The sequence below is a fragment of the Alsobacter soli genome (assembly GCF_003004785.1).
Lineage (GTDB): Bacteria > Pseudomonadota > Alphaproteobacteria > Rhizobiales > Beijerinckiaceae > Alsobacter > Alsobacter soli.
Window position 1 is genome coordinate 1 of record NZ_PVZS01000027.1, and the last position, 56,792, is coordinate 56,792.

Below are 56,792 nucleotides of genomic sequence, written 5' to 3' on the forward strand. Positions count from 1 at the left end.
CGTGCGGTCGATGCACGCGAGCAGGCTGCCCGCGCGCTCGCCGCCGAGCGTGCGCGTGAGCTCCAGGTTCGCGCGCGTGGCCGCGTCGATCGCGAGCACGGCGCCCGCGTCGGCGCGCGCCGGGGCGGATAGGGGTGGGCGCGCGCCCAGCTGGGTGCGCTGCACATACGCCACCGCGGCCGCGGCGGCGGCCACTTCCGCGCGGGTGAACGCGCCGAAGCCCGCGAGCGCGCCCACGCCGAAATACGCGCACAGGCGCCGCTCGCCCGAGGCCGCGTCCAGGCCGTCGCGCGCCAGCGGGGTCACGTGCGCCCGCGTCTCGCGCCACAGCGCGCGCAGCGCGGGCTCGTCCAGGATCGCGTCCGGGACCAGGAGCTCGCGCGGCTCCAGGCGGGCGATCTCGGCGGGCAGGCCCGCGGGCGCGACCTCGCCCACCGTGAACGCGCCCGTGGAGATGTCCACGGCCGCGACCCCGTAGGCCCAGGCGCCCTCGCCGGCCCGCACGCGCGCCAGCGCCACGAGCAGGTTCGCCCGCGCGGGCTCGAGCAGGGTCTCCTCCGTGATCGTGCCGGGCGTGACCAGGCGCACGACCCCGCGCTTGACCACGCTCTTGCCCCCGCGCTTGCGCGCCTCCGCGGGGTCCTCCTGCTGCTCGCAAACCGCGACACGGTGCCCGGCCGCGATCAGGCGTTGCAGGTAGTCCTCCGAGCGCTCCACCGGGACGCCGCACATGGGGATGTCCTCCCCGGCGTGCTTGCCGCGCTTGGTGAGCACGATGCCGAGCGTGCGCGAGGCGACCTCGGCGTCGTCGAAGAACAGCTCGTAGAAGTCACCCATCCGGTAGAACAGCAGGCAGTCCGGATTGGCGTGCTTGATCTCCAGGTACTGCGCCATCATGGGGGTGACGCGCGCGTCGGCGGCGGGGGCGGCGCCCTCGGCCGGCGCGGCGGCCTCGGCTTGGGCGGTGGCGAGAAAGGCGGGACCGTCGAGACTCATGCGCGCGACGCTACCAGACCCCGCCGCCCGGCGCCCCCGCGGCGGGCCCGTCGTCCACGGGAAATGCCGCCGCCCACCCTCCCCTCGCCGGGCGCTGGCCACCCTCCCCTCGAGGGGGAGGGTCGCCGCGCAGCGGCGGGGTGGGGTGAAGGCCGGGCGTGGAGCTCCAGGCCGGGAGGCTTGCGTCAGGCGCGCCCTCGCCGGGCGCGGGCCACCCCACCCCGCCGGGCTTCGCCCGTCGACCCTCCCCCTCAAGGGGAGGGTGCGCCTGCGGCGCTTGGCTCTTGCTCGCGACGCTTGATGAGGCGTTAGTTCGCTCGCACCGCGAAAACCGGGCGGTGCCCACCCTCCCCTTGAGGGGGAGGGTCGGCCCGCAGGGCCGGGGTGGGGTGAACGCCGGGCGTGAGGCTTGACGGCGCCGGATTGTGCGCGCCCTCGCCGGGCGCGGGCCACCCCACCCCGCCGGGCTTCGCCCGTCGACCCTCCCCCTCAAGGGGAGGGTGCGCCTGCGGCGCTTGGCTCTTGCTCGCGACGCTTGATGAGGCGTTAGTTCGCTCGCACCGCGAAAACCGGGCGGTGCCCACCCTCCCCTTGAGGGGGAGGGTCGGCCCGCAGGGCCGGGGTGGGGTGAACGCCGGGCGTGAGGCTTGACGGCGCCGGATTGTGCGCGCCCTCGCCGGGCGCGGGCCACCCCACCCCGCCGGGCTTCGCCCGTCGACCCTCCCCCTCAAGGGGAGGGTGCGCCTGCGGCGCTTGGCTCTTGCTCGCGACGCTTGATGAGGCGTTAGTTCGCTCGCACCGCGAAAACCGGGCGGTGCCCACCCTCCCCTTGAGGGGGAGGGTCGGCCCGCAGGGCCGGGGTGGGGTGAACGCCGGGCGTGAGGCTTGACGGCGCCGGATTGTGCGCGCCCTCGCCGGGCGCGGGCCACCCCACCCCGCCGGGCTTCGCCCGTCGACCCTCCCCCTCAAGGGGAGGGTGCGCCTGCGGCGTCCGCGGCGTTCATCCCCTCACTTCGCCGTGTGGCGCCGGCGGATGCGGTGCACCAGCAGCGCCACCAGGGCGAGCACGATGGGGACGGACAGGGCCGTGCCGGCCATGGGGTTCACGGGGAGGCCTTCCTCGTGGGCGCCTTCGAGGACGAGGTGGATGAGGCTCGCCACGTAATACGTGATGGCCGCCACCGAGAGGCCCTCCACGGTGCGCTGGAGGCGCAGCTGCAGGTCGAGGCGGTCGCTCATGAGGGCGAGGCTGTCGCGGTTCTGCCCTTCCAGCTCCACGTCGACGCGGGTGCGCAGCAGCTGGGCGGCGCGGGAGAGCTTGCGGGACAGGTGGTCCTGCCGCTGCTCCGTGGCCGCGCAGGTGCGGATGGCGGGGTTGAGCCGCCGCCCCAGGAAGCCCGACCACGTGGCCGCGTAGGGCACGGGCGCCTCGCGCAGCGCCTCGATGCGCAGCTGCACCAGCTCGAAATAGGCCCGGGTGGCGGAGAAGCGGAACAGGCTCGCGGCGGCGTCGCGCTCCAGCTCGGCGGCGAGCGCGGTGAGCGCGTTCAGGGCCTCCCGGCTGGCGTTGAAGTCCGGCTCCTGGGCCATGTCCTGCAGGAGGCCGGTGAGCCGGCGCTCCACGCCGTTGAGGGCCGGCCCGAGGCTCTGCGCCAGCGGCAGGCCGAGCAGCGCCAGGGTGCGGTAGGTCTCCACTTCCAGGAGCCGCTGGACCAGCGCCCCGGCCTGGGCGGGGTCCAGCGCCGCCCCGGCCGCCACGATGCGGACGAAGCCCTCGGCGTCGGGGCGGAAGTCGGTGGCCGCCGCGGCGGTCCCGTCGTCGAACAGGGACACGGCCAGCTGGTCCGTGCCGAAGAAGGCCCGCAGGGCCTCCGCCTCCAGCTCGCCCCGGCGCACGATCACGTCCGCCGCCGCGATCAGCTCGCCGGGCGTCTGGAGGCTGCGCATGGCGGAGAGGATCGCCTCCGGCCGGGCGGGGCGGCCCTCGCCCGCGGGGAGCTCGGCCTGTTCGGCCCCCTGCGCCTGCTCCCACGTATAGGTGAGGAACTCGCTGTGCCGCTCCCAGCGCAGGCGCAGGCCGGACAGCTCGACCCGGTGATGCCGCGCCTCCGCGGCGGGCGGCGGCAGCCCGAGCCCCTCGCAGAACCGCCCCAGCGCCTCCGCGGCGGCCACGGCCTCCCCGTCCGCCGCCATGAAGGCCAGGTGGACGAGCCGCCCCGGAACCCCCACCGGCGCAAACGGCCGCGCATGCAACTCCTGCAACACCCGCCCGCGCAGGGGGTGGTCGGTGAAGGGGGTGGGCATGCCGTCTGCGCCGGGGGCGCCCTCTATAACGTGCGACAGGCGGAACTCAAGCATGGCCACAGTGAGCCAAACGTCAAATCGATGTTCGCGCGTCGGCAGTGCAGAATAGGTCAGGCTCGGTTCGTTTGATTGCCCATGCCGCCCATTGCTTCAGAGCGCTGCCATACCTCTGTTTCGACGCTCTTGCCCATCCAGTGCGGAGTTGGACGGACAGCTGTTCACCTAGCTCCAGCCCGGACATATTGTGAAAGTCCAGGGCGCACACAAACGTCAAAGTAGCACTCGCAATCGCATGTTTCCTGACAATCTCTTCAATGGGTTCAGACCGCCGGCCCACTTTCGGATGACCATCTACGGTCAGCAGCCCCAGATTTATCAGCGCATAGCAAGTATTTCTACCGTGGCGAGCTTCAATATCCCGGCGACCCAGCAGGCCATTTCGAATTTCGGAGAAAGCGGATATTACGTTTTGCGGTGGGGCTTCCCCCAAGAACAAAGAATGCCGCGTTTTCTTTGCAATTGACTCCAACGAGGTTACGGGGCTCCTCAAAGCGTCAAGTAGCACAAACGCTTCCCCGCGCTGCTGAACCAGCCCAATGCCGATCAGCCACCGCAAGATCCGCTGAGAATAGGCGTGGACGGTATCCTCGCCTATTTCGCTCCGCTTATTGGCACCCCTGTAGACAGTTTGGAAGTCACCCTCACTAAATGTCTCCCCATTTGGTCGAGTTGAAAGCAGGTGTCGGACAACTTCGTGCGACCGCCAAAAGCTGAAAGTGATCTCTATTGCACGCTGCTCATCAGAAAAAGCTGGGTATACCAGGTTTTCCTTGCGATTGGCTTCCACGTGTCCCAGATTTACTAGGTCGCGGACTAGGTTGTCAGTGGCTCCCATGCCCAAGTTCATGGCCTTGGCAAGATCGCCATAGCTTAAGTGGTGCTTCCCCATCATGTAAGCAAGGGCCTTGATGTGACGGTTGAAATTCGCCTGGGGAATATACGTAACAGGTATATAGGGAATTTTTTCAGTAAGGAGATAATCTCTGAAGATGTCCCAGTACAACGTCAAGCGGGTGCCGCTCCGAATAATCAGGCGCTTGTCAACTAGGCGAGCGACTACCTCGTCGCCAAAGTTCTGAGAAATTTTGAAAAATTCAGCAGGAGACTCAGTCGCGATCTGCTTCAGGCACGCAATTTCAGTGGAAGAAAGAGCCTCAAGGTCCCGCTTGAATAGAGTTTGAATATTAAGAGAGCTTGTCAATATGTCTGCTTGCTCGGTTCCGGCTCGAGATAGCTGTAAGACGTGCACGCAGAGTTTCTTCAGCAGCCAAGGGAAGCCTTGGCAATGGTCTTGCAGCACCCTTCTCAATTGGGGAATCAGTGGATAGCCGAGTTCTTTGGCGAAGCGGTTGATTGCAAGACCGACTTCCGCTTCACTAAACGGGGCTAGCTCTATCTCAAAGCGGCGATCACTGAGTGCATGCCACATATGATAGGCGCTGTGCTCGGTAGGGATTACTCCATCCGTTTTCCAGGAGAAGCCAATCACGATGTTCGACTGCGCTTCTTCCAAAGAGGAGCAAATTCGCCGCATTTCATCGAAGACATCAACAAGGTCGGCCTTGTAAAGCAATTCTTCGAACTGATCAAAAAAAATACAAACAACTTTGTTGCTTTTGCGCAATTCGTCATTGATTGTGTCCATGACATTTGCTGAAAAGAGACTTGAAGCGCTCCCGAATTCCAAGATCGCGGGTTGCTCAGAGATAAAGCCGTTCTTCACCGCTTCTTTGATCGCGGTCGCAACAGCGAGCTCGGGGAAGCGTCTTGTGATCGCAGCACGGGAATCAACAGCGAAGACGAAGTATTTGCGTCGGTTGCGAACATTGCCAGCTCGTGATGCGATCTTCAGCAAGCTGGAACTCTTTCCCCATCCCGAAGGCCCTTTTAGGGCAAGCAGGCGCGTTGACGTTGTTCCGGCACGGACCGCATCTAGAAAACGGAAAATAGTCGCCTGCGCCGCTTCGCGCCCTACGAAGTCCTCTGGTCGCGCTGGACGATAATCTGCCCAATGGTCAGCCATCGGGACTCTCACAATGCTTTCTAATTCCGAGCGTAGTTTTGTAGCTGTTCCCGCGAGCTCAGTTGTCTCGGAAATCCAGGGTAGCGCCACGCTGGTGTCCGTGGATGAAATGCGATCCAAAATAGCCTGTGTAAAAATTTGTTCGCCCGTATCTGCCCGAAAGAGGAGTGCCGCGCTGCGGATGCCAGATGCAGGGTCGATGATAGGTAAAGCCCAGAACTCGCCGTCTTGGGTAAGAAGGAGATATGCCTCATCAGCCGCCTTAAAACGGTTTCGATCAAATTGGAGAGTATCTGCCCCTACTACTAGTTTCGCGCTGACTAGGAGAGCAATTAACGTATCCGGCGAATATATGCGGAGTTGCCGCCTTTCCTCGGGCGGCCTTTGTTGCCACTCATGTTCAAAACCCTTTGCATCTTTTCCGAGGGAGAATGTAGATATCAGCCAGCCGGAAGAATATCTTTTAAAGTGAACATTCCCGAGAAGCTTTTGCAAAACTTCTGCTGATAGATTGGATCTAAAAGCTTTGCACTCTACAAAAATTGTCTCTCCAGTGGTCTTTTCCTTGCCCAGGAGATCGACCTCAGATGCTGTGAGCCGAACATTTTCCGTTACGCTGTAATTTTGAGTGTGCAATAGCTTTTGTGCAAAACGCTCTAAGATTCGGCCTCGCTCTGTTGTGCTGGTCTCCCGAGTTACAGCAACTTCGATTTGGTATGAAAATCCCACACCTGCCCCCTGAAACCGTCAAACGTCGAATTTGGCCAAAGCCTTATTTCATGCCATAAGTGATTCTGTTTAGAGCTTATGGGCGCATTGGGAAGATGCCAATATTCAGCCTGTCGGCTCTTCCAGCCAGCCGGGCGGTCCATAGAAGCAGGAGCGCCCCCCTCACCGCCCATCCCCCGCCCCCGCCAGCGCCTGCAAGGCCTCCCGGTACGTCGGGTACTTTAACCGGTACCCCAGCTCCTCGCGCACGCGGGTGTTGGCGACGCGCTTGTTCTCGCCGTAGAAGCTGCGGGCCATGGGGGAGAGTTCGGCGGTCTCGAAGTCCTGCTCGGGCGGGGGCTCCACGCCCAGCACCTTGGCGGCGTACGCCACCACGTCCTGGGGCGGGGCGGGCTCGTCGTCGGTGACGTTGTAGACGCCGCCGGCCGGGCGATCGAGCGAGGCGGCCAGCACGCCGGCGATGTCGTCCACGTGGATGCGGTTGAACACCTGGCCGGGCTTCACCAGCCGCCGCGCCACGCCCTCGCGCAGGTTGACCAGCGCGTTCTGGCCCGGCCCGTAGATGCCCGACAGGCGGAAGATGTGCACGAGCTTGCCCGCGCGGCGGCCGAGTTCCAGCCACTGCTCCTCCGCCTGCACGCGCCGGGCGGCGCGCTCGCTCACCGGGTTCGGCGGGTCGGTCTCGTCCACCCAGCCGCCGCCGCGGTCGCCATAGACCCCGATGGTGGAGAGGTAGCCGATCCACCGGAGCCGCGGCGCGGCCGCGATCGCGTCGGCGAAGACGCGCAGCACCGGATCGCCCTCGGAGTCCGGCGGGACGGAGACCAGGAGGGCGTCCGCCTGCGCGATGGCGTCCGGCAGGGCGGGGTCGACGTGCTCGTGGAAGAACTCGAGGCCGCGCACGCCGTCGGCGGCGATCTGGGCGGCCTTCTCGGCGGAGCGGACGGTGGCCGTCACGTCCGCGAAGCGGGCGCGCTCGGCGCGGACGAAGGCGCGGCTGGTGTAGCCGTAGCCGAACACGAGGAGGTTCACGACGCGTTGCTCCTTTCGGCTGGGCCCCCGCCCGCCAGGCGCCACTCGGCCACCACGTCCGGATCGGCCTCGGCCGGCTCCAACTCGCGCCGGGCGGCCGCGAGGCGGTCGGGCGCGAGCCGTCCCAGAGCCCATATAGCGGCGCCGCGCACCAGAGGCGAGGCGTCCGAGAGGAGAGCCTCCGCTTCCCGGGCCAGCGCAGCGTCGCCCGAGTTGCCGACCGCGACGAGCACGTTGCGCACGAAGCGGTCGCGCCCGGTGCGCTTCACCGGCGTGCCGGCGAAGCGCAGCCGGAAGGCGGCGTCGTCCAGCCGGGCGAGCTCCGCCAGGGGCGGGTTGGCGAGGTCTTCCCGCGCGCGCAGCTTCGCCTCGCGGCCGGCCTGGGCGAACTTGTTCCAGGGGCACACGGCCAGGCAGTCGTCGCAGCCGAACACGCGGTTGCCGACGCCGGTGCGCAGCTCGTGCGGGATCGGCCCCTTGTGCTCGATGGTGAGGTAGGAGATGCAGCGGCCCGCGTCGAGCCGGTAGGGGGCCGGGAAGGCGTCCGTGGGGCAGATGTCGAGGCAGCGCCGGCAGGAGCCGCAATGGTCCGGCTCCGGCGCGTCGGGCGGGAGCGCGGCGGTGGTGTAGATCGCGCCCAGGAAGAGCCACGAGCCGTGCCGGCGCGAGACGAGCACGCTGTGCTTGCCCTGCCAGCCGAGCCCGGCCGCGGCGGCGAGCGGCTTCTCCATCACCGGGGCGGTGTCCACGAACACCTTCACGTCCGCGCCCGCGGCGGCCGCGAAGCGCCCGGCCACCTGCTTCAGCTTGCCCTTGATGACGTCGTGGTAGTCCCTGGAGCGGGCGTACACGGAGATGACCGCCCGGTCCGGATGCGCGAGCCCGGCCAGCGGGTCCTCTTCGGGCGCGTAGCTCGTGCCCAGCAGGACGACGCTGCGCACGTCGGGCCACAGCCCCGCCGGGGAGGCCCGGCGCTCCGGCGTCTCGGCCAGCCAGTCCATGCCGGCGTGCCAGCCCTGGGCGAGCGCCTCGGCCAGGCGGGCGGGGGCGTCCGGGATGGCGTCCGGGGTGGTGACGCCCACGGCGTCGAAGCCCTCGCGGGCGGCGTCGGCGAGGAGGCGCGCCTTGAGGCGGTCGCCGCTCAGAAGTCCAGGTCCGCGTAGTGCTCCGACGGCTCCATGCCGAGCACCCGGTCCGCCAGCAGCGGCCGGAAGGACGGGCGCGACTTCACCCGCGCATACCAGTGTTTCGCCGCCTCGTTCTCGTTCCACGGCACGTCGCCCAGGTAGTCCGCCGCCGAGAGCTGCGCCGCGGCGGCGAGGTCGGCCCAGCTCAGCCGGTCGCCGGCGAGCCAGTTCCGGCCCTGCATCAGGAACCCGATATAGGCCAGATGATAGCGGATGTTGGACCGGGCGGCCCGGATGGCCGCCATGTCGGGCGCCCCGCCGCCGAGCTCGGCCGGCATGAAGCGCTTGAACACCTTCTCCTTCACCAGGTAGCCGGTGACCTCGTCGTACATCTTGCCGTTGAACCAGTCGACCAGCCGCCGCACCTCGACCCGGCCCATGGGGTCGCCCGGCAGCAGCCGCCGGTCCCCCATGGCGAGCCCGCGCGTCTCGTCCAGGTATTCGGCGATCACGGCCGCGCCCGGGATGGCGCCGCTCTGCTCCTCCTGGAACACCGGCGTGGTCCCGGCCGGGTTCATGATCAGGAACTCGGTGCGGCGCTCGAAGGCGCGCTCCTCCACGAGGGTCGCGTCGATGCCGAACTCGCCCAGCAGCAGCCGGACGAAGCGCGAATGAGGGCAGAGCGGATGGTGGAAGAGCGTCGCCATGAGGTGCGGCTTCGACTCCGAGAACGGGCCAGGAGGAGGCGAGGGTGAGGTTGAGCCCGCCGGTCGACGCGTCGTCCAGGGTGGCGCCGCGCGTGGGCAGCGTATAAAACCGCCGCGCGCCCACGACAACCCGAATCGCGCCACCATAGCAATTCCAGCCTGGATTGGCGATTGTTGAGGTTTGCGGTTCCAGATCTCAGGATTACGGCATGGATCTCGCGTTCGCCCTGAAAGCCATCGTGCTGGGAATTTTCGAGGGATTCACCGAATTCCTGCCAGTGTCCTCAACCGGACACTTGCTCCTAGCGGAGAAGTTTTTGGGGCTCAACTTCGCGGACGAGAATTTCGACAAGACGTTTGCGGTGCTGATCCAGCTGGGATCGATCCTGGCCATCGTGGGCGTTTATTTCCACCGGCTGGTCAAGATCGCCCTGGCGCTGCCGCACGATCCCAACGCCCGCAACTTCACAGTGGGCGTGCTGGCCGCCTTCCTGCCCGCCATGGTGATCGGCGGGCTGCTGCACGGCTTCATCAAGGGCGTGTTGTTCAACCCGCTGATCGTCTGCATAGCCCTCGTGGTCGGCGGCCTGATCCTGCTGGTGGTGGACGAGCGCAGCCCCAAGGCGGTCTACCACGACGCCACCACCTTCCCGCTCTCCATGTACGTGAAGATCGGCTTTGCCCAGTGCCTGGCCATGATCCCGGGCGTGTCGCGCTCCGGCGCCACCATCGTGGGCGCCATGCTGATGGGCGCCGACAAGCGCGCGGCGGCCGAGTTCTCGTTCTTCCTGGCGATGCCCACCATGGCGGGCGCCTTCGCGTACGACCTGCTGAAGAACTACAAGTCCCTCGACATGAGCCACGCCGGCATCATCGCGCTGGGCTTCGCGGCGGCCTTCGTGTCGGGCCTCGCCGTGGTCCGCGGGCTGCTCACCTACGTGACGAAGCACGGCTTCGCCGTCTTCGCCTGGTGGCGCATCCTGGTCGGCGCCGCCGGGCTCGCGGCCATCTTCGCCGGCGTGGGGCAGCCGTAAGAGGTCTGTACGGCCGGGCGCTTGGCCAAAGAGGACCACCAGCCGTCATTGCGAGCCGAAGGCGAAGCAATCCAGACTTGGGCGCCCAGTCCCCCTGGGTTGCTTCGTCGCTGCGCTCCTCGCAAGGACGGAGGTCACTCCGGCAGGGGCGCGTCCTCCGGGTCGGCGCCGGGCGGCGGCGACTGGCCGGGCAGCGTCTTGGGCTCGAAGCGGCAGATGTCGCTGACGATGCAGCGCGGGCAATCCGGCTTGCGGGCCTTGCAGACGTATCGCCCGTGCAGGATCAGCCAGTGGTGGGCGTGGAGGCGGTATTCCTCCGGGATCACCTTCTCGAGCCCCAGCTCCACGTCCAGCGGCGTCTTGCCGGTCGCCAGCGGCAGGCGGTGCGACACCCGGTAGAGATGCGTGTCCACCGCGATGGTCGGCTGGTGGAAGGCCGTGTTCAGCACCACGTTGGCGGTCTTGCGGCCGACGCCGGGGAGCGTCTCCAGCTCCTCCCGGGTGCGCGGCACCTCGCCGCCGAACTGGTCGATCAGCTTCTGCGACAGCGCGATCACGTTCTTGGCCTTGTTGCGGAACAGGCCGATCGTCTTGATCATGTCGCGCAGCCGGTCTTCCCCGAGCGCCACCATCTTCTGCGGCGTGTCCGCGATGGCGAACAGCGGCCGGGTGGCGATGTTGACGCTCTTGTCCGTGGCCTGCGCGGAGAGCGCCACCGCCACCAGGAGGGTGAACGGGTTGACGAACTCGAGCTCGCCCTTGGGCTCCGGGTTGTCCTCCCGGAAGCGCTCGAACAGTTCGCGCACCAGCGGCGGCTCCAGGGGCTTCGGCGCTTTCGGAGCCCTCGAAGCCTTGGCCTTGCCGCCCTTGAGGGCGCCTGCCTTGGTGGAGGGCGCCTTGGCCTTGGCGGCCCGCGGTTTGGTCGAGAGGGCCGGCGCCTCGCCCGCTGAACCGCCGGCCGCGGCCACGCGTTTCGCTCGTCCCGGCGCCGCGGCGATCGGTCTCGTGGATTCGTGAAGGGGAACGGTCTTCCGCGGGGCCATGGTCGCCTTATAAATTTCGCAGTCGCAGGGCGTGCGCACCCTAGCAAGGCCGAACCTGGAATGTCAGCGTCCGACGCTCCACCCGTTTTCTCCGCGGTGCTGCATCCGCACCGCTCGCTCAACCTGCGCGGCGTACGCCTCGTGGTGGCGCTGGTCGCGCTGGGCGGCACGGTCGCCAGCATCCCCTTCATCGTGCTCGGCTTCTGGCCGGTGGCGGGCTTCTACGGCCTGGACGTGCTGCTGCTCTTCCTCGCCATGCGGGCGAGCCTGGCGGAGGCGCGCTCCTCCGAGGAGGTTACGGTCACGCCGCTCGAAGTGCTGCTGCGCAAGAATCCCGTGAAGGGCCCCTCCACGGAGTGGCGCTCCAATCCGCTGTGGACGCGCCTCCACCGGGAGGAGCACGAGGAGTTCGGCGTTCAGCGGCTGGCGTTGGTCTCGCGCGGCCAGAGCGTCGGGCTGGCGGCGTTCCTGTCCCCGGACGAAAAGGCCAGCTTCGGCGACGCCCTCGCGGCCGCCCTGGCGGAAGCCCGCAAGGGCGTGACCTACAACCCGTATTCGCCGTCGTAGCTTCCCTCCGTCTTTGCGAGGAGCGCAGCGACGAAGCAATCCAGGGGCCAGGGCGGCGACCTGCGGCCATTGCGCCCGGCGACCCTGGATTGCTTCGCTTCGCTCGCAAGGACGGAGGGGTGTAGAGGCGCAGCACTTTCGCAGCTTTCGGGTGTCGGCATCCTCCCGCCCGGCCTAGTGTGCGGGCGACACGGAGATGAGCCATGCTGCAGTCCACCGCCGAATTCGCGCCTCTTTGCGCCGCCGAGCTCCAGGCGGGGCCGCTGGAGGATTATGACCGCGTCCGCAAGGCGCTGGCGTTTCTCACCGAGGCCTGGCGCCGGCAGCCCTCCCTGGAGGAGGTCGCCGCCCATGTGGGCGTTTCGTCCTCCCACCTGCATCACATCTTCCGCCGCTGGGCCGGCCTGACCCCGAAGGCCTTTCTGCAGGCGCTGACCCTCGACCACGCCCGTGCGCTGCTGCGCGATTCCGCCAGCGTTCTGGACGCGACCTACGAGGTCGGCCTGTCGGGACCCGGGCGCCTGCATGACCTGTTCGTCACCCACGAGGCCATGAGCCCAGGCGAGTGGAAGGCGCGCGGGGAGGGGGTGACGCTGTCCTACGGCTTCCACCCCTCGCCCTTCGGAGAGGCCATCGTGGTGGCGACGCCCCGCGGGCTGGCCGGAATCGGCTTCGTGGACGACGGCGACCGCGCCGCCGCGCTGGCCGACATGGTCCGCCGCTGGCCCCGCGCCGCCTTCGTGGAGGACCAGGGCGCGACCGCAGGCGTCGCCCGCCGCGCTTTCGATCCGGAGGCCTGGCGCCAGGACCGGCCGCTGCGCGTGGTGCTGATCGGGACCGACTTCGAGGTGCGCGTCTGGCAGACCCTGCTGCGCATCCCCATGGGCCGGGCCACCACCTATTCGGACATCGCCCGCCACATCGGCGCGCCCAAGGCGGCCCGGGCCGTCGGGGCGGCGGTGGGGCGAAACCCGATCTCCTTCGTGGTGCCCTGCCACCGCGTCCTCGGCCGCTCCGGCGCCCTCACAGGCTACCACTGGGGCCTCACCCGCAAGCAGGCCATGCTGGGCTGGGAGGCCGGCCAAACCGCGGGACCGCTGGCGGGGTGAGCGAGACTGGCGTATGGGAACAAGCGTCTGCGCCGCAAACGTGGACCACCACGCAAAGCCCCGGCGCATCACATGTCGAGAGGCGCTGACCTCTCCACCGTCATCCCCGGCGGCGCGAAGCGCCGGGAAGGGGATCCAGGGGACTGGGTGCGTTTGCGGATAAACCGTGCCTGAAGACAAGGAACACGCGAGACCGCCGCGGTTCGCTCGGAGCCCAGTCTCCTGGATCCCCTTCCCCTCCGCGGCTCCGCCGCTCCGGCCGGGGATGACGGCGTGGGTGGGTGGCCAGCCGCGCCGCCAAGGCGAATAGCCAGCGGGGGCTGTCGCGTCATTAACCGAGCGAAGGCGCCGGACCCACCGTTTCCCTCTCTCCACCGGGGCGGGAGAGGGAAGCGCACCCAACGTCAGCGGAAGATGTCGAAGATGGACTTGGTCGCCGGCGCGGGCGGCGGCGCGGGTTCGGCGGGCGCTGCGCCCAAAACCGCGGGGGCGGCAGCGGGCTTCGGCTTGGGTTTCGCCGGCCGCGCCGCCACCAGGGCGTTCTCGGGCTTGCCTTCCAGCCGGTTCAGGCGCGCCGCCAGGCTGGCCGCGCGCCATTCGGTGTAGCGGGACGCGCAGTAGCCGAAGCTCGCCTCGCGGGCGTAGCCGCCGCACACCATCTCGCGCTCGGAGGTGAAGCCCGCCTGCTCGGCCGCGACCTGCTTGATCTCCTGTTTGCCCTTGGTGCGGGCGAGCAGGGCCTTGAAGTTGTCCCGCACGGCCTTGTCGGCCTTGCCGCGGTCGCTTTCAATTCCCTTCACCTCGCCCAGCGCCGCCGAGGCGGGCCCCCACACGCCGCGCGGCTCGATGCGGCAGTCGGCTTCCTGGAAGGAGCAGGTCTGGCTCGACACGGAAGCCAGCACGGCGCCGTCCAGCACGTCCAGCGTCATCGGGCAGCCGTCGAAGTCGAGCGTGTAGCGCAGCACGCCGTCCGGCCGTCCGCCGGGCTTGAGGTCGAGCGGGCGTCCGCCCCCGAGGTCGACTCCGCACGCTTCGGCCGGGTTGGAGATCTTCGACCCGGATGCGATCACGGTCGCGGCCAGGCTCGTCTTGTCCTTGCGCTCGATCACCAGCTTGCCCCGCGTCCCGTTCAGAAACAGCGGCTTGCCGACCACAGCGTCTTCGCCCGGCAGCTTCACCGAGACAGGGGCCGGCGGCCCCTTGGGGGCTGCAGGCCGGCGCGGGGCGGCGGCGCCCGGCGCGGCCGGTTCGGCGGCGCCCTGCGGCGTCGGCTCCGAGGCCCCGGGCAGGACCAGCTGCGCGGCGGCGCCCGAGGCGGAGAGGAGAAGGAAGGCGAGCGCGGCGACGGGGCGGGGCGGCAAGGGCGTGCTCTGGGTGGCCTCAGGGATGGCAGCGAACCTAGCACGCCGTCCCGCAACAACGAATCGCCGACTCAACCCTCTTTGTGCGAAGCTGCCGGTGTGTGGCCTTTGTGTGCCTGCGGCCGCGGTCCCGCCTTTCGGGTTCTCGCCTTGCAGCCCCAAACCGGCCTCCTTATATACCCGCCGACCGCGGGAAAAACCCGCCAATCCTAGGGGATCTGGCTCCCGGTCCCGCCCCGGTCGGGGCGTGACGGGGAACCGCTAGCCGGAGCGCCTTCGGGGCTCGGAGATCTCGCCGAAAAAGGGGACCACCACATGGCTAAAGTCATCGGCATCGACCTCGGCACCACCAATTCATGCGTCGCCATTATGGAAGGCACGACGCCCAAGGTGATCGAGAACGCGGAAGGCGCGCGCACCACGCCCTCCATCGTCGCTTTCACGGACGAAGGCGAGCGCCTCGTCGGCCAGCCGGCCAAGCGCCAGGCGGTCACGAATCCCGAGCGCACCTTCTTCGCCATCAAGCGACTCATCGGGCGCACCTATGACGACCCGATGACCCAGAAGGACAAGGGCCTCGTGCCCTACAAGATCACGCGCGCCGGCAACGGCGACGCCTGGGTCGAGGCCGACGGCAAGACCTATTCGCCCTCGCAGATCTCCGCCTTCATCCTGCAGAAGATGAAGGAGACCGCCGAGGCCTTCGTCGGCCAGCCGGTCACGCAGGCCGTCATCACGGTTCCGGCCTACTTCAACGACGCCCAGCGCCAGGCCACCAAGGACGCCGGCAAGATCGCCGGCCTCGAGGTCCTGCGCATCATCAACGAGCCGACCGCGGCGGCGCTGGCCTATGGCCTGGACAAGAAGAAGTCCGGCGTGGTGGCCGTGTACGACCTTGGCGGCGGCACCTTCGACGTCTCGATCCTGGAGATCGGCGACGGCGTGTTCGAGGTGAAGTCCACGAACGGCGACACGTTCCTGGGCGGCGAAGACTTCGACATGCGGCTCGTCGAGTACCTGGCCGACGAGTTCAAGAAGGAGCAGGGCATCGACCTGAAGAAGGACAAGCTCGCCCTGCAGCGCCTCAAGGAGGCCGCCGAGAAGGCCAAGATCGAGCTGTCTTCCGCGCAGCAGACCGAGATCAACCTGCCCTACATCACCGCCGACGCGTCGGGCCCGAAGCACCTGACCCTGAAGCTCACCCGCGCCAAGTTCGAGGCGCTGGTGGACGACCTGGTGCAGAAGACCATCGAGCCCTGCCGCAAGGCCCTGAAGGACGCCGGCCTGACGGCGGCCGAGATCGACGAGGTGATCCTCGTCGGCGGCCAGTCGCGCATGCCGAAGGTCCAGGAGGCCGTGAAGCAGTTCTTCGGCAAGGAGCCCCACAAGGGCGTCAACCCGGACGAGGTCGTGGCCATCGGCGCGGCGGTCCAGGCGGGCGTGCTCCAGGGCGACGTGAAAGACGTGCTGCTGCTCGACGTGACCCCGCTGTCGCTGGGCATCGAGACGCTGGGCGGCGTGTTCACCCGGCTGATCGACCGCAACACCACCATCCCGACCAAGAAGAGCCAGGTCTTCTCCACCGCCGAGGACAACCAGACGGCCGTGACCATCCGGGTGTTCCAGGGCGAGCGCGAGATGGCTGCGGACAACAAGCTGCTCGGCCAGTTCGACCTGGTCGGCCTGCCCCCGGCGCCCCGCGGCGTGCCGCAGATCGAGGTCACCTTCGACATCGACGCGAACGGCATCGTCAACGTGTCGGCGAAGGACAAGGCGACCGGCAAGGAGCAGCAGATCCGCATCCAGGCCTCGGGCGGCCTCAGCGAGACCGACATCGAGAAGATGGTGAAGGACGCGGAGGCGCACGCCGCCGAGGACAAGAAGCGGCGTGAGTTGGTCGAGGCCCGAAACCAGGCCGAGAGCCTGATCCACCAGACCGAGAAGTCGGTCGCGGATCTGGGTGACAAGGCCGCGGCGGCCGACAAGTCGGCCATCGAGAGCGCGATCGCGACCCTCAAGACGGCGATCGCCGGCGAGGACGTGGAGGCCATCAAGGCCCGCACCAATGACCTGATGCAGCTCTCCATGAAGCTCGGCGAGGCCATGTACGCGGCCCAGCAGGGCGGGGCCGAGGGCGAGGCCGGCGGCGCCGAGGCCAAGAAGGAGGACGACGTCATCGACGCCGACTTCCGCGAGGTCGGCGACGACGACAAGAAGAAGCGGGCGTAATCGTCCTGCGGGCGCCCCGGTCCGTGGCCGGGGCGCCTCACTTGTCCGTGATTCTCGGGCCACGCGTCGCGAAGGCGAAGCCTGCGTGTTGCGGGCCTGTGTCTTCTGTGGCGCTTTAGGCCGCCGGCCGCAAAGCCGAGAACCTCATCTTTACGACCGCGCCGGACACCCATGGCCACCAAGACTGACTACTACGAGCTGCTCCAGGTCAGCCGGACTGCGACCGAGACCGAGCTGAAGTCGTCTTTTCGCAAACTCGCCATGAAGCATCACCCGGATCGCAACCCGGGCGACAAGGCGGCGGAGGCCCGCTTCAAGGAGCTCAACGAGGCCTACCAGGTCCTGTCCGACGCGCAGAAGCGCGCCGCCTATGACCGCTTCGGCCACGCCGCCTTCGAGAACGGCATGGGCGGGGGCGGCGGCCCGGGCTTCGGCAACGATTTCGCCTCCTCGATGGCGGACATCTTCGAGGACCTGTTCGGCGACTTCTCCGGCCGCGGCCGGCAGCGCTCCGACGGCCGCGAGCGGGGCTCGGACCTGCGCTACAACCTCGAGATCACCCTCGAGGAGGCTTATGCGGGCAAGACCGCCACCCTCAAGGTGCCGACCGCCATCGCCTGCGAGGCGTGCTCGGGCACGGGGGCCAAGCCGGGCTCCAAGGCCAAGCAGTGCCCCACCTGCGGCGGCTACGGCCGGGTGCGGGCCAGCCAGGGCTTCTTCTCCATCGAGCGCACCTGCCCCAACTGCCAGGGCCGCGGCGAGGTGATCGAGGATCCCTGCCGCTCCTGCAACGGAGCGGGCCGCGTCACCCGCGAGCGCACGCTGTCCGTCAACATCCCGGCCGGCGTCGAGGACGGCACCCGCATCCGCCTCGCCAACGAGGGCGAGGCCGGCCTGCGCGGCGGCCCGAACGGCGACCTCTACATCTTCCTGTCGCTGAAGCCCCATCCCTTCCTGCAGCGCGACGGGGCGGACCTGTTCTGCCGCGCGCCCGTCAGCATGGTGAAGGCCGCGCTCGGCGGCGAGGTGCCGGTCCCGGTGCTCGACGGTGAGGAGTGCACGGTCAAGATCCCCGAGGGCGCCCAGACCGGCAAGCAGATCCGCATCCGCGGCCGTGGCATGCCGATCCTGCGCTCGCGCGACAAGGGCGACCTCTACGTCCAGCTCGTGGTCGAGACGCCGCAGAAGCTCAACGCCCGCCAAAGGGAGCTGCTGCGCGAATTCGAGCAGGAAAGCTCCAAGGACACCCAGCCCGAGAGCGCCAGTTTCTTCGCCAAGGTGCGTGAATTCTTCGGCGGCGCCGCCCAGTAGGGCGGACCTGACCGGATGACCCCGCGTTGACCCGTCGGGCCGCGCGGCCTACCTTTGAAGCCTCACCAGAACGGAGCCCGCGCGTTGCAGCTCGAGCCCCGCCGCGCGGACCGCGGCGCCGGACATGCGAGGAAGCCCAAGGCCCGGGAGCCGCTCGGTCGGCGCCTGCAGGATGAGGCGCGCTTTCTCAAGAGCTGGCTCGACAACCCGCTCCAGGCCGGCGCGATCGCGCCCTCCAGCCCCGCGCTCGCGCGCGCCATGGCGGCCTGCGTGGACGTGGGCCGCATGGGCCCCGTGGTCGAGCTCGGCCCCGGCACCGGCCCGGTCACCCAGGCCCTGGTCGAGCACGGCGTGGCGGAGGACCGCCTCGTCCTGGTCGAGTACGATCCCGACTTTTGCAAGCTTCTCGCCCGCCGCTTCCCGCGCGCGACGGTGGTCCAGGGCGACGCCTACGCCATCGACCGCACCCTGCAGGGCCATCTCGCGACGCCCGCCGCCGCCGTGGTGTCCAGCCTGCCGCTGCTGACCCGCCCCGAGGCCGACCGCGCCCGCCTGCTCCTGCGCGCCTTCGGCCTCATGGCCCCGGACGCGCCCTTCATCCAGTTCACATACGGCCTGACCTCGCCCGTGCCCCGCGGCCCTGGCGTCGCCGCCGAGGTGTCGCCGCCCGTCTGGCTGAACATCCCTCCCGCCCGCGTCTGGGTCTATCGCCGGGCCGATGACGAGGCGGACGAAGCGCCCCTGCCGAGCCGCGCCGAGCCGGCCTTCATCCGCCGCCTCAAGGCCCACACCGGCCGCGTCCGGGACGAGCTGCTGGACGGCGCCGACAAGGTGAAGCTGGCCTGGGAGATCCACGCCGAGCGGGTGCTCCAGGACGAGCGCGTCCGGCCGACGCTCGACCTGCTGCGCCGCCTGAACGCCCACATGGAAGGGCCGGACACGCACGTCGCCGCCGACGCGCAACTGCGCGCCGTGCGCCGGCGCCCGCCGCATCACAAGGGCTGAGAGGCAGGCGTGGCGACGGTCTACTACGTCACGCATCCCCAGGTCCGCATCGATCCCGCCATCCCGGTCCCGCGCTGGTCATTGTCCGGGACCGGGCTGGCGAGGCTCTCCGCCGTCCTCGGCCGGCCCTGGGTCCGCGGCCTCGCGGCCGTGGTGGCGTCCGACGAGACCAAGGCCGTCGAGACCGCATCGATGCTGGCGAAGGCCGCCGGAGCCGCCCTCCTGGTCCGCCCCGGCCTGCACGAAAACGACCGCAGCGCCACGGGATTCCTGCCGCCGCCGGAGTTCGAGGCGACCGCCGACGCCTTCTTCGCCAGCCCCGAAACCAGCATCCGCGGCTGGGAGCGCGCCGTGGACGCCCAGGCCCGCGTGGTCGAGGCCGTAAAGGCCGCGCTGGCCGAGGCGCCGCCGGGCGACCTCGCCTTCGCCGGGCACGGCGGCGTCGGCACGCTGCTGACCTGCGCGCTAACCGGCGAACCCATCGACCGCCGCCACGACCAGCCCGGCGGGGGCGGCGCCGTGTTCGCCTTTGACAGGCGGTCCCTCCGTGTGCTCCACCGCTGGCGCCCCCTCGAAGACCCCAGAATCGGAGAGCCCGTATGACCGGAGCCACGAACGCCCTCGCCCAGGACCCGCGCGACCGCATGATCGTGGCCCTCGACCTGCCGAGCGTGGCGGACGCGGAGGCGATGACCGCCCGGCTCGGCGAGGCGGTCAGCTTCTACAAGGTGGGCCTGGAGCTGATGTACGCGGGCGGCCTCGACTTCGCCAGGCGGCTGATCGGGGAGGGCAAGAAGGTCTTCCTCGACCTCAAGTTCCACGACATCCCCAACACCGTGAGCCGCGCCACCGAGCAGGTCGCCAGGCTGGGCGCGGCCTACCTGACCGTGCACGCCTATCCGCAGACCATGCGGGCGGCGGTCGCGGCCAGCCAGGGCTCCGGGCTGAAGCTGCTCGCCGTCACCGTGATGACCTCCTATGACGACGCCGACATCGCCGAGGCGGGCTACGCCGGCACCGTGAAGGACCTCGTCGCCCGCCGCGCCCGGCAGGCCCAGGAGGCCGGCGTCGCCGGGCTCATCCTGTCGCCCGAGGAGGTCGCGGCCGCGCGCGCACTGCTTGGCCCCGGCATGGACCTCGTCACCCCCGGCATCCGCCCGGCCGGGGCCGCCCTCGGCGACCAGAAGCGCGCAGCCACCCCCGCCAGCGCCATCCAGGCCGGCGCCACCGCGCTGGTGATCGGCCGCCCCGTCACCCAGGCCTCCGACCCCCGCGCCGCCGCAGAAGCCATCGCCGCCGAGATCGCCGGGGCCCTCTGAACGGCCTCTTCTCCGTCATTGCGAGGAGCGCAGCGACGAAGCAATCCAGGGGCGGAAAGGCGCGGCGCTCGCCAGCATCGCGCCCCGGCCCGCCTGGATTGCTTCGCTTCGCTCGCAATGACGGCGGAAGCGCCTCGTCATTGACCCCGCCCCGCCGATGGGGTTCGCTGCGGCCGGGTTCGTTCCCAGGAGAAGAAGAATGCCCAAGGGATATATCGTCGCCCGCGTGGACGTGGACGACGCCGACCAGTACGCGGTCTACGCCAAGGGAGCGCTGGAGGCGATGCGCATCCATGGCGCGCGCATCCTCGCCCGCGGCGGCAGGAGCGAGGCGCTCGAGGGCGAGGCCCGCAAGCGCAACGTGATCCTGGAGTTCGAGAGCTACGACAAGGCGAAGCAGTACTTCCACTCGCCCGAGTACCAGAAGGCCCGCGAGTTCCGCGCGCCGGTGAGCACCGGAGAGTTCGTGCTGGTCGAGGGCTATGACGGAGAGCAACCGTGAGCGCCAAGGGTTATTGGATCGCCAGCGTCGAGGTCACCGACGCGGGCGGCTACGAGCAGTACCGCCAGGCCAACGCCGTCGCCTTCGCCAAGTACGGGGCGAAGTTCCTGGTGCGGGCCGGCAAGTTCGAGCTGGCCGAGGGCGGCGCCAAGAGCCGCAACGTGGTGATCGAGTTCCCGAGCTACGAGCAGGCCGTCGCCTGCTATCACTCGGCCGAGTACCAGCACGCGAAGTCGCTGCGGAAGGACGCCGCCTTCTGCGACCTGATCATCATCGCCGGCTACGACGGGCCGCAGCCCGCGTGACGCGCGAAGCGGCGGCTACGCAGCCGCCTGAGCCTCCTCGCCCCTCATCGCGAGGAGCGCAGCGACGAAGCGATCCAGGCGGGCAGGCGCGCCCCGCCCCTGGATGGCTGCGCTCTGCCCGCAAGGATGGCCGGCGACTCCGCTTCCGTCCGGCCGTCCGGCGCGTTATAGCGGGGCCGTCGCAAGGAGATCCGCCATGTCCGAAATGCGTCTCGTCGTCGTCGGCGCCGCCGGGCGCATGGGGCGCATGCTGGTCAAGACCATCCACGAGACGCCCGGCGCGACGCTGAGCGGCGCCATCGAGCATTCCGGCTCGATCGCGCTGGGCCAGGACGCGGGGCTTCTGGCCGGCATCGGCGAGACCGGCGTCAAGATCGTGGATGACCCGCTCCCCGTCTTCGCCAAGGCGGAGGGCGTGCTCGACTTCACCACGCCGGAGGCGACCTCCCACTTCGCCGAGTTGGCCGCCCAGGCCCGTATCGTCCATGTGGTCGGTACGACCGGGCTCGCCCAGGCCGACATGGCCCGCCTCGAAGCCGCGGCGCGGCACGCGGTAGTGATCCAGTCCGGCAACATGAGCCTGGGCGTGAACCTGCTCGCTGCGCTCGCCCGCAAGGTGGCGAGCACGCTGGGCGAGGAGTTCGACATCGAGGTGGTCGAGATGCACCACCGCAACAAGGTGGACGCGCCCTCCGGCACCGCCCTGCTGCTGGGCGAGGCGGCGGCCCAGGGCCGCGGCGTCCCGCTGGCGGACAATTCCGAGCGCGGCCGCGACGGCGTCACTGGGGCCCGCAAGCCAGGCGCGATCGGCTTCGCCTCCTTGCGGGGCGGCACGGTGATCGGCGAGCACAGCGTCATCTTCGCCGGTCCCTTCGAGCGCATCGTGCTGTCGCACATGGCCGAGGACCGCAGCCTGTTCTCCCGCGGCGCGGTGCGGGCGGCCCTGTGGGGCAAGGGCAAGAAGCCCGGCCTCTACAGCATGGCCGACGTGCTCGGCCTCGCCGATATCTGAAGCCTTTCGTCCCTCCTGGAGAGTCGCATGTCCGAACGCCTTCTCGTCCTCGTCCGCCACGGCCAGAGCGACTGGAACCTCAAGAACCTGTTCACCGGCTGGAAGGACCCGGGCCTGACCGAAAAGGGTGTCGCCGAGGCGACCGCCGCCGGCCAGCGCCTGAAGGCGCTCGGCCTCTCCTTCGACATCGCCTTCACGTCGGCGCTGACCCGCGCCCAGAACACCTGCTCGCTGATCCTGGAGCAACTCGGCCAAACCGGCCTGCAGACGGTCCGCGACCAGGCCCTGAACGAGCGCGACTATGGTGACCTCTCCGGCCTCAACAAGGACGACGCCCGCGCCAAGTGGGGCGAGGAGCAGGTGCATGTGTGGCGGCGCAGCTACGACGTCTCTCCGCCCGGCGGCGAGAGCCTGAAGGACACGGTGGCCCGCGTGCTGCCCTACTACTGCCAGGAGATCCTGCCCCGCGTGCTCCGCGGCGAGCGCGTCCTGGTCGCCGCCCACGGCAACTCGCTCCGCGCCCTCGTTATGGTGCTCGACCGGCTGACGCCCCAGACCATCCCGTCCATGGAGCTGGAAACCGGCGTGCCGCTGGTCTACCGGCTCAACGCGGACTCGACCGTCGCCAGCAAGCAGGTCCTGACGGCCTGAACGGCCGCGGCCGCCCTTGCGAGGAGCGCAGCCACGAAGCAATCCAGCGGCGGAAAGGCGCGCTGCTTGCAGCATCGCGCCACATTCCCCTGGATCGCTTCGCTGCGCTCGCGATGACGGGAATTGCGTCATAGCCGGGCTCATCCCGGCCATCCACGTGTGGGCGTTCGCGCAGATCCCCTGGACAAGCCCGGGTATGACGGCCTGAGCGGCCCCCCACCGTCCTTGCGAGGAGCGCAGCGACGAAGCAATCCAGGGGCGGAAAGGCGCGCCGGCTTCCCGCATCGCGCTCCAGCCCCCTGGATCGCTTCGCTGCGCTCGCAATGACGAGAATGACGTCATGGCCGGGCCCGTCCCTGCCATCCACGTTCTGGCCGCCCGCTGGATCCCCTGGACGAGCCCGGGGATGACGGCGGCGGGAGTTTATCGAAGCCCTTAGATTACGTTCCGCTCCAGCACCGGCCGGTTCGCGGCGATGCGGTCGAAGCCCATGTCGGTGAGGTCCAGCGTCAGGTAGCGCCCGTGCAGGATGAGCTCGGCGAGCCCACGCCCGACCGCCGGGGACTGCTGCAGGCCGTGGCCCGAAAAACCGTTCGCCAGGTAGAAGTTCTCCAGCCCGCCGGCCTTGCCCAGGATGGCGTTGTGGTCGAACAGGTTCATGTCGTAGTGGCCCGCCCAGGCGCGCCCGGTCTTGATCTGCTCGAAGGCCGGCACCCGCGTGGCCAGCGACGGCCAGATGAACTCCTCGAAGAACGGCCAGTCGACCTCGAATTCCTCGGAATCCGGATCGTCCATGTCCGCGGTTGGGCCGGCGCTGCCGATGAACATCTGCCCGTCCGCGCCGCGCTTGCCTTCGGGCCGGAACCAGGCGCCCGACGGATCGATCAGCAGGGGCGCGTTGTCGATCTCCGCCTTGCACGTGAAGGTGTAGACGAAGCGCTTCTTGGCGTGCACCGGGATGGCGACGCCCGCCAGCGCGGCGAGCTGCCGCCCGCCGGACGCGCCGGCGGCGTTCACCAGCGCCCCACAGGCGATGCGCGAGCCGTCGGCCAGCCGCACGGCGGCGATCCGCGCGACGTCTTTCTCGACCCCGACAGCCTGGCCCTCCACATAGGTCACCCCAAGGCTGCGGGCCTTCTTGCGGAAGGCTTGCATGAGTCCCCAGCCGTCGAACCAGCCCTCGCCCGAGCGGCCCCAGGTCCCGCACGTGATCCCGTCCGTGCTGAGCCACGGGAAGCGCGCCCTCAGGGCCTCCGGCTCCAGGAGAAGGATGTCCGCGCCCTCCTGCTTCTGCAGGGCGTTGTTCTCCTGGAGGATCGGCGCGCCTTCCGGGCCGGCGAGGTAGAGGTAGCCTCCCTCCACGAGCCCGATCTCCGGGCGGTCGTCGCCGACCCGCAGCCGCTCCCCGATCTCGCGCAGGAACTGGATCCCGTAGAGCGAGACGCGGATGTTCACCGCGCTGGAATACTGCTGCCGGATGGACGCCGCCGACAGCGCCGAGGCCGAGAACTGGTAGGTCGGGTCCTTCTCCACCACGACCACGCGCCCGGTGAAGGCCGGGTCGCTGGCGATGTGGCACGCGATGGACGAGCCGATCGCGGCGCCGCCGACGATGACGATGTCGGCCGAGGACGGTATTTCGGAAGCGATGGGGGCGGTCATGGAGCGCAGCCGGTCATGCAGGTGGACGGGACCGGGCGGCGCCGCGGTCATGAGCGGGACGAATGATTGTCAGCTTCGGCGGCGCCTGTCGAGGGGCTTGGCCATGATCCTGAGGCAGAGCCGCCCATCCCGTCATTGCGAGCGAAGCGAAGCAAGCCAGGGGGACCGGCGCCTGGATTGCTTCGTCGCTATGCTCCTCGCAAGGACGGGAGTGGTTCAGCCCATTGCAGGCCCCGTCTCATCCCGCTCGCGCCCGCACTGGGCGAGGAGCCAGTCGCGGAAGGCAACAACGGCGTGGCGCTCCCGCTTCTCTTCCGGGTAGACCAGCCAGTAGCCCTGCCGGCTGTCCAGCGGCCGGTCGAACGGCACGACCAGCTGGCCCGTGCGCAGCTCCTCTTCCACCAGCATGCGCGGCACGATCGCCATGCCGAGCCCGGCCACGGCGGCCTGCGCCACCATGGCGAACTGCTCGAAGCTCGGGCCCATCAGGGCCCGGCCGGGCGGCAGGCCCTGCAGCTCCAGCCAGTTCGCCCAGGCGCGAGGGCGAGTGGACTGCTGCAGGAGGGGGACCCTCAGCACATCCGCGGGCGCCCGGATCGGGGCGCTCGCGATCAGGCCGGGGCTGGCCACGGGGACGATCACCTCGCCCATGAGCCTGTGGGTCACCGCGCCCGGCCACGCCGGGTCGCCGAAATGGATCGCCGCGTCGAGCTGCTCCTCGCGGAAATCGAACGGTCGGATGCGGGTGGCGAAGTTGATGGTGACCTCCGGGTGCTTCTGGAAGAAGTCCGGCAGCCGCGGGATGAGCCAGCGCGTCCCGAACGTGGGCAGGATGGCGAGCGCCAGCGTGCCGCCAGCGCCCCGGAACGCCATGGCGGACAGGGTGGCGGACGCGATGCGCGACAGCGCCTCGCGGATCTCGGCCGCATAGGCCTGCCCGGTTGGCGTCAGCGTCACCCGCTGGCGCACCCTCTCGAACAGGGTCACGCCCAGGCTCTCCTCCAGGGCCGCGACCTGGCGGCTGATGGCGCCCTGGGTGAGGTTCAACTCCTCCGCGGCCCGGGTGAAGCTGCCCAGCCGCGCCGCCGCCTCGAACGCCTGCAGCGCGCCGAGCGACGGGACGAGGCTGCGCTGGGTCGCGAAGGTCATGCGTTTTCCTCATGAAGTGGTGAGAACATATCGGTTGCTTCCCGCAGGCGAAAGAGCGACCGTGCGGAAACTTGCGCGGGAGCGCCGAAAGGCGCGGGTCCCGCTTCGCCGGCTGCCCCGGCTTCCTGTTCTGTGGAGACACCCATGGCCTCCGTCCGCGACGACGTCCTCGGCATTCTCGACCGCCTCGGCGTCCCCGCCTCCGCCTTCGCAAAGGGCGGCATGGCGGCGCGCTCCCCCATCACCGGCGAGGTCGTCGCCGAGGTGCGGGAAGCCTCGGCCGAGGAGGCCTCAGCCGCCATCGGGCGCGCCCATGCGGCTTTCGCGCAGTGGCGCAAGGTCCCGGCCCCTCGCCGCGGCGAGTTCGTGCGGCTCATCGGCGAGGAGCTGCGCGCCCACAAGGCCGACCTCGGCCGCCTCGTGACCCTGGAAGCCGGCAAGATCACCTCCGAGGGCCTCGGCGAGGTCCAGGAGATGATCGACATCTGCGACTACGCGGTCGGCCTCTCCCGCCAGCTCTTCGGCCTGACCATCGCCACAGAGCGCCCGGACCACCGCATGATGGAGACCTGGCACCCGCTGGGCGTCTGCGGCGTCATCACCGCCTTCAACTTCCCGGTCGCGGTCTGGTCCTGGAACGCGGCGCTCGCCTTCGTGTGCGGCGATCCCGTGGTGTGGAAGCCTTCCGAGAAGACCCCGCTCACGGCGCTCGCCGTGCAGGCCATCGTCGAGAAGGCCGCCCAGCGCTTCGGCGGCGTGCCGGCCGGCCTCAGCGAGGTCCTGATCGGCGGCCGCGCCCTGGGCGAGGCGCTGGTGGACGACCACCGTGTTCCGGTGGTGTCGGCGACAGGCTCCACCGCCATGGGCCGGCAGGTCGGCCCTCGCGTCGCGGCCCGCTTCGGCCGCTCCATCCTGGAGCTCGGCGGCAACAACGCCGCCATCGTGGCGCCCTCGGCGGACCTTGAGATCGCGCTGCGCGCCATCGCGTTCGCGGCGATCGGCACCGCCGGCCAGCGCTGCACCACGCTGCGCCGCCTCATCGTGCACGAGAGCGTCTATGGTGAGCTCGTGCCCAAGCTGAAGGGCGTCTACGGCAGCGTGAAGATCGGCGATCCGCGCGAGAATGGGGTGCTGGTCGGCCCGCTGATCGACAAGGCCGCCTTCGACGGCATGCAGCGCGCGTTGGACGAGGCCCGCGCAGCCGGCGCGACCGTCACCGGCGGGCAGCGCGCCCGCGAGGACCTGGGCGCCGAGGGCTACTACGCCGCGCCCGCCCTGGTGGAGATGCCCTCCCAGACCGGCCCCATGCTGCGCGAAACCTTCGCGCCGATCCTCTACGTGACGAAATACGCCTCCATCGAGGAGGCCATCGCGATGCAGAATGCGGTGGGCGCCGGCCTGTCCTCCTCCATCTTCACGCTGAACATGCGCGAGGCGGAGCTGTTCGTGTCCGACGAGGGCTCCGACTGCGGCATCGCCAACGTCAACATCGGCCCCTCCGGCGCCGAAATCGGCGGCGCCTTCGGCGGCGAGAAGGAGACCGGCGGCGGCCGCGAAGCGGGCTCCGACGCCTGGAAGGCCTACATGCGCCGCGCCACCAACACGGTGAACTACGGAAGCACCGTGCCGCTGGCCCAGGGCGTCACCTTCGAGATCATGGGGTAGTTCGTCATGGCCGGGCTTGTCCCGGCCATCCACGCATCACGTCGAAGATGTGGATGCCCGGGCCAAGCCCGGGCATGACGATGGAGAGGAAACCACGATGAGCGCGCAGCCGCAGGGCAAGAGCAAGACTTCCGCCGCCTCGTTCCAGTGGGACGATCCCTTCCTGCTGGAGGATCAGCTCACCGAGGACGAGCGCCTCATCCGCGACACGGCCCGCGCTTACGCGCAGGAGAAGCTGCTGCCGCGCGTGGTCGAGGCCTATCGCGAGGAGAAGACGGACCGCGCCATCTTCAACGAGATGGGCGAGCTCGGCCTCCTCGGCGTCACGGTGCCGGAGGAATACGGCTGCGCCGGCGCCAACTACGTGGCCTACGGCCTGGTGGCGCGCGAGATCGAGCGGGTCGACTCCGGCTACCGCTCCATGAACTCGGTGCAGTCCTCGCTGGTGATGTACCCCATCTACGCCTACGGCGACGAGGCCCAGCGCAAGAAGTACCTGCCCAAGCTCGGCTCCGGCGAGTGGGTCGGCTGCTTCGGCCTCACCGAGCCGGACGCCGGCTCCGACCCGGCCGGCATGAAGACCCGCGCCGAGAAGGTGGCCGACGGCTACCGCCTCACCGGCTCAAAGATGTGGATCTCCAACGCGCCCATCGCGGACGTGTTCGTGGTGTGGGCCAAGTCGGCCGCCCACGGCGACGAGATCCGCGGCTTCGTGCTCGAGAAGGGCATGAAGGGTCTGTCGGCCCCCAAGATCGGCGGCAAGCTTTCGCTGCGCGCCTCCATCACGGGCGAGATCGTCATGGACGGGGTGATCGTGCCGGAGGAGAACCTCCTGCCCAACGTGTCGGGCCTCAAAGGCCCGTTCGGCTGCCTCAACCGCGCCCGCTACGGCATCTCCTGGGGCGCCATGGGCGCCGCCGAGGACTGCTGGCATCGCGCCCGCCAGTACACGCTGGACCGCAAGCAGTTCGGCCGGCCCCTCGCCGCCACCCAGCTCGTGCAGAAGAAGCTCGCCGACATGCAGACCGAGATCGCGCTTGGCCTCCAGGGCTCGCTGCGCGTCGGCCGCCTCTTCGACGAGGGCAAGATGGCCCCGGAGATGATCTCCATCGTCAAGCGCAACAACTGCGGCAAGGCCCTGGAGATCGCCCGCATCGCCCGCGACATGCACGGCGGCAACGGCATCCAGGAAGAATACCACGTGATGCGCCACGCCCAGAACCTGGAGACCGTGAACACCTACGAAGGCACGCACGACGTGCACGCCCTTATCCTGGGCCGCGCCCAGACCGGCCTGCAGGCGTTCTTCTGAGACCCTCCGTCATTGCGAGGAGCGCAGCGACGAAGCCATCCAGGGGCGGCGCGCGCCACGGCTGGATTGCTTCGCCTTCGGCTCGCGATGACGGCTGAAAGCGCGTGGTGAAGAAGCGATGACCGACACGTCCCCCAAGCCCCTCGCCGGGATCAAGGTGCTCGAACTCGCCCGCATCCTGGCGGGGCCCTGGATCGGCCAGACGCTGGCGGATCTCGGGGCGGACGTGGTGAAGGTGGAGCGGCCGGGCGCAGGCGACGACACCCGCGCCTGGGGCCCGCCCTTCGTGCCGGCCGCCGACGGCGGCGACCTCTCGGCCGGTTACTTCCACGCCTGCAACCGCGGCAAGCGCTCCATTGCGGTGGATTTCGAGACGACCGAGGGCCAGGCCCTCGTGCGCCGGCTCGCCCTGCACGCCGACGTGGTGGTCGAGAACTTCAAGGTCGGCGGCCTCAAGAAATACGGCCTCGACCACGCGAGCCTGAGGGCCCTGAACCCGCGCCTCGTCACCTGCTCGGTCACCGGCTTCGGCCAGGACGGCCCCTACGCCGAGCGCGCCGGCTATGACTTCATGATCCAGGCCATGGGCGGCATCATGGACCTCACCGGCGACGCCGATGGCGAGCCGCAGAAGCCCGGCGTCGCCTATGCGGACATCTTCACGGGCGTCTACGGCGTCATCGGAATTCTCGCCGCCCTGCGCCAGCGCGACGCGACGGGCGTGGGCAGCCACCTCGACATGGCGCTGTTCGACACCCAGGTCTCCGTGCTGGCCAACCAGGCCCTGAACTACCTCGTCTCCGGCAAGGTCCCCAAGCGGATGGGCAACGCCCACCCGAACCTCGTGCCCTACCAGGTCTTCCCCGTGGCGGACGGCCACATCGTGATCGCCTCCGGCAACGACGGCCAGTACCGCCGCCTCTGCGAGGTCCTGGGCGTGGCCGAACTGGGCGTCGCGCCCGATTACGCCACCAACGCGCTGCGCATCGCCAACCGCGAGCGCCTGATCGCTCTGCTCACCGAGCGCACCCGCACGTTCGCCCGCAACGACCTGCTCGCCGCCCTCGAGCGCGTCGGCGTCCCTGCGGGGCCCATCAACACGGTGGCGGACGTGTTCGAGGACCCGCAGGCGCAGCACCGCCGCATGCGCGTGGACCTTCCGGCCCCCCACGCGGCCGCCGGCAGCATTCCCTCCATCCGCTCGCCCCTGATGCTGGACGGCGAGCCCATGGTGGCCGCCCGCCCGTCCCCGCGCCTGGGCGAGCACACCGCCGAGGTGCTGGCCGACCCGGCCTGGACGGGTGAGCCTTGATCCTGGACGCAGGCGCGCTTCTCCGTCATTGCGATGAGCGCAGCGACGAAGCAATCCAGGGGCCTGCGCACGCGGCGACTGGATCGCTTCGCCTTAGGCTCGCAAGGACGACTAGAACATCTCGAGGACACGCCCATGACCACCCTTCCGGCCCGCACCGGCGGCCAGCTCATCGTGGATTGCCTGCAGGCCCAGGGGGTCGAGCACGTCTTTTGCGTGCCGGGCGAGAGCTACCTCGCCGTGCTGGACGCGCTGCATGACGCCAACATCAACGTCACCGTCTGCCGGCAGGAGGGCGGGGCCGCCATGATGGCCGACGCCACGGCCCGGCTCAGCGGCCGTCCCGGCGTCGTCATGGTGACCCGCGGCCCCGGCGCCACCAACGCCTCCGCGGGCATCCACATCGCCGAACAGGACTCCGTGCCGCTGGTGATGTTCGTCGGCCAGATCGCCCGCGACATGCGCGGCCGCGGCGCCTTCCAGGAGATGGACTACCGCGCCGTGTTCGGGACCATGGCCAAGTGGGCCACGGAGATCGACGAGGTGGAGCGCATTCCCGAGGTCGTGTCCCGCGCCTTCCATGTCGCCATGCAGGGCCGCCCCGGCCCGGTGGTGATCGCGCTGCCGGAGGACATGCTGCTCGAGGCAGCCGCCGTGCAGGCCGGGCCGCGCGTCGAGCCGGTCGAGATCTGGCCGGGCCTCACCCAGATGGCCGAACTGCAGAAGCTCATCTGGGCGGCGGAGAAGCCGGTCATGATCCTCGGCGGGACGGGCTGGACGCCCAAGGCCTGCGCCAGCGTCCAGCGCTTCGCCGAGCGCTTCGACATGCCGGTGGCGGCGTCCTTCCGCCGCCAGATGCTGTTTTCCGGCGACCACGACAACTACGCCGGCGAGATCGGCATCGCCCCCAACCCGAAGCTGAAGGCCCGCATCGAGGCGTCCGACCTGGTGATCCTTGTCGGCTCGCGCATGTCCGAGATGGCGTCGCAGTCCTACGCGCTGTTCGACATCCCCACGCCAAAACAGACCCTCGTGCACGTGCACGCGGGCTCGGAGGAACTCGGCCGCGTCTACCATCCGGCGCTCGGGATCTGCGCATCGCCAGCGGCCTTCGCGGCCGCGCTGGAGAGCCTGCAGCCGCCGAACGAGATCCCGTGGCGCGCGGAGACCCGGCAGGCCCGCGAGGACTTCCTCGCCTGGACCGGCCAGCCGCCGCGCATCCCGGGCCGCCTGCAGATGGGCGAGGCGATGCTATGGCTGCGCAACCGCCTGCCGGCGGATGCGGTCGTCACCAACGGGGCCGGCAATTACGCCACCTGGCCGGCGCGCTTCCTGCGCTACCGCCAGTTCGGGACGCAGCTTGCCCCCACCTCCGGGTCCATGGGCTACGGCGTCCCGGCCGCCATCGGAGCCAAGCGCGCCCACCCGGACCGCATGGTGGTGGCCTTCGCGGGCGACGGCTGCTTCCTGATGCACGGCCAGGAGTTCGCCACCGCCGTTCAGTACGACCTGCCGGTCATCTTCGTGGTCGTGGACAACGGCATGTACGGCACGATCCGCATGCACCAGGAGCGCGAATACCCGTCGCGCATCTCCGCCACCATGCTCAAGAACCCCGATTTCAAGGCCTACGCGGTCGCTTTCGGCGGCCACGGCGAGCGGGTGGAGACCACGGAGGACTTCGCCCCCGCCTTCGAGCGCGCGGTGGCCTCCGGCAAGCCCGCCATCCTCCACTGCCTGATCGACCCCGAGGCCATCACCCCGGCGACGACATTGACCCAGATCCGCGAAAAGGCCCTGGAGGCTAAGAAAGAGGGCTGACCAGTCTTAGCCGTCATCCCCGGCGGCGCGAAGCGCCGGGAAGGGGATCCAGGGGACTGCGCCAAGTTGCCCCTGGATCCCCTTCCGCTCCGCCGCTGCGCGGCTCCGGCCGGGGATGACGGCCGCGATGTTCGGCCGAATCCCTAATGCAGTTCCCGCAGCGGCGTGGAGCCGATCTCCTCGATGGCCTCCTGCAGCCCCATCAGGTGCGGGTTGATGGCGAGCGCGACCTGGAAGGCGGCGCGCGCCTCGCAGAAGCGCTGGTGGCGCAGGCAGATCTGCCCGAAGCCGGACACGGCGCCGAAATGGCGCGGCTCCAGCATCAGCGTCTGCTCGATGTCGTGCAGCGCGTCGGCGTCGCGCTTCTCGATGAAGGCCAGCGTCGCGCGCTTGTTCCAGGCCTCGGCCCATCGCGGCTGCTGCTCCACGAGGCGGTCCAGCATGGCGCCGGCGAGGTCCAGCGCCCCCGCCCCGATGGCCTCGATGGCGGCCGCCATCTGGCTGGAGGCCGACAGGTCCTTGTGGGCGATCCAGTGCGCCCAGATCAGGTCCTCGATGTCGTCGGGATCGCGCTCGGGCTCCGGCTGGGCCAGCTCGCGAAACAGCGCGTTCAGCCGGCGCGGCAGCGTCGCCGCGGGTCGCCGCTCGCCCAGGTGGAGGACGAGGGAGAAGACCTTGTCGATGGTCGCCGCCGACGGGGAGGAGCGGGCGGCGCGCGCCGTCCGTGTTCGCGTGCTCATGGTTGCGAGATAGGGCGAGGATGATGGCCGGGGAGGGGCGGGGCGAGTTCACCGGGACTTCGCTCCACAGCCCGGTTGCCCCAACGGCTGCGCTCGCTATGGTCCCGGCGTGACCGCTGCGATGACCCTGCATGCCTGCCTTTGAAGCCCTGCGCTCCGCGCCGACCCTGACCCTGATCGGCGTGATCGCCGCCCTGGCGACCTGGATGGCCATTCCGCCCTTGATGCCGATGTTGCGGCGCTACGCCCTGGCCCGGCCCAACGCCCGGTCCAGCCACAAGGAGCCCACGCCCCAGGGCGGGGGCGCTGCGGTGGCCGCCGTCGCGGTGATCCTGGTCGCGGCCGCCGCGCTTCTTGCGCCTGGAGCGCCCGGCTCGGAGCGGCTGTCCCTCCTGGCGCTCTGCGGCGGCGCCGTCGTGCTCGCGCTTCTGGGGGCCGTGGACGACATCCGGCCGCTCCCAGCCGGGCCCCGGCTGCTGGTCCAGGCGGCGGCTGTGGCCGCCGTGGTCTACGCTGTTCCGGCCGAGGCCCGCGTGCTGCCCGACGCCGTGCCGCTCGTGGCCGAGCGGGCCCTGGCTGCCTTCGCGGGGCTGTGGTTCGTGAACCTCACCAATTTCATGGACGGGCTCGACTGGATCACCGTCGCCGAATTCCTGCCCGTCACGGCCGCCCTGGCGCTTCTGGCGGTGTTCGGGGCGGCCCCGACGGCCTCCGGCCTCGTGGCCGTCGCGCTCGGCGGCGCGCTGCTGGGGTTCGCGCCCTTCAATAAGCCGGTGGCCCGGCTCTTCCTGGGCGACGTCGGCAGCCTGCCCATAGGCCTGCTGGCCGGCTACGCGCTCTATCGCTTCGCCTGCGCCGGGCACGTGGCGCCGGCCCTTATCGTGCCGCTCTACTACCTGGCTGACGCCACGCTGACGCTCCTGCGCCGGATGGCGCGGGGCGAGCGCTTCTGGGACGCCCACCGCAGCCACTACTACCAGCAGGCCACGACCAATGGGCTGACCGTGATGGGCGTGGTCGGGCGCGTCTTCGCCGTCAACCTGAGCCTGGCCGGGATCGCCATCATCCTGGCGCTCGCCTTCACCCCGGCGCGCGGCATGCTGGGCGCCGCCCTTGCGGCCCTGTGCGTGGCGGCCCTCCTGGCCGACTTCGCCCAGAAACGCAGGAAGGCCTGATCATGCGCGTCCTGCTCACCGGCGCATCCGGCTTCGTTGGGCGGCGCTTGGCGCGCGACCTGCTGGAGCGCGGCCACGCGGTGCGTGCGCCCGTGCGCCATCCCGCGCCCCTTCCTCCCGCAGTCGAGCAGCCGCCCATCGGCGACCTCGCCGGCCCGGTGGACTGGGCGCCCCTGCTGGACGGCGTGGACGCCGTGGTCCACGCCGCCGCCATCGCCCACACGGGGCCGGGCCTGCCGGACGACCTCTATGACCGCGTGAACCGGGACGTGGTCCTCGCCTTGGCCGAGGCCGCCCGGGGTCGCGTGCGGCGTTTCGTGTTCCTGTCCTCCATCCGCGCCCAGTGCGGCGTCACGTCGGACCACCTGCTGACCGAAGCCGACGCCCCGGCGCCCACGGACGCCTATGGCCGCGCCAAGCTCGAGGCCGAGCGCGGCTTGGCCGCCATGCCGGACCTGCCCTGGACGGCGCTGCGCCCCGTAGTGGTCTATGGCCCGGGCGTCCGGGCCAATCTGGAGACCTTGCTCCGGATCGCGCGCCTTCCCGCGCCGCTGCCCTTCGGGCTGCTGCGCCCGCGCCGGTCCCTGCTGTCGATCGAAAACCTGGCGTCCGCGGTCGCCTTCGCGCTGGAGAGCCCCGAGCCGGCCCGGGAAGCCCTGATCGTGGCCGATCCGGAGCCGATCGACCTGGCGGAGCTGGTGTCCGCGATGCGCCGCGCCTTGGGGCGCAGCCCCATGCTGCTGCCCGTGCCGCCCGCCCTGATGGGCGCCGCGCTCGACGCCCTGGGCAAGGGCGAGGCCTGGCGCCGCCTCAGCGGCTCCCTGACCGCCTCGCCGGCGCGCCTGGTCAGCCTCGGCTGGCGACCTCCGGTTGCGTCGACGCAGGAGGGGGTTCGGCTATGGCTGGCGGCGGAATCACCGCGCGGGTGAAGGCCGGAACGGCTTCCGCCAGGATGTGGCGGCCGGCGTCCCGGTCCTCCGACTCGAGCGCGGCCCTCAGCTGGGCCAGCCACTCCTGGATGCGCGCCATGTCGGCGAAGAGCGGCTTGGCGGCCATCACGCCCTCCACGCCCGTGTCGACGGTCGGCTCCGCCTGGTCGAACAGGATCTCGTTGAGCCGCTCGCCCGGCCGCGCGCCCGTGACGGCGATCTCGATGTCGACGCCGGGCTCGAAGCCCGCGAGGCGGATCATGCGCTCCGCGAGCGTCATGATCTTCACCGGCTGGCCCATCTTGAGCACGTACACGGAGGGCGTCTCCGCCGCGCTCGCCTGCGGCTGGCGCATGTCCACGTCGGCGTGCGACGCGGCCGTGAGCACCAGCTCCGCCGCCTCGCGGACGGTCATGAAATACCGGACCATATCCGGGTGCGTCACCGTCACCGGGCCCCCGTGGGCGATCTGGGACTTGAACTTCGGCACCACCGAGCCGTTCGAGCCCAGCACGTTGCCGAAGCGCACCGCGATGAGGCGGGTGCGCACGGCCCCGTTCGGCTTGGCGCTGGCCGCCTCGGCGTCGAGCGCCTGCGCGTACATCTCGGCGAAGCGCTTGGTCGCGCCCAGCATGGAGACGGGCTCGATGGCCTTGTCCGTCGAGATCATCACCGCCGCGCTCGCGCCCGACGCCACGGCGGCGTCCAGCACGTTCACCGAGCCGAACACGTTGGTCTTGATCGCCTCGTCCCAGTCCTGCTCCAGGTAGGGCACATGCTTCAGGGCGGCCGCGTGGAACACGAGGTCCGGCCGGAAGCGCGCGAACAGGCGGTGGATGCGGGCCCTGTCGCGGATGTCCGCGATCACGCCGGTGAGCCGGGTCGGGCTCGCCTGGAGGGCGAAGGCTTCGGTGATGGCGTGGAGCGCGGGTTCGGAGCTTTCCACGATCATGAGCTCGGCTGCCCCGAAGGCGGCGACCCGCAGCGCCATCTCGCTGCCGATGGAGCCGCCGCCCCCCGTCACCACCACGCGCCGGCCCTCCACGAGCCCGCGCAGGCGGTCACGGTCGATGCGGACGCTGGGACGCAGCAGGAGGTCGTCGATCTCGACGGGAGCGAGGCTGGCCCCGCCGCCCAGTCCCTCGTCCAGGGTCTGGAAGCGCGTGAGCGGGATGCCGAGCCGCCTCGCGGCCGCGAAGAGCTGCTCCGGCTCGGCCTCGGCCGCCAGGGCGGATGGCGTGGCGATCAGCCGCTTCACGGAAACGCCGCGTTCGGCCAGGTCCGCGACCAGCTTCTCGAGCTGGCCGGAGCCGGCCTTGAGCGAGACGCCCCGGATGCTCTGGCCTGCGTCGCTCGCCCGCGGCGACAGCGCCCCGACCGCGTGGATGCGCCGCAGCCCGCCGCTCTCCATCGCGCGCAGCACGATCTCCACGTCCTGCGGGCGGCCCAGCACCAGGGCCGGCGTGGTGGCGAGCTTCTCCGCCTGCTCTCGCGAACGGACGAAGCGGCTGTACCGATAGGCGACCCGCGGGCCGCCGAGGAAGAAGATCTGGATCATCCAGTAAAGGACGATCGTGACCTTGCCGAAGAAGAAGCCGCCGTAGAAGTCCGGCGAGACCAGGCCGTAGTCCAGCACCAGCAGCGACAGGCTGAGGACCGTTACGGCCTTGACGATGCCCGACAGGTCGGGAAGCGACGCGAAGCGCCAGCGGGACTTGTAGAGTCCGAAATACCAGTAGACCAGGCTGGCGTAGGCCGCGAACGCGGGGATCAGGGCTGGCAGGTAGCGCAGCCGCGCCGTGAGCAGCGGACCCTCGAAGCGCAGCAGGAAGACGGCGGCCAGGGCGCAGGCTGTCATGAAGACGTCGTGCGCGACCACCAGCGCCTTCTTGTGGTCGAAGCGGCGGAGCAGGGACATGGGCGGCGGTATCGGGCCCGCCGGAGGCGGTGTCAACCGCGCGGACCCCACGGACCGGCCTTCATCCCCGTTCCCCACGGGCCGGCGAACGTCCCGGGCGCCTGTGGCGTCTGGGCGGCGGGCCCCGGGTCGGGCGGGGCGGAGGGCGCCGCCGGCGTAGGCAGGCGACCGCCCGCATAGCGCACCAGGGCGTCGATCCGCGCCTCGATGGGCGGATGGGTCGCGAACAGATCCGCAAACCCAGACCGGGGGTTATCGACGCAAAGCTCCATGACGCCGGACGGAACGCCTTCGATCTCCCCCCGGCCGGAGATCTTCAGAAGCGCCGAGATCATGGCGTCGGGGTTCTTGGTGAGCTCCACGGCCCCGGCGTCCGCCAGGAATTCGCGCGAGCGCGACAGGCCGAAGCGGATGAGCTGCGACAGCAGCCACGCCAGCGCGATCAGGGCGAGTCCGATCAGCACCGCCGCGAAGGCGCCGCCCGAGCCCTTCTCCCGCGAATCGCCGTCGCCGCTCGACGAACTCCGCGCCGACCCGCCGCTCCAGCGAATATTGGACAGCACCCGGAAGATCAGCTCGGCGAAGAACGAGATCACCCCGGCGATCACCACCGCCACCACCATCATCCGCACATCCTCGTTGCGGATGTGCGTCAGCTCATGGCCGAGCACCGCCTCCATCTCGGCGTCCGTGAGGGCGTCGCGAAGGGCGGTGGTGACCGTGATGGCGTATTGCCCGGCGTTCAGCCCGGTCGCATAGGCGTTCAGCGCCTCGCCGGGCAGGATCTCGAGGCGCGGCATGGGCATGCCCCGCGAGATGCAGAGGTTCTCCAGCATCGCGTAGAGCCGCGGCTCCTCCGTCCGGGTCACGCCGCGGGCGCCGGTCACGGCGTCGATGAGCTTCTGGTGGAACTTGTAGGCGAGCAGCACCCACAGGGCGACCCCCAGCGTCGCCAGGGGCGCGGCGGCCAGGAGGTCCCGCCCGGCGCGCCGCACGAGCTCGTCCAGGCCGGCGTCGCCGCCCATGGCCTCCCCCAGCAGCGCAGCCGCGAACACCAGCAGGTAGACGAGCCCGACCAGGGCCGCCAGCATGAAGACGGATCGGATCCGGTTGGCCCGGATATGAGTGTAGAGGCCGAAGACCGGGTTCATGGCCGGGCCCTCCCGGGCGCGCGCCCTAGAACTTCACCGCCGGCGCCTGGTCCAGCGTCTTGCGGTCATCCGCGCCGACGTCGAAGAACTCGCGCGGCGTAAAGCCCATCGCGGGCGCGAAGAACACCGCCGGAAACGCCTGGATGGAGGCGTTGTACTCGCTCACCGCGTTGTTGAAGAAGCGCCGCGCCGCCGCAAGCTTGTTCTCCACGTCCGACAGGTCCGCCTGCAGCTGCTGGAAGTTGGCGCTCGCCTTCAGGTCCGGATAGGCCTCGCCCAGCGCGATGAGCCGCCCCAGCGCCCCCGAGAGCTGCTGCTCGGCGGCGGCCTGCTGCGCCGGTCCCTGCGCCTGCAGGGCCGCGTTGCGCGCCTGCACGACGGCCTCCAGCGTCCCGCGCTCGTGCCCGGCGTAGCCCTTCACGGTCTCGACCAGGTTGGGGATGAGATCGTGCCGCTGCTTCAGCTGCACGTCGATGTCCGCGAAAGCCTGCGAGACGCGCTGCCGCAGCCCGACCAGCCCGTTGTAGACCGAAATCGCCCACAGGATCATGGCGACCAGCACGCCCAGCACGATCCAACCGCCCATGCTCCCCTCCATCGCTCCCGGGCCGCCATTGGGGCCCGCTCCTTCATGGGGCGCAAGCTTAACCGTTCCGTGTGCGGGCGCACGCCGTCGCTTCGTTGCCGCCCGCGCCGCCGTGGGATAAGCAGCGAAAGGGCAGGGAGCACGACAGAATGCGCCGCATGAACGGGAAGATGGCCGCCATGGCGACGGGCCTGGCGGCGGCGGGGATCGCCGCGCCGGACGCCGCCTGGGCTTCGGAGGGACTGAACGGCGCGGCGCTGGGCGGCGCCTGGGCGCTGCCCTTCGTGGGCATGCTGCTCTCCATCGCCCTGTTCCCGCTTTTCGCGCCCCATGCCTGGGAGCATCACCAGGGCAAGATCACGGCGTTCTGGGCTCTCGTGACCGCGATCCCGCTGGCCCTGGTGGCGGGCGGCGGCGCGGCCGCCAGCGCGCTCGCCCACACGGCGCTGCTGGACTACATCCCCTTCATCCTGCTGCTCACGGCCCTTTTCACCACGGCGGGCGGCATCCTGATCGCCGGCAACATTCACGGCTCGCCGGCCGTGAATGCGCTTCTGCTGGCGATCGGCGCCGTGCTGGCCAGCCTCATCGGCACCACCGGCGCCTCCATGGTGATGATCCGCCCGGTGATCCGCGCCAACGACGACCGCAAGCACAACGCCCACGTCTTCGTGTTCTTCATCTTCCTGGTGTCGAACCTCGGCGGCGCCCTCACGCCGCTGGGCGATCCGCCCCTGTTCCTGGGATTCCTGCGCGGGGTCGACTTCTTCTGGACCACGAAGCACGTCTTCGCCGAAACGCTGTTCGCAGCCGGCCTCGTGCTCGCCGTGTTCTACGCCATCGACTCCGTGATCTACCGAAGGGAAGGCCGCGTTCCCGATCCCACGCCCGACCGCCGCGTCCGCGTGCGCGGCGTCGAGAACCTGGCCCTGATCGGGGTGATCATCGCCGCCATTCTGCTCAGCGCGGCCTGGAAGGGCGGCGTGGCCTTCACGGTCGCCGGCGTCGCCGTGGAGTGGCAGGGGCTCGTGCGCGACCTCGTCATGGTGGCCGTCGCGGTCGCCTCGATGAAGCTGACGAAGTCCGCCTGGCGCGAGGCCAACGGCTTCAGCTGGGGGCCTATCAAGGAAGTCGCCACCCTCTTCGCCGGGATCTTCGTCACCATGATCCCGGTGCTCGCGATGCTGCAGGCCGGCCGCGACGGCGCCTTCGCGCCGCTGGTCGCCCTCGTGAGCCACCCGGACGGCGCCCCCAACAACGCCGCCTATTTCTGGCTTACGGGCGCGCTCTCGTCCTTCCTGGACAACGCCCCCACCTACCTGGTGTTCTTCCAGCTCGCCGGCGGCGACGCCCAGACCCTGATGACCCAGGGCGCGCTGACGCTGGCCGCCATCTCCTGCGGCGCGGTCTTCATGGGCGCCAACAGCTATATCGGCAATGCGCCCAACTTCATGGTCTACGCCATCGCCCGCGACGGCGGCGTCCGCATGCCCAGCTTCTTCGGCTACATGCTGTGGTCCGGCGCCGTGCTGATCCCGACGTTCCTGCTGGTGACGTGGGTGTTTTTCGCCGGCTGAGGCGTCCCTGCGTTGTATAGACAGGCCGAGAAAGGCCGGATCTCGCCAATGGCGGAGTGCAACTTAAACGAAAAGCAAGCGAGATTGTGCGCGCATAAGAAGTAAAATTGACATTTCGAAGACAGTAAGTTGCGAAAAGCTTTATTTCTGTCTAGAACTGCTCGGAAATGTGCAGGGACAAGCGGTGCGCCGGGAAGAAGAATTGGCGCGCGCTTCCGATTGATCGAAGTGGGAGATTCACAATGGCTGATATTTCGTTGGCTTCGGCTTCCTCTCTGGGGGGCGTTCATATCGACATGGCGTTCACTGGATCGAAAGTGACTCTCAGCGCCGACCGAAAGAATGTCACGATCGAGGATGGAAGTGCGCTGGATGCAGATAAAACGGTGAACGGCGTCATTCACCTTCGGGGACTCGCGAAGGAAGGAACGACCGTAAAGGTCACCGACTCCAGTCGTAAACAGAGGGCAGCTGGCGCTATTACGTCGTCTTCAGAGAGCAACAGCTGGCGTCGGGATGCGGCTGCGCTTCAGGCGAAGATAGACAGCGGCGACATAAGCGGCGCCACAAAATTCCAGTCGGAAATGAGCATAAGATGGCCGACCCTGGTCGGGCGAAAGGCGGGTTGACCCAAGGGGCGGGCCGCTTCTCGGGGAGGCAAGCGCCGAGCTGTCCGTGATCACGTGCTGCGCCCTGGGGCTCTTGCTACACCGCGGCAGAGTATTATGAAAGTGTGCAGGACCAAGGTCATGACTGTTGTTTATTTGAAGAAGACCGTGAGCGGCAGTTCGGTTACATTGACGGACCCCGGAGGGTGGTCCAAGACCATCGCCGACGGTGGGCCATTGGACCGCAATCCGGCAAAGGGGCTCGTCGGTCTGGATTTGAAAGTCCCGGCTGGCACCATCGGGAAAGTAACGGATGCGAAGGGCCGGCCGACGGGGTCCTTTGTCGCCAAGCCTCCTCAGGTCGCCAAGCCTCCTCAGGTTACAGTGAAAGGCAGTTCTGTTGTAATCACCACTCCCATGAAGGGGTGGTCTCAGACCATCCTGGATAATGGACCAGGAGACCACGACCCGACCAAGGGGGTTATCAGTCTGCAGAATCTCCCGTTGGCTGCATTGGTGACCGTCAAGGATGCGAGCGGCGCGGTCACTCAAAAGCTAAGCACTCTGGTGGGACCGGGTGCATTGCAGGAAGCTTTCTATAAAGCGACCGGGCAGTTTTCGACAGGTTCGACGGGAAAGCGGTAGAACCGAGCCGGCCTGTCATCCCTGAGGAGCGGCGTCATGGCGATGCTGCGCCTCGCTGCTGCAACCACGAAAACACCGGCTTGAGGCAGCCCGGCTGCGCACCGCGCAGCGCTCGGCGAGATCAAGGCTTTTGCTAGCTGCCGCCCAGCGTTGGCGAGCAATATGGTGAGCATTCAAGACAAGGCTGGCCTGCAGTGACGGGCTTCCGTCGATGCTGGCCCCAATGAGTGGCCGTTTCTCCGCTGTCCTCAGACCGCGCGGCGAGGCCTGAACTCTCGCCAGACAGGTGCGAGCCCGAACGCGTGTACGCTCGCGTGGTGGCGTGATCGGCAACTCTGGCGTCCGCTGGCTGAGGCATCCCTGCCTTGTTAGCCTGGAACAGAGTGGCCGGTCGTCCCGACATCGCGCCAAACGCAACCTATCGATATTCACTACGAATATTCTCGCCAAACTTGTATTGCTTCGCCGCAGGCAAAATTATATTTTGACCATTACGCAATAATGCGATGCATTATGAAACTGTGTAGGGCCAAGATCATGTCTGCTGTTGATTTGAAAAAGACCGTGAGCGGCAGTTCAGTTACATTGACGGACCCTGGAGGGTGGTCGAAGACTATCGCCGACGGTGGGCCATTGGACCGCAATCCGGCAAAGGGGGTTGTCGGTCTGGATTTGAAGGTCCCGGCTGGCACCATCGGGAAAGTAACGGATGCGAAGGGCCTGCAGACGGGGTCCTTTGTCGCCAAGCCTCCTCAGGTCGCCAAGCCTCCTCAGGTCGACTGGCCTCCTCAGGTCGACTGGTCTCCTCAAAAGCTACGCACTTCGATAACGGCAGTTCAAATGTTGATCGACTCAGCAACGAAACCACCAGTTTAGGGTTGAACAACGCAACGTGACCATGTGCGGCGGTGCGCAGCCGGGTTGCGCCGATCCCGGGGCTGCTGCTCCAGGATCGGGCTCTGGGGCGAGGCTCAGCCGGGAGATGTCCTGCGGATGCTGGCCCCAATGAGTGGCCTTTTCCCCGGAGGCCGTCCTCAGATGGCGCGGCAAGACCTGGACCGACGCGGGAAGAAGCGAGCCGGAATGCCTCAAGCCGGTGTTTTCGTGGTTGCAGCAGCGATACGCAGCATCGCCATGACGCCGCGTGTCCTTGGCTGAAGCTTTTACTCCGCCGCGTGACGTGCGCCGGCCGGTGGGGATCGGAGCCCGAATTGAATCCGGGCTCCGCGGTTCACGGTCACTGGGCCCCGGCGGTTACTCCGCCGCCATCTGGTTCGACGGCGCTGCCGCCATCACGTCGGCGTCCACGTGGGCTTCGAATTTGGCGAAGTTGTCCTTGAACATGCCCACGAGCCGCTGCGCCATCTCGGCGAACTCCGCCTTGTTGGCCCAGGTCTTCACCGGATAGAGGATGTGCGGCTCGACGCCCGGAACCGAGGTCGGCACCGAGAAGCCGAAATAGGGGTCGGTGCGGAAGTCGGCGCGGTTCAGCGAACCCTCCAGCGCCGCCGTCAGCAGCCGCCGGGTGACGCGGATCGGCATGCGCCGGCCGACGCCGTACTTGCCGCCCGTCCAGCCCGTGTTCACCAGCCAGCAGTCCACGCCGTGCTTGGCGATAAGCTCGCGCAGCAGGTTGCCGTAGACCGAGGGGTGCCGCGGCATGAACGGCGCGCCGAAGCAGGTCGAGAACGTCGCCTGCGGCTCCGTCACGCCCTTCTCGGTGCCCGCCACCTTGGCGGTGTAGCCGGACAGGAAGTGGTACATCGCCTGCGCGGGCGTCAGCTTGGCGATCGGCGGCATCACCCCGAAGGCGTCGCAGGTCAGCATCACGATGTTCTTCGGGATCCCGGCGCGCCCCGTGAGCGAGGCGTTCGGGATGAAGTCGATCGGATAGGCGATGCGGGTGTTCTCGGTCCTGGAGCCGTCGTCGAAGTCGGGGACGCGGGTCTCCGGATCCAGCACCACGTTCTCCATGATGGTGCCGAAGCGCTCGGTGGTGGCGTAGATCTCCGGTTCGGCCTCGCGCGACAGCTTGATGGCCTTGGCGTAGCAGCCGCCCTCGAAGTTGAACACGCCAGCGGGCGCCCAGCCGTGCTCGTCATCGCCCAGCAGGGTGCGGTTCGGGTCGGCCGAGAGCGTCGTCTTGCCGGTGCCCGACAGGCCGAAGAAGAGCGCGACGTCGTCCTTGGCGTCCTTGGCGGTGTTGGCCGAGCAGTGCATCGGCATCACGCCCTTGGGCGGCAGCACGAAGTTCAGGTAGCCGAACACCGACTTCTTCATCTCGCCCGCATAGGACGAGTTGCCGATCAGCACGATCTTGCGGGTGAAGTCGCAGGCGATGATCGTTTCGCTGCGGCAGCCGTGGCGGGCCGGGTCGGCCTTGAACGAGGGCAGGTCCACGATCGTCATGTCGGGGATGAACGACGCGAGATCCTGCCACTCGGGGCGGATCAGCATGGTGCGGATGAACAGCGAGTGCCAGGCGTATTCCGTGAACACCCGCACCTTCACCCGGAAGTTCGGGTCGGCGCCGCCGTAAAGGTCCTGCGCGAACAGCTCCTTGCCCTTCGCGTGCTCCAGCATGTCGCCAAGCAGGATGTTGAAGTGCTCCGGCGAGATGGCGCCGTTGTTGTCCCACCACACGCTGTCGGCGGTGGTGGCGTCCTTCACGGTGAACTTGTCCTTCGGCGAGCGGCCGGTGTGCGCGCCAGTCTCGGCGACGATCGGGCCGCCCTGGGCCAGGATGGCCTCCTTGCGGGCGATAGCCTCCTCGTAGAGACGCGGCGTTTGCAGGTTCCAGAATACCCGTTTCAGGGTCTTGAAGCCGAACGCCTCGGCGCCGTGCGCGCCGTTGTAGGTCCCGACGTTGTCCACGATACTTACTCCTCGCACCCGCGCGGCGGCCCGGAGGCCGCAAGAAGGATTCGGGCCGGCAGCCGGCCAGGGCGCAGCCGCCAGCGGGCCCGGAAAGCGGGCCGCGTGTCGCGCCGCGGCCCAACAACCACGAGATGCTGGAGAGAACAAGTCGTTCGTTGGGCGAACGCTCACACCACGGTCGCTCGACTTATTGTTGCGCTGCAATGCTAATCGTTTTAGAGCGGTTTACTGCTGCGCCCGAGCTTGGTCGGCAAGTGTCCGGAAAGCAGTGCGCAAGGATCCGGGCGACGTTACCCGTTCCGCCCACAGGAGACGCCCGCGCTCATCTTCCAGGGCCAGGTCGCAACCCTCCGGATCGACGCCGGTGACCCGCCACGCCCCGGCGCGGCGGCCGAGGAGTCGCGTGGCGTAGAGCTCGACAGTTTCCGTGTGGTCGGCGTTCACGTGCTCCACCGCCTCCGGCTCGACGGAGACCAGCTCGCTGGCGTTGTCCAGGTCGAGCAGCAGGTCCCGTGGCTGGATGCTCACGATCCGCCCGAAGCCCGCCACCAGGTGGCACCCCGTCACCACCAGTCGGTAAAAGGCGAAATCGGCGAAGTCGGCGTAGAAGGCCGCGTCCGGCTGGGAGGCCAGGAAGCGCCGGCGCGCGCGTTGGTCGTCCGCCTTCTCGGCCCTTCCGGTGATGCTGATGCGCGGGTGGACCGATGGATCCCCGGAGCCCACCTGGGCCAGCAGGAGCGAGCACAGCGGGTTGGCCTGCAGGTTGCGGGTGTGCACGGCCAAGGTGGAGATGAGCAGCAGCGGCGTGCCGTCCACATCCGCAGCTGTCCCGACCAGGGACGCGAAGGGTCCTCCCGTGGCGGCGTCGAGGGTGGCGAGCGAGCCCCATCGCGTCGTTCGCAGCAGGCGCCGGGCCTCCGCGACCGAATTGAAGCCCTCCGCCGCCGTGTTCGGGTCCGCCATGGCGCGATCCTTCCTGCCCTTCAGCCCTGATCGGGCATGCGATGGTGGCGAAAATTCCAAATGATGATTACATCGATCAAGCACAGAGCCAAAGTGAGAGGGAACGCGTTGGCCTGTCGTCACATTGTCGCCGCGCTTGATGGCGAGCGTCCGCGCGCCCGTCACGGCCCGGCGCCAGCCGATCCGCTCTGACCATCGCCGGACAGGCAGAGGACCAGCCGAACTATGCCGACCATCGCCCTCGTCGACGACGACCGCAACATCCTCACCTCCGTGTCCATCGCGCTGGAAGCGGAAGGCTACCGCATCCAGACCTACACGGATGGCGCAGCGGCTCTCGACGGTTTGAAGCAGAACCCGCCCGACCTCGCCATCTTCGACATCAAGATGCCGCGCATGGACGGGATGGAGCTTCTGCGCCGCCTGCGCCAGAAATCCGATCTCCCGGTCATCTTCCTGACCTCCAAGGACGAGGAGATCGACGAGCTCTTCGGCCTGAAGATGGGCGCGGACGACTTCATCCGGAAGCCCTTCTCCCAGCGCCTCCTGGTTGAGCGCGTCAAGGCGGTGCTGCGCCGCTCGGGCGCCAAGGAGGTCGCCTCCCCCAAGGAAGGCGACGCCAAGGTCCTGGAGCGCGGCCTCCTCAAGATGGATCCCGAGCGCCACACCTGCACCTGGAAGGGCGAGCCGGTGACGTTGACGGTCACCGAGTTCCTGATCCTGCAGGCGCTGGCCATGCGCCCCGGCGTGGTGAAGAGCCGCAACGCCCTCATGGATGCGGCCTACGACGATCAGGTGTATGTGGACGATCGCACCATCGACAGCCACATCAAGCGGTTGCGGAAGAAGTTCAAGGCGGTCGACGACGACTTCGAGATGATCGAGACGCTCTATGGCGTCGGCTACCGCTTCAAGGAATCCTGAGAGCCGAAGGCGCTGCGGCGGAGGTCGCGCGCCGGTCCTGTGAGCCATGACCGCCCAAGCCGAGCGCAGCGCGATCCGCAAAGAGGAAAAGCCGGCCCGCCCCTCCCTGGGCGCGGCGATCGTGGCGCGCGCCCGCGCGCTCACGCGCCTCGCCATCCAGCGCGGCTCGTCGAGCCTCGTGCGCCGCATCGTGGTGCTCAACCTGGCCGGGCTGGTCGCCCTGCTGCTGGGGTTCCTCTACCTCAACCAGTTCCGCGAAGGCCTGATCGACTCCAGGGTGCAGAGCCTGCTCACCCAGGGCGAGATCATCGCCGGCGCGGTGGCGGCCTCGGCCACGGCCGACAATGACTCCGTCACCATCGATCCGGACAAGCTTCTGCAGCTCCAGGCCGGCGAGAGCGTCGGCTTCGGCGACGACAGCGCGACGGAGTTCTCCATCAATCCCGAGCGCGTTGGCCCGCTGTTGCGCCGGCTCGTGACCCCCACCCGCACCCGCGCCCGCATCTACGACCGGGACGGCTTCCTGATCATCGACTCGCGCTCGCTTTATTCGCGCGGCGACATCATGCGCTTCGAGCTTCCCCCGCCCACCGCGGAGGAGCCCACGATCATCGAGCGCACCTGGAACCAGTTCAAGCGCAGCTTCGGCAAGAACAACCTGCCCCTCGGCGAGGAGATCAACGCCGCCAACGGCCGCAACCTGCCCGAGGTCTCCCGCGCCCTCACCGGGTCTCCGGCCAGCGTGGTGCGCGTCAACGCCAATGGCGAGACCATCGTGTCCGTGGCCGTGCCCATCCAGCGCTTCCGGGCCGTGCGCGGCGCGCTGCTGCTGTCCACCCAGGGCGGCGACATCGACGGCATCATCGCCAGCGAGCGCTTCGCCATCCTGCGCGTCTTCGCGGTGGCGGCGGGCGTGATGATCGTCCTCTCGGTGTCCTTCGCCGGCACCATCGCGGGCCCGATCCGCCGCCTGTCCGCCGCCGCCGAGCGCGTGCGCCGCGGCGTGAAGGCCCGCGAGGAGATCCCAGACTTCACGGACCGGTCGGACGAGATCGGGCATTTGTCCGGGTCGCTCCGCGACATGACCAAGGCGCTCTATAGCCGGATCGACGCCATCGAGACCTTCGCGGCCGACGTGGCGCACGAGTTGAAGAACCCGCTCACCTCCCTGCGCAGCGCGGTCGAGACCTTGCCGCTGGCCCGCTCGGACCAGTCCCGCGGGCGCCTCCTCGAAGTCATCCAGCACGATGTGAAGCGCCTCGACCGCCTGATCAGCGACATCTCCGACGCCTCGCGCCTCGACGCCGAGCTCGCCCGCTCGGAGGCGGAGCCCGTCGACGTCATGCGGCTCCTGGAGACGGTCATTTCGGTCGCCAACGGTGTGCGCCGGGACGACGGCGTCTCCATCCGGCTGCAGGTGGCGCCCGACCCGCGCGGGCGCGACGCGTTCTTCGTGCTGGGCCACGACTCGCGCCTGGGGCAGGTCGTCAGCAACCTGATCGAGAACGCCCGCTCCTTCTCGCCCCATGGCGGCGAGGTGCGGGTGGGTCTGCGCCGCCTCGGGAGCACTGTCGAAATCGCCGTCGAGGACGATGGGCCCGGCGTGCCGAGCCACGCCCTGGAGCGCATCTTCGAACGCTTCTACACGGATCGGCCGGACCAGGGCTTCGGCCAGAACTCGGGGCTGGGCCTCTCCATCTCGCGCCAGATCGTCGAGGCCCACCGCGGGCGGATCTGGGCCGAGAACCGCATAGCGCCCGCCGCGGCCGGCCAGGAGCCGCGCTGCCTCGGGGCGCGCTTCCACGTCAGCCTGCCGGTGGCCAAGCCGTGAGCGCTGTCCCCGTCCACGCCTGCTGCGTCGTGGTGGGGGATGCGGGCGTGCTGATTCGGGGTCCGTCCGGCAGCGGCAAGTCGACGCTGGCGCGCCGCCTCCTGGACGAGGCCGCCCGCCGCGGCCTGTTCGGACGGCTCGTGTCGGACGACAACGTCCTGGTCGAGGCGCGCGGCGGTCGCGCGCTGGGCCGGGTGCGGCCGGCGATCGCCGGCGCCATCGAGATCCGCGGCCGCGGCATCCTCCATGGCGAGCATGAGCCTTCGGCCGTCTTGCGTCTTGTCGTCGACTGTGGCGTCAATGCTCTGGACAGGATGCCCGAAGCCGGGGACCTTGCCACGGTGGTGGAGGGCGTGACCCTTCCCCGGATCGTCGCAGGTCCGGACGAGGCGGACCGCGTCCTGCTCGCTCTGGGGCGCGGCCTGTTCGCGCCGCGGAACCCGGAACGGGACACTGCGTTGTAGGGGGTTGCACTTCCCACCGCATCGCACAAAATGAGGGCTTCGCGCGCTTTTCGGCGTGCGCTGGAGAGCAGTTTTCATGATCGGTATGGTGCTCGTGACGCACGGGCGGCTTGCGATCGAGTTTCGCGCCGCCATGGAGCACGTCGTGGGCCCGCAGCAGCAGGTCGAGACCATCACGATCGGGCCCGACGACGACATGGATCAGCGTCGTCAGGACATCGTCTCGGCCGTGGAGGCCGTGGACACCGGAGACGGTGTCGTGATTCTCACGGACATGTTCGGCGGCACCCCCTCCAACCTGGCGATCTCGGTGATGAACGGCGGCAAGACCGAGGTGGTCGCCGGCATCAACCTTCCCATGTTGATCAAGCTGGCCAGCGTCCGGGGCGAGTGCGATCTCGACAAGGCCGTCGTGCAGGCGCAGGAAGCGGGCCGGAAGTACATCAACGTGGCCAGCCGGGTGCTTGCGGGAAAATGAGCGACGACCCCACCGCCGATTGCGACTGTCCGCCTGCGCCCATCCCGGACGGCGCGCTCGTGCGCGAGTTCACCATCGTGAACCGCAAGGGCCTTCACGCCCGCGCCACCGCCAAGTTCGTCCAGTGCGCGGAGCGCTTCGAGTCCGCCATCCAGGTCACCCGCTGCGGCGAGACCGTGGGCGGCACCTCGATCATGGGCATCCTGACGCTCGGCGCCGGCATCGGCTCCACCATCACGGTCACGGCCGTGGGCGAGGACGCCGAGCAGGCCCTGGAGGCGCTGGGCGCCCTCGTGTCGAACCGCTTCGGCGAGGACGAGTAGCGCCTTCCGTCCTTGCGAGGAGCGCAGCGACGAAGCGCCCCGGAGCCGCGGACGCGGGGAGCAGGCGCTTCCGCGTCTCGTCGGACTGGCATGGCCCCGCTGCGCTCGCCATGAGGGCGGCGCAGCAGGTCCTTCCGCTCAGACCCGGTAATGCCCGTTGCGCTTCACCAGCACCGTCGCGCCCACCGGCACGCGGTTGTAGAGGTCGATCACGTCCTCGTTCAGCATGCGCACGCAGCCGCTGGAGACCTGCTCGCCGATGCTCCACGGCTCATTGGTGCCATGCAGGCGGAACAGGATGTCGCGGCCGCCCTGGTACAGGTAGAGCGCCCTCGCCCCGAGCGGGTTGTCCACGCCGCCCGCGCGGGAGCGCGGCAGGTCCGGGTGCAGCTTGACCATGGTCTTGGTCGGGCTCCAGCCCGGCCACACGCCCTTGCGGCCCACATAGGCCTGGCCGCGCCAGGAAAAGCCCAGCTTGCCGACGCCGACGCCGTAGCGCACCGCCTGCCCGCCCGGCTGCACGAGGTAGAGGAAGCGCTTGTCGATATCCACCACGATCGTCCCGGGCTTCTCCGGGCCGTCATAGGAGACGGTCTGCCGGTGAAACTCGGACGGGATCTTCGAACGGTCGACCAGCGGCAGGTCGTACTCGCCGTCCTTGGCGTAGCCCACATACCAGCTGGCGAGGTCGGGATCCGACATCATGTCGACGGTCTTCTGGGACGGACCGGCGGTGTTGCAGGCAGCGACGGCGGAGCTCGCCAGCAGGGCGAGAAGGGAACGGCGGGAAAGCATGGGCAGGCGGGGATCCTGTCTGGCGGGGTGGGTGCGGGCTATGCCGAAAGGTCAGGGCAGGACTAGCCGCTGGGGCCGGGGAGTCCAACCCTGGCCGGGCCTACGCAAAGATCCGGAGGTCGTTTGTTGCGGCGCCTGTGACCCAAGGGCCACGCCCGCGCCGGTCAGGCCGCCGCGGGCCGCCGGTTCACGAGCCAGATCCCGATGCACACCAAGGCGATGGCCGCCCCGAAGGCGGGCCGCAGCGGGTCCCCGAGCCAGGCCCACCCTGCGGCTGCGCCCACGAGCGGCGTGAGGAACGTGAAGGCCGCGAGCCGGGCGGACGGGTACACGGCCACCATCCAGAACCACGCGAGATAGCTGACGAAGCCCACGATGGCGGTCTGGTAGACGAGGGAGAACAGGATCGCCGGGGTCAGCTTGGTGATCCCTGGTTCGCCCGCCATGTAGGACAACGGCAGCAGCAGCGCCGCCGTGACCACGAGCTGGAAGAACAGCGTCCGGATCGCGCTGATGTTGGCGAGCCGAGTCTTGCGAATCACCATGGTGGCGGCGGCCCACATGAAGGCCGCGCCCAGGCACAGCGCATCGCCCAGCATGGCCGTGGGGTCGGACGCGCTCGCCCCGTCCCAGAAGGCCGCCGCGACGCCCAGGAAGGCCGCGCCCATCCCCGCCACCTGCCAGCCGACGAGGCGCTCCTTGGGCAGCAGGAAATGGGCGAACACCGCGATGGCGATGGGCGCCGTGTAGATGAAAAGGACCGCTCGCGCCGCGGTTGTGCGCGCCGCCCCCAGGAAGATGCCGACGAACTCCAGCGCGAACAGCGCGCCGACGACGAGGCCCGGCTTCCAGGCTCCGTCCGAGCCGATCAGCCGTACGCCCTGCAGCCGCGCCCAGCCGGCCAGCAGCAGCGCCGAGCCGACGGAGCGCAGGCCCGCCTGGAACAGCGGGCTCACGCCCTCCATGGCGATCTTCACGAAGACCTGCTGGATGCCCCACAGGACGCACAGCCCGATCAGGATCAGGACCGCGCGGCGGTCGACGTGGTCGCGTTTGATCATGGCGGGGCGGAACGGCAGGAGGACGAGCCTTCCTATCTAGCTGATGCGCCCGCGCCTTTACAGGCGGCGTGAGGCGGGTCGGCCATGCGATCGGCTTCAGCCGGCGATGGAGACGGTTAGGCGGGAGGTCCGTCGTGCGCTTGCCCCGCCGAAGGCCATGCGCTGGCTCGGCGCAGGCCGGACGCCACGCGCCAGAACAGACCTGTCGCCAAAACGGCCGATAAAGTCGACCCAGCAGCCGAAGTGAACCGCCAAGACCAGGCCCAAAGAAAAAGGGCCGCGAGACGCGGCCCCAAGTCCAGGGAGGAAATGCCCGAAGCGGGCACGGCTGAAGAACGCCGATCTCTTGAATAGGTTCTCTCCGTCCTAGAAACAATTGGTAGAATCGCGGACTCGGACTTGACCTTAAGCCCTTGGTCGATACCTCTTGCGACTTCGGCCCGCCGCGCGCCGAAGATCGAAGAGCCGTGAAATGTCCCGAAAAACACCCGCAACGGTTGTGCTCGACAGGGCAGGTCTCGAATACGAGCTGTTTACGTACGAATATGACCCCAACGCCGAGCAGATCGGGCTTCACGCCGCTGAGAGCTTGGGCGAGGACCCGGCGCGGGTGCTCAAGACCTTGATGGCTCTCGTGGACGGCAAGCCGGTCTGCGTTGTTGTGCCGTCCGACCGCGAGGTGGCCATGAAGAAGCTCGCCGCAGCCGCAGGCGGCAAGTCCGCCCAGATGATGAGACCCGCGGACGCCGAGCGGGTCACCGGCTACAAGGTGGGCGGCATCAGCCCCTTCGGCCAGAGGAAGGCCGCGCCCGTCTTCGTGGAGGCTGGGGCGATGGGCCACGAGCGCGTCTACGTCAACGGCGGGCAGCGCGGGCTGCAGATCCGTCTTCAGCCACAGGCGCTGGTCGAGGGCTTGCGCGCAAAGGTCGCCCCTCTGGTGTAGCTCGCACTTTTCAACCTCTCACGCGTCCCCGTCATTGCGAGGAGCCCGGAGGGCGACGAAGCAATCCAGGGGGATGGGCGCCATAGCGACCGCGGGTGAAAGGGCCCGCGCCAACGGCCCCTGGATTGCTTCGTCGCTGCGCTCCTCGCAAGGACGGAGGAGGTGCGGCGTTGGCGCGCAGCGAAGCGGAAANGTGCGGCGTTGGCGCGCAGCGAAGCGGAAACCATCGCATAAAGACTTCTTTATGTCTTTATTGCCGCTGGGGCGCTCCCGTGATAGGAGTGCGGCGCCATTTCAGTTCCGAACCCCAAGGGGCGCACCATGACCCATCACTTCAGCGACTACCGCGTCGCCGACATTGGCCTCGCCGACTGGGGCCGCAAGGAAATCGCCATCGCCGAGACCGAGATGCCCGGCCTCATGGCGACCCGGGCCGAATACGGCCCGGCGCAGCCGCTGAAGGGCGCCCGCATCGCCGGCTCGCTGCACATGACCATCCAGACGGCGGTGCTCATCGAGACGCTCAAGGCCCTGGGCGCCGACGTGCGCTGGGCCTCGTGCAACATCTACTCCACCCAGGACCATGCCGCCGCGGCAATCGCGGCTGCCGGCACGCCGGTCTTCGCCGTCAAGGGCGAGAGCCTGGAGGACTACTGGGAATACACCCACCGCATCTTCGAGTGGGCCGACGGCGGCACGCCGAACATGATCCTGGACGACGGCGGCGACGCCACCCTCCTCATTCACCTCGGCATCCGCGCCGAGAACGGCGACACGGCCTTCCTGGACGGCGCCACGAACGAGGAGGAGGAGGTCCTCTTCGCCGCCATCAAGAAGCGGCTGAAGAGCAACCCGGGCTGGTATGCGCGCAACGGCCAGGCCATCAAGGGGGTCACCGAGGAGACCACCACGGGCGTGCATCGCCTCTACCAGATGCAGAAGGAGGGCAAGCTCCTCTTCCCGGCCATCAACGTCAACGACAGCGTCACGAAGTCGAAGTTCGACAACCTTTACGGCTGCCGCGAGTCGCTGGTGGACGGCATTCGCCGCGGCACGGACGTCATGATGGCCGGCAAGGTCGCGATGGTTGCGGGCTTCGGCGACGTGGGCAAGGGCTCGGCCGCCTCCCTGCGCAACGCCGGCTGCCGCGTGATGGTGTCCGAGATCGATCCGATCTGCGCCCTGCAGGCCGCGATGGAGGGCTACGAGGTCATCACCATGGAGGAGGCGGCGCCCCGCGCCGACATCTTCGTGACCGCGACCGGCAACGTCGACGTGATCACCGTCGAGCACATGCGCGAGATGAAGGACCGCGCCATCGTGTGCAACATCGGCCACTTCGATTCCGAGATCCAGATCGGCGGGCTGCGCAACTTCAAGTGGCACAACGTGAAGCCGCAGGTCGACGAGGTCGAGTTCCCCGACGGCAAGCGCATCATCGTGCTGTCCGAGGGGCGCCTGGTGAACCTGGGCAACGCCACGGGCCACCCCTCCTTCGTGATGTCGGCCTCCTTCACCAACCAGACGCTCGCGCAGATCGAACTCTGGACGAAGCAGGGCCAGTACGAGCGCAAGGTTTACACCCTGCCGAAACACCTGGACGAAAAGGTCGCCGCGCTTCACCTCGACAAGATCGGCGTGAAGTTGACCAAGCTCTCGGACAAGCAGGCGGGCTATCTCGGCTTGCCGCAGCAGGGCCCCTTCAAGCCCGAGCACTACCGCTACTGACAGCAGGACCGTCTCGGACGGGCCCGAAAAAGGCCGGTTCAAGCCCGGCTCCTTCCGAAACTGCAACCCGGCCGCAACACGGTCGGGTTGTTTCGTTTCGGGGCGCCCGAAACTGGGCGTCAACCCCTGGTTAACCCTTCCGGGCGGAGTCCAGACGGAGATATGGTGACGGTGATTCGGGCGCACGCGTTGCGGCGGAGGCGGCGCGAATCTGGACTGCGGGGGCGGTCCAACATCGATCGACCAGGGCGCGAGCGGCGCGTGCCTGGGTGGTGGGGCAGCCCGAGGGCTGAGAGGGGCGACGCGCGCCAGCGCGCCGGCCTTTTCGGCCCACGGGCGCGACATGAGAGGCGCGAGGATGGCCGATGGACGGCAGACGCACGGGATTCGTCGCGACCGCCCGTCGAAGACGCGCGCCGGCGCCCGGCTGCTGAGCCTGCTCGCCTCCACCGCGCTGGCCACCGGCGTCGCCCGCAAGGCTTCCGCAGCGTCCCTTGTCGATGTGGTCGGCATCCTGCCGCAGCGGCTGGATCCCCACGGCGCCATTGGCCTGGCCGTCTTCGCCGGCCTCGTGATGTTCGCCACCACGACGGCGCTGATTCACCTGGGCCAGCGGCGGAAGTGGGGCGAGCGCGAGGCGGCGCTCGCGGCGGAGAACGCCGACCTGCGCGCCCGTTGCGACCGCGCTGACATCCTGCTGGCCGCCGAGCCCCAGGTCGTGATCGCCTGGGGCGGACGATCCGGCGAACCCGATATCGAGGGCGATGTCTCGATCGTGGGCGACATGCCGGTGGCCCGCAGGGTCCTGGGCTTCGGCTCCTGGCTGCCGCCCGCCCAGGCCCAGGCCGTGGAGCAGGCCGTCGACCGCTTGAAGCAGCGCGGCGAGAGCTTCAAGATGACGGTCCGAAGCGTAGGCGGCCGCATCCTGGAGGCGGAGGGCCGGCCCGTGATGGGCCGCGCCGTGCTGCGCATCCGCGAAATCTCCGGGGACCGGCTGGAGCTGCTGCACCTGCGCGACCAGGTCCAGCTCGCCACCGCCGACCTGCTGGGTTTCCGCGCCATCCTGGATGCGCTCCCGCAGCCGCTCTGGCGCCGCGACCTCGAGGGCCGGCTCACCTGGGTCAACGCCGCCTACGCCCGCGCGGTCGAGGCCCCCGACGCGGACGCGGCAGTGGCGGCGGGGCTCGAGTTCCTGGACAAGGCGGCCCGGGAGGACGTGCAGCGAGCCCGGTCCCGATCCGCCATGTTCGACGGCCAGTGCGCCGCGGTGGCGGCCGGCCAGCGCCGCATCTACCACGTGCTCGACGTCGCCACGGGCGACGGCTCCGTCGGCATGGCGACGGACGTGTCGGACCGCGAGGCGCTGCGCCTGGAGCTCGCCCGGCTCAACGAGAACCACGCCGTCACGCTGGACCAGTTGCCCACAGCGGTGGCCGTGTTCGACAGCGCCAAGCGCCTGCGCTTCTGCAACGCGGCCTACCGCGACCTCTGGCAGCTCAGCGCCGCCTTCCTGGACACCCACCCGACGGACGGCGAGATCCTCGACCGCCTGCGCAGCGAGCGCCGCCTGCCGGAGCAGGCCGACTACCGCGGCTGGAAAAAGGGCGTCCTGGAGGCCTACCGCTCGCTCGAGCCCAAGGAGAGCAGCTGGTACCTGCCGGACGGGCGCACTTTGCGCGTGGTCACGAACCCGAACCCGGACGGCGGCGTCACCTACCTGTTCGACGACGTCACCGAGCGCTTCCAGCTCAAGACCCAGTTCAACGCGCTCATGCGCGTCCAGGGCGAGACGTTGGACACCCTCAAGGAAGGCGTGGCGGTGTTCGGCACCGATGGCCGCCTCAAGCTGCACAACCCGGCCTTCGCCTCCATGTGGCGGCTCGCCCCCTCGGCCCTGGCGGAGCGCCCGCACATCGAGAGCGTGATCGCCCACGCGCGCGAGCTGCATCCCGAGCAGGACGACTGGAACGCCATCCGGGGGGCGGTGGCGGGCCTCAGCGACAGCCGGCAGGGCGTGGCCATGCGCATGGAGCGCCGGGACGGCTCCGTGCTCGACTGCGCCGCCGCCCCGCTGCCGGACGGCGCGACCCTGATCACCTTCGTGGACGTGACCGCCAGCGTGAACGTCGAGCGCGCCCTGAAGGAGCGCAACGAGGCCCTGGAGAAGGCCGGGCAGCTGCGAGAGAGCTTCGTCCACCACGTCTCCTACGAGCTGCGCTCGCCGCTCACCAACGTGATCGGCTTCACCCAGCTCCTCGCCGAGGGCGCGATCGGCCCGCTCAACGAGCGCCAGAAGGAATACGCGGGTCACATCCTGCGCTCCTCCGCGGCCCTCATGGCCATCATCGACGACATCCTGGACCTCGCCACCATCGACACGGGCGAGATGGCGCTGCAACTCGGCCGCGTGGACATCCGCGAGACGATCGAAGCCGCCGTGGCCGGCGTTCAGGACCGCATCGCCGAGAACAAGAACCGCCTCGTGCTCGACGTGCCCGCCTCCATCGGGGCCATGGTGGCGGATGGCAAGCGGGTCCGGCAGGTCCTGTTCAACCTGCTGTCCAACGCCGTGGGCTTCTCGCGCGAGGGCCAGACGGTGACGCTCAGCGCCGAGCGCACCGACCACGACGTCGTCTTCCGCGTCCGGGACGAGGGTCAGGGCATCCCGCCCGAGCTCATCGACAAGGTTTTCGACCGCTTCGAGAGCCATTCCGGCGGCTCCCGCCATCGCGGAGTCGGACTCGGGCTCTCGATCGTGCGATCCTTCGTCGAGCTGCACGGCGGCAAGGTGAGCATCGCGTCCAAGCAGGACAGGGGAACCGTGGTCACCTGCGTGTTCCCCGTGAACGGCGTGCCGTCGCGCGCAGCGGCTGAGTAAGGAGACCTGCGTCATGGTCGATGAGCCTGCGCGCCCGTCCGCGCCCGAATCGCGCTGGGTCGTGCGCCTGCCCGACGAGCGCGCCACCGCGCGCCTCGCGCGCGAGCTCGCGCCCCTCATGCGCCCGGGCGACCTGCTCACGCTCTCGGGCGACCTGGGCGCGGGCAAGACCACGTTCGCGCGCGCGCTCGTGCGCGAGCTCACGGGCGAGCCCGCCCTCGAGGTCCCGAGCCCGACGTTCACGCTCATGCAGGCGTACGCGGCCCCGCGCTTCGCCATCGTGCACGCGGACCTGTACAGGATCGCGAGCGCGGACGAGCTCGCGGAGCTCGGGTGGGAGGAGGCGGCCGAGGACTCGCTGGTGCTCGTGGAGTGGCCCGAGCGCGTGCCCTTCCTGCTCGCGGCCGAGCGCCTGGACGTGGCGCTGCGCCTGGACCCCGGGGCCGGCGACGCGGCGCGCGTGGCCGTGCTCACCGGGGTGGGCGCCTGGGCGGGCCGCATCGAGCGCGCCCGCGCCACGCACGAGCTCCTCGCCCACTCGGGCTGGGCGCAGGCCAGGCGCGAGCACCTGCAGGGCGACGCCTCCACCCGCGCCTACGAGCGCCTGTCCCTGGGCGACCAGACCGCCATCCTGATGATCGCGCCGCGCCGGCCGGACGGCCCGCCCGTGCGCATGGGCCGCCCCTATAGCGCCATCGCCCGCCTCGCCGAGAGCGTGCACCCCTTCGTGGCGCTCGCCGACGGCCTGCGCGCCCGCGGCTTCAGCGCGCCCGCCATCCTGGCCAGCGACCTCGACGCCGGCCTGCTCCTGCTGGAGGATCTCGGGTCCGAGCCCGTCGTGGACGAGAACG

48 protein-coding genes (1 of these 48 running past the window's edge) are annotated in these 56,792 nt (G+C 69.1%); 30 read left to right on the forward strand and 18 right to left on the reverse strand.

The annotated features are described in order from the left end of the window. The 6 genes from SLNSH_RS19310 to SLNSH_RS19335 form a co-directional block, all read right to left on the reverse strand. The coding region (locus SLNSH_RS19310) for a MutS N-terminal domain-containing protein (protein WP_483416135.1) at positions 1-996 on the reverse strand (996 nt) is incomplete at its 3' end. Between the two features lie 1,008 nt (positions 997-2,004). Beyond that, positions 2,005-3,354 (reverse strand): DUF3422 family protein, encoded by a 1,350-nt coding sequence (locus SLNSH_RS19315; RefSeq protein ID WP_245422418.1) that lies wholly within the window; start codon positions 3,352-3,354, stop codon positions 2,005-2,007. 19 nt (positions 3,355-3,373) lie between these two features. Then, positions 3,374-6,112, reverse strand: a complete 2,739-nt coding sequence (locus tag SLNSH_RS19320) for a restriction endonuclease (protein ID WP_106338955.1) — start codon at positions 6,110-6,112, stop codon at positions 3,374-3,376. 162 nt (positions 6,113-6,274) lie between these two features. Then, the gene (locus SLNSH_RS19325; protein ID WP_106338958.1) at positions 6,275-7,144 is read right to left on the reverse strand and encodes an SDR family oxidoreductase; all 870 of its coding nucleotides are present in this window, start codon (positions 7,142-7,144) and stop codon (positions 6,275-6,277) included. Beyond that, the gene (queG, locus tag SLNSH_RS19330) at positions 7,141-8,289 is read right to left on the reverse strand and encodes a tRNA epoxyqueuosine(34) reductase QueG (RefSeq protein WP_106339057.1); all 1,149 of its coding nucleotides are present in this window, start codon (positions 8,287-8,289) and stop codon (positions 7,141-7,143) included. The genes SLNSH_RS19325 and queG overlap by 4 nt, the downstream gene beginning before the upstream one ends. Then, entirely contained in the window at positions 8,286-8,978 is a 693-nt protein-coding gene (locus SLNSH_RS19335; RefSeq protein ID WP_106338960.1) for a glutathione S-transferase family protein, read from the reverse strand. Before SLNSH_RS19335 ends, queG begins: the two co-directional genes overlap by 4 nt. A 209-nt stretch (positions 8,979-9,187) precedes the next feature. Here SLNSH_RS19335 and SLNSH_RS19340 point away from each other — a divergent pair, with 209 nt between their 5' ends. After that, complete coding sequence (locus SLNSH_RS19340) at positions 9,188-10,012, forward strand: undecaprenyl-diphosphate phosphatase (protein WP_106338962.1); 825 nt, start codon at positions 9,188-9,190, stop codon at positions 10,010-10,012. 134 nt (positions 10,013-10,146) lie between these two features. Here the strand turns inward: SLNSH_RS19340 and nth are convergent, their stop codons facing one another. Then, entirely contained in the window at positions 10,147-11,055 is a 909-nt protein-coding gene (nth, locus tag SLNSH_RS19345; protein ID WP_106338964.1) for an endonuclease III, read from the reverse strand. Positions 11,056-11,115: 60 nt separating this feature from the next. On the opposite strand from nth, the gene SLNSH_RS19350 reads away from it, so the two are divergent. Then, entirely contained in the window at positions 11,116-11,622 is a 507-nt protein-coding gene (locus tag SLNSH_RS19350; RefSeq protein ID WP_106338966.1) for a DUF2244 domain-containing protein, read from the forward strand. A gap of 203 nt (positions 11,623-11,825) precedes the next feature. After that, positions 11,826-12,731 (forward strand): bifunctional helix-turn-helix domain-containing protein/methylated-DNA--[protein]-cysteine S-methyltransferase, encoded by a 906-nt coding sequence (locus SLNSH_RS19355; protein ID WP_106338968.1) that lies wholly within the window; start codon positions 11,826-11,828, stop codon positions 12,729-12,731. 404 nt (positions 12,732-13,135) lie between these two features. Here the strand turns inward: SLNSH_RS19355 and SLNSH_RS19360 are convergent, their stop codons facing one another. Continuing rightward, complete coding sequence (locus SLNSH_RS19360) at positions 13,136-14,092, reverse strand: hypothetical protein (RefSeq protein WP_106338970.1); 957 nt, start codon at positions 14,090-14,092, stop codon at positions 13,136-13,138. A 315-nt stretch (positions 14,093-14,407) separates the two neighbouring features. Between SLNSH_RS19360 and dnaK the strand changes: the two genes are divergently transcribed. From dnaK to SLNSH_RS19405, 9 genes are all read left to right on the forward strand, one after another. Next, positions 14,408-16,321 carry a molecular chaperone DnaK gene (gene dnaK, locus SLNSH_RS19365; RefSeq protein ID WP_106338972.1) on the forward strand — a complete coding sequence of 638 codons (1,914 nt, stop codon included), beginning with the start codon at positions 14,408-14,410 and terminating at the stop codon, positions 16,319-16,321. 171 nt (positions 16,322-16,492) lie between these two features. Then, positions 16,493-17,632, forward strand: a complete 1,140-nt coding sequence (gene dnaJ, locus SLNSH_RS19370) for a molecular chaperone DnaJ (protein ID WP_106338974.1) — start codon at positions 16,493-16,495, stop codon at positions 17,630-17,632. Positions 17,633-17,716: 84 nt separating this feature from the next. After that, positions 17,717-18,637, forward strand: a complete 921-nt coding sequence (locus SLNSH_RS25660; RefSeq protein ID WP_210202544.1) for a class I SAM-dependent methyltransferase — start codon at positions 17,717-17,719, stop codon at positions 18,635-18,637. 9 nt (positions 18,638-18,646) lie between these two features. Beyond that, positions 18,647-19,240, forward strand: coding sequence for a histidine phosphatase family protein (locus tag SLNSH_RS19380; protein WP_106338976.1), 594 nt, complete (start codon positions 18,647-18,649; stop codon positions 19,238-19,240). Next, entirely contained in the window at positions 19,237-19,956 is a 720-nt protein-coding gene (gene pyrF / locus SLNSH_RS19385) for an orotidine-5'-phosphate decarboxylase (protein WP_245422420.1), read from the forward strand. The genes SLNSH_RS19380 and pyrF overlap by 4 nt, the downstream gene beginning before the upstream one ends. 199 nt (positions 19,957-20,155) lie before the next feature. Further along, entirely contained in the window at positions 20,156-20,458 is a 303-nt protein-coding gene (locus tag SLNSH_RS19390) for a DUF1330 domain-containing protein (protein ID WP_106338978.1), read from the forward strand. Continuing rightward, positions 20,455-20,763 (forward strand): DUF1330 domain-containing protein, encoded by a 309-nt coding sequence (locus SLNSH_RS19395; RefSeq protein ID WP_106338980.1) that lies wholly within the window; start codon positions 20,455-20,457, stop codon positions 20,761-20,763. The genes SLNSH_RS19390 and SLNSH_RS19395 overlap by 4 nt, the downstream gene beginning before the upstream one ends. Before the next feature lie 205 nt (positions 20,764-20,968). Continuing rightward, positions 20,969-21,775 carry a 4-hydroxy-tetrahydrodipicolinate reductase gene (gene dapB, locus SLNSH_RS19400; RefSeq protein ID WP_106339062.1) on the forward strand — a complete coding sequence of 269 codons (807 nt, stop codon included), beginning with the start codon at positions 20,969-20,971 and terminating at the stop codon, positions 21,773-21,775. A 27-nt stretch (positions 21,776-21,802) separates the two neighbouring features. Further along, on the forward strand, positions 21,803-22,426 hold the full coding sequence (locus SLNSH_RS19405) for a 2,3-bisphosphoglycerate-dependent phosphoglycerate mutase (RefSeq protein WP_106338982.1): 624 nt from the start codon (positions 21,803-21,805) through the stop codon (positions 22,424-22,426). 435 nt (positions 22,427-22,861) lie between these two features. On the opposite strand, the gene SLNSH_RS19410 is transcribed toward SLNSH_RS19405, so the two are convergent. Together SLNSH_RS19410 and gcvA are read right to left on the reverse strand one after the other, a co-directional pair. Next, a complete protein-coding gene (locus tag SLNSH_RS19410) occupies positions 22,862-24,088 on the reverse strand; it encodes an NAD(P)/FAD-dependent oxidoreductase (RefSeq protein WP_106339064.1) in 1,227 nt (408 codons plus the stop codon). A 216-nt stretch (positions 24,089-24,304) separates the two neighbouring features. Further along, positions 24,305-25,237 (reverse strand): transcriptional regulator GcvA, encoded by a 933-nt coding sequence (gene gcvA, locus SLNSH_RS19415; protein WP_106338984.1) that lies wholly within the window; start codon positions 25,235-25,237, stop codon positions 24,305-24,307. 144 nt (positions 25,238-25,381) lie between these two features. On the opposite strand from gcvA, the gene amaB reads away from it, so the two are divergent. The 4 genes from amaB to SLNSH_RS19435 all read left to right on the forward strand — a co-directional run bounded on the left by amaB (position 25,382) and on the right by SLNSH_RS19435 (position 31,347). Next, positions 25,382-26,902 carry an L-piperidine-6-carboxylate dehydrogenase gene (gene amaB / locus SLNSH_RS19420; protein WP_106338986.1) on the forward strand — a complete coding sequence of 507 codons (1,521 nt, stop codon included), beginning with the start codon at positions 25,382-25,384 and terminating at the stop codon, positions 26,900-26,902. A 97-nt stretch (positions 26,903-26,999) separates the two neighbouring features. Continuing rightward, positions 27,000-28,214 carry an acyl-CoA dehydrogenase gene (locus SLNSH_RS19425; RefSeq protein ID WP_106338988.1) on the forward strand — a complete coding sequence of 405 codons (1,215 nt, stop codon included), beginning with the start codon at positions 27,000-27,002 and terminating at the stop codon, positions 28,212-28,214. A gap of 118 nt (positions 28,215-28,332) precedes the next feature. Then, a complete protein-coding gene (locus SLNSH_RS19430; RefSeq protein ID WP_106338990.1) occupies positions 28,333-29,526 on the forward strand; it encodes a CaiB/BaiF CoA transferase family protein in 1,194 nt (397 codons plus the stop codon). 135 nt (positions 29,527-29,661) lie between these two features. Continuing rightward, positions 29,662-31,347: a thiamine pyrophosphate-binding protein gene (locus tag SLNSH_RS19435; protein WP_106338992.1), complete on the forward strand. Its 1,686-nt coding sequence runs from the start codon at positions 29,662-29,664 to the stop codon at positions 31,345-31,347. 143 nt (positions 31,348-31,490) lie between these two features. Here SLNSH_RS19435 and SLNSH_RS19440 read toward each other — a convergent pair whose 3' ends face one another. Beyond that, a complete protein-coding gene (locus SLNSH_RS19440) occupies positions 31,491-32,087 on the reverse strand; it encodes a tetratricopeptide repeat protein (protein ID WP_106338994.1) in 597 nt (198 codons plus the stop codon). A 131-nt stretch (positions 32,088-32,218) separates the two neighbouring features. Here SLNSH_RS19440 and SLNSH_RS19445 point away from each other — a divergent pair, with 131 nt between their 5' ends. Then, positions 32,219-33,262 carry an MraY family glycosyltransferase gene (locus SLNSH_RS19445; protein ID WP_106338996.1) on the forward strand — a complete coding sequence of 348 codons (1,044 nt, stop codon included), beginning with the start codon at positions 32,219-32,221 and terminating at the stop codon, positions 33,260-33,262. 2 nt (positions 33,263-33,264) lie between these two features. Next, positions 33,265-34,191, forward strand: coding sequence for an NAD-dependent epimerase/dehydratase family protein (locus tag SLNSH_RS19450; RefSeq protein WP_106338998.1), 927 nt, complete (start codon positions 33,265-33,267; stop codon positions 34,189-34,191). Here the strand turns inward: SLNSH_RS19450 and SLNSH_RS19455 are convergent. Genes SLNSH_RS19455 through SLNSH_RS19465 form a run of 3 tightly spaced genes read right to left on the reverse strand, consistent with a single transcriptional unit; the run spans position 34,109 to position 37,846 of the window. Continuing rightward, positions 34,109-36,109 carry a nucleoside-diphosphate sugar epimerase/dehydratase gene (locus tag SLNSH_RS19455; protein ID WP_106339000.1) on the reverse strand — a complete coding sequence of 667 codons (2,001 nt, stop codon included), beginning with the start codon at positions 36,107-36,109 and terminating at the stop codon, positions 34,109-34,111. The two genes, SLNSH_RS19450 and SLNSH_RS19455, sit on opposite strands and share 83 nt — an antisense overlap. 32 nt (positions 36,110-36,141) lie before the next feature. Then, positions 36,142-37,260: a M48 family metallopeptidase gene (locus SLNSH_RS19460; protein ID WP_106339002.1), complete on the reverse strand. Its 1,119-nt coding sequence runs from the start codon at positions 37,258-37,260 to the stop codon at positions 36,142-36,144. 25 nt (positions 37,261-37,285) lie between these two features. Then, positions 37,286-37,846 (reverse strand): LemA family protein, encoded by a 561-nt coding sequence (locus SLNSH_RS19465; RefSeq protein WP_106339004.1) that lies wholly within the window; start codon positions 37,844-37,846, stop codon positions 37,286-37,288. A gap of 158 nt (positions 37,847-38,004) precedes the next feature. Between SLNSH_RS19465 and SLNSH_RS19470 the strand changes: the two genes are divergently transcribed. The 3 genes from SLNSH_RS19470 (at position 38,005) to SLNSH_RS24655 (ending at position 40,676) form a co-directional block, all read left to right on the forward strand. After that, positions 38,005-39,423, forward strand: a complete 1,419-nt coding sequence (locus SLNSH_RS19470) for a sodium:proton antiporter (RefSeq protein WP_425353022.1) — start codon at positions 38,005-38,007, stop codon at positions 39,421-39,423. A 242-nt stretch (positions 39,424-39,665) separates the two neighbouring features. Beyond that, positions 39,666-40,052, forward strand: a complete 387-nt coding sequence (locus SLNSH_RS24650; protein WP_146140312.1) for a hypothetical protein — start codon at positions 39,666-39,668, stop codon at positions 40,050-40,052. Between the two features lie 120 nt (positions 40,053-40,172). Next, the gene (locus SLNSH_RS24655) at positions 40,173-40,676 is read left to right on the forward strand and encodes a hypothetical protein (RefSeq protein ID WP_146140313.1); all 504 of its coding nucleotides are present in this window, start codon (positions 40,173-40,175) and stop codon (positions 40,674-40,676) included. Positions 40,677-41,930: 1,254 nt separating this feature from the next. Here SLNSH_RS24655 and SLNSH_RS19475 read toward each other — a convergent pair. Beyond that, complete coding sequence (locus tag SLNSH_RS19475; RefSeq protein ID WP_106339006.1) at positions 41,931-43,550, reverse strand: phosphoenolpyruvate carboxykinase; 1,620 nt, start codon at positions 43,548-43,550, stop codon at positions 41,931-41,933. 228 nt (positions 43,551-43,778) lie between these two features. Then, positions 43,779-44,516 (reverse strand): HugZ family pyridoxamine 5'-phosphate oxidase, encoded by a 738-nt coding sequence (locus tag SLNSH_RS19480; protein WP_106339008.1) that lies wholly within the window; start codon positions 44,514-44,516, stop codon positions 43,779-43,781. Between the two features lie 225 nt (positions 44,517-44,741). Here SLNSH_RS19480 and SLNSH_RS19485 point away from each other — a divergent pair, with 225 nt between their 5' ends. From SLNSH_RS19485 to SLNSH_RS19505, 5 genes are all read left to right on the forward strand, one after another. Beyond that, a complete protein-coding gene (locus tag SLNSH_RS19485) occupies positions 44,742-45,440 on the forward strand; it encodes a response regulator transcription factor (protein ID WP_106339010.1) in 699 nt (232 codons plus the stop codon). 46 nt (positions 45,441-45,486) lie between these two features. Beyond that, positions 45,487-47,271, forward strand: a complete 1,785-nt coding sequence (locus SLNSH_RS19490; RefSeq protein ID WP_106339012.1) for a stimulus-sensing domain-containing protein — start codon at positions 45,487-45,489, stop codon at positions 47,269-47,271. Next, on the forward strand, positions 47,268-47,735 hold the full coding sequence (locus SLNSH_RS19495; RefSeq protein WP_158266827.1) for an HPr kinase/phosphorylase: 468 nt from the start codon (positions 47,268-47,270) through the stop codon (positions 47,733-47,735). The genes SLNSH_RS19490 and SLNSH_RS19495 overlap by 4 nt, the downstream gene beginning before the upstream one ends. A 76-nt stretch (positions 47,736-47,811) precedes the next feature. Continuing rightward, positions 47,812-48,213, forward strand: a complete 402-nt coding sequence (locus SLNSH_RS19500) for a PTS sugar transporter subunit IIA (RefSeq protein WP_106339016.1) — start codon at positions 47,812-47,814, stop codon at positions 48,211-48,213. Next, the gene (locus SLNSH_RS19505; protein ID WP_106339018.1) at positions 48,210-48,536 is read left to right on the forward strand and encodes an HPr family phosphocarrier protein; all 327 of its coding nucleotides are present in this window, start codon (positions 48,210-48,212) and stop codon (positions 48,534-48,536) included. The genes SLNSH_RS19500 and SLNSH_RS19505 overlap by 4 nt, the downstream gene beginning before the upstream one ends. Before the next feature lie 138 nt (positions 48,537-48,674). Here the strand turns inward: SLNSH_RS19505 and SLNSH_RS19510 are convergent, their stop codons facing one another. Together SLNSH_RS19510 and SLNSH_RS19515 are read right to left on the reverse strand one after the other, a co-directional pair. Continuing rightward, the gene (locus SLNSH_RS19510; RefSeq protein ID WP_106339020.1) at positions 48,675-49,331 is read right to left on the reverse strand and encodes a L,D-transpeptidase; all 657 of its coding nucleotides are present in this window, start codon (positions 49,329-49,331) and stop codon (positions 48,675-48,677) included. A gap of 164 nt (positions 49,332-49,495) precedes the next feature. Next, positions 49,496-50,392 (reverse strand): DMT family transporter, encoded by an 897-nt coding sequence (locus SLNSH_RS19515; protein ID WP_106339022.1) that lies wholly within the window; start codon positions 50,390-50,392, stop codon positions 49,496-49,498. Positions 50,393-50,864: 472 nt separating this feature from the next. On the opposite strand from SLNSH_RS19515, the gene ybaK reads away from it, so the two are divergent. The 4 genes from ybaK to tsaE form a co-directional block, all read left to right on the forward strand. Continuing rightward, positions 50,865-51,335: a Cys-tRNA(Pro) deacylase gene (gene ybaK, locus SLNSH_RS19520; RefSeq protein ID WP_106339027.1), complete on the forward strand. Its 471-nt coding sequence runs from the start codon at positions 50,865-50,867 to the stop codon at positions 51,333-51,335. A gap of 321 nt (positions 51,336-51,656) precedes the next feature. Next, a complete protein-coding gene (gene ahcY / locus SLNSH_RS19525; RefSeq protein ID WP_106339031.1) occupies positions 51,657-53,063 on the forward strand; it encodes an adenosylhomocysteinase in 1,407 nt (468 codons plus the stop codon). A gap of 358 nt (positions 53,064-53,421) precedes the next feature. Continuing rightward, positions 53,422-55,941 (forward strand): PAS-domain containing protein, encoded by a 2,520-nt coding sequence (locus SLNSH_RS19530; RefSeq protein WP_106339035.1) that lies wholly within the window; start codon positions 53,422-53,424, stop codon positions 55,939-55,941. Between the two features lie 13 nt (positions 55,942-55,954). Next, on the forward strand, positions 55,955-56,792 hold the 5' portion of the coding sequence (tsaE, locus tag SLNSH_RS19535; protein ID WP_106339038.1) for a tRNA (adenosine(37)-N6)-threonylcarbamoyltransferase complex ATPase subunit type 1 TsaE. It continues 731 nt past the right edge of the window; 838 of the gene's 1,569 nt are visible here — the first part of the coding sequence; the start codon lies at positions 55,955-55,957; its stop codon lies beyond the right edge, outside the window.

What these genes read in the sequence shown, in the direction of transcription:
- SLNSH_RS19315 (WP_245422418.1), bottom strand. Translation starts at nt 3,354, where the DNA reads ATGCTTGAGTTCCGCCTGTCGCACGTTATAGAGGGCGCCCCCGGCGCA.
- SLNSH_RS19335 (WP_106338960.1), bottom strand. Translation starts at nt 8,978, where the DNA reads ATGGCGACGCTCTTCCACCATCCGCTCTGCCCTCATTCGCGCTTCGTC.
- SLNSH_RS19340 (WP_106338962.1), top strand. Translation starts at nt 9,188, where the DNA reads ATGGATCTCGCGTTCGCCCTGAAAGCCATCGTGCTGGGAATTTTCGAG.
- nth (WP_106338964.1), bottom strand. Translation starts at nt 11,055, where the DNA reads ATGGCCCCGCGGAAGACCGTTCCCCTTCACGAATCCACGAGACCGATC.
- SLNSH_RS19350 (WP_106338966.1), top strand. Translation starts at nt 11,116, where the DNA reads ATGTCAGCGTCCGACGCTCCACCCGTTTTCTCCGCGGTGCTGCATCCG.
- SLNSH_RS19355 (WP_106338968.1), top strand. Translation starts at nt 11,826, where the DNA reads ATGCTGCAGTCCACCGCCGAATTCGCGCCTCTTTGCGCCGCCGAGCTC.
- dnaK (WP_106338972.1), top strand. Translation starts at nt 14,408, where the DNA reads ATGGCTAAAGTCATCGGCATCGACCTCGGCACCACCAATTCATGCGTC.
- dnaJ (WP_106338974.1), top strand. Translation starts at nt 16,493, where the DNA reads ATGGCCACCAAGACTGACTACTACGAGCTGCTCCAGGTCAGCCGGACT.
- pyrF (WP_245422420.1), top strand. Translation starts at nt 19,237, where the DNA reads ATGACCGGAGCCACGAACGCCCTCGCCCAGGACCCGCGCGACCGCATG.
- SLNSH_RS19390 (WP_106338978.1), top strand. Translation starts at nt 20,156, where the DNA reads ATGCCCAAGGGATATATCGTCGCCCGCGTGGACGTGGACGACGCCGAC.
- dapB (WP_106339062.1), top strand. Translation starts at nt 20,969, where the DNA reads ATGCGTCTCGTCGTCGTCGGCGCCGCCGGGCGCATGGGGCGCATGCTG.
- SLNSH_RS19405 (WP_106338982.1), top strand. Translation starts at nt 21,803, where the DNA reads ATGTCCGAACGCCTTCTCGTCCTCGTCCGCCACGGCCAGAGCGACTGG.
- SLNSH_RS19410 (WP_106339064.1), bottom strand. Translation starts at nt 24,088, where the DNA reads ATGACCGCCCCCATCGCTTCCGAAATACCGTCCTCGGCCGACATCGTC.
- gcvA (WP_106338984.1), bottom strand. Translation starts at nt 25,237, where the DNA reads ATGACCTTCGCGACCCAGCGCAGCCTCGTCCCGTCGCTCGGCGCGCTG.
- amaB (WP_106338986.1), top strand. Translation starts at nt 25,382, where the DNA reads ATGGCCTCCGTCCGCGACGACGTCCTCGGCATTCTCGACCGCCTCGGC.
- SLNSH_RS19425 (WP_106338988.1), top strand. Translation starts at nt 27,000, where the DNA reads ATGAGCGCGCAGCCGCAGGGCAAGAGCAAGACTTCCGCCGCCTCGTTC.
- SLNSH_RS19430 (WP_106338990.1), top strand. Translation starts at nt 28,333, where the DNA reads ATGACCGACACGTCCCCCAAGCCCCTCGCCGGGATCAAGGTGCTCGAA.
- SLNSH_RS19435 (WP_106338992.1), top strand. Translation starts at nt 29,662, where the DNA reads ATGACCACCCTTCCGGCCCGCACCGGCGGCCAGCTCATCGTGGATTGC.
- SLNSH_RS19440 (WP_106338994.1), bottom strand. Translation starts at nt 32,087, where the DNA reads ATGAGCACGCGAACACGGACGGCGCGCGCCGCCCGCTCCTCCCCGTCG.
- SLNSH_RS19445 (WP_106338996.1), top strand. Translation starts at nt 32,219, where the DNA reads ATGCCTGCCTTTGAAGCCCTGCGCTCCGCGCCGACCCTGACCCTGATC.
- SLNSH_RS19450 (WP_106338998.1), top strand. Translation starts at nt 33,265, where the DNA reads ATGCGCGTCCTGCTCACCGGCGCATCCGGCTTCGTTGGGCGGCGCTTG.
- SLNSH_RS19455 (WP_106339000.1), bottom strand. Translation starts at nt 36,109, where the DNA reads ATGTCCCTGCTCCGCCGCTTCGACCACAAGAAGGCGCTGGTGGTCGCG.
- SLNSH_RS19460 (WP_106339002.1), bottom strand. Translation starts at nt 37,260, where the DNA reads ATGAACCCGGTCTTCGGCCTCTACACTCATATCCGGGCCAACCGGATC.
- SLNSH_RS19465 (WP_106339004.1), bottom strand. Translation starts at nt 37,846, where the DNA reads ATGGGCGGTTGGATCGTGCTGGGCGTGCTGGTCGCCATGATCCTGTGG.
- SLNSH_RS19470 (WP_425353022.1), top strand. Translation starts at nt 38,005, where the DNA reads ATGAACGGGAAGATGGCCGCCATGGCGACGGGCCTGGCGGCGGCGGGG.
- SLNSH_RS24650 (WP_146140312.1), top strand. Translation starts at nt 39,666, where the DNA reads ATGGCTGATATTTCGTTGGCTTCGGCTTCCTCTCTGGGGGGCGTTCAT.
- SLNSH_RS24655 (WP_146140313.1), top strand. Translation starts at nt 40,173, where the DNA reads ATGACTGTTGTTTATTTGAAGAAGACCGTGAGCGGCAGTTCGGTTACA.
- SLNSH_RS19480 (WP_106339008.1), bottom strand. Translation starts at nt 44,516, where the DNA reads ATGGCGGACCCGAACACGGCGGCGGAGGGCTTCAATTCGGTCGCGGAG.
- SLNSH_RS19485 (WP_106339010.1), top strand. Translation starts at nt 44,742, where the DNA reads ATGCCGACCATCGCCCTCGTCGACGACGACCGCAACATCCTCACCTCC.
- SLNSH_RS19490 (WP_106339012.1), top strand. Translation starts at nt 45,487, where the DNA reads ATGACCGCCCAAGCCGAGCGCAGCGCGATCCGCAAAGAGGAAAAGCCG.
- SLNSH_RS19500 (WP_106339016.1), top strand. Translation starts at nt 47,812, where the DNA reads ATGATCGGTATGGTGCTCGTGACGCACGGGCGGCTTGCGATCGAGTTT.
- SLNSH_RS19505 (WP_106339018.1), top strand. Translation starts at nt 48,210, where the DNA reads ATGAGCGACGACCCCACCGCCGATTGCGACTGTCCGCCTGCGCCCATC.
- SLNSH_RS19510 (WP_106339020.1), bottom strand. Translation starts at nt 49,331, where the DNA reads ATGCTTTCCCGCCGTTCCCTTCTCGCCCTGCTGGCGAGCTCCGCCGTC.
- SLNSH_RS19515 (WP_106339022.1), bottom strand. Translation starts at nt 50,392, where the DNA reads ATGATCAAACGCGACCACGTCGACCGCCGCGCGGTCCTGATCCTGATC.
- ybaK (WP_106339027.1), top strand. Translation starts at nt 50,865, where the DNA reads ATGTCCCGAAAAACACCCGCAACGGTTGTGCTCGACAGGGCAGGTCTC.
- ahcY (WP_106339031.1), top strand. Translation starts at nt 51,657, where the DNA reads ATGACCCATCACTTCAGCGACTACCGCGTCGCCGACATTGGCCTCGCC.
- SLNSH_RS19530 (WP_106339035.1), top strand. Translation starts at nt 53,422, where the DNA reads ATGGCCGATGGACGGCAGACGCACGGGATTCGTCGCGACCGCCCGTCG.